Below are 56277 nucleotides of genomic sequence, written 5' to 3'. Positions count from 1 at the left end.
GTCCCACGTCCACCGTGACACCGGTGCCTCCGCCGGGCGCCCGCCCCCCCAACCAATCGAGGTTCCCTCATGGCCAACACCCCGAAGATCGGGGACGTCGTCGGTGACTTCCGCCTGCCCGGCGGGCACTTGGACGGCGACACCTTCCACCGCACCGATTACGCCCTGGCCGAGCAACGCGGTCAGCCCCTCGTCCTCGCCTTCTACCCCGGCGACGACACCCCGGTGTGCACCGCGCAGCTGTGCTCCTACTCCGACGGCCTGGCAGAGCTCCAGGCCGCCGGAGCCGTCGTGTGGGGCATCAGTCCGCAAGGCGTCGACAGCCACGAGGCCTTCGCCCGCGACCGGCGCCTGCGGATGCCGCTGCTGTCCGACGAAGGGCGAGCGGTGGCGAAGTCCTTCGGGATCACCGCACCCCTGATCGGACTGCGACGCTCGGTGTTCATCATCGACCCCCACGGGCGCCTGCACTGGAAGCACGTCACCGCCGTGGGCGCCACCTACCCGCCCGCGGCCACCCTGAGCGCGCAGCTCGCCGCCCTGACCGACTGAGACCGCTCGCCGGTCCCGTGCTCCCGCAGCGAATCGCCTCCAATCCGTCCGCCCGGCCGCTGCGAAGTACGAGTGAAGCGCAGCAGCCGGGCGGCGCGTCGAGGGCAGGAGCGGTTGTAGTGAAACAACGGAGAGCGGCCGTCGTGGGCGCCGGAGTGGCGGGCCTGACCGCCGCCTACGTCCTGGCGTCCTCCTACGAGGTCACCCTGTACGAGGCGGACGACCGGCTCGGCGGTCACGCCCACACCCATGAGACGCCGGGCCCGGGCGGCCGTACGGTCAACGTGGACTCGGGGTTCATCGTGCACAACGAGCACACCTACCCCACCCTGCTGCGGCTCTTCCGTGAGCTGGGGATCGGCACCCAGGACGCCGAGATGAGCATGTCGGTGCGGTGCGACGGCTGCGCCCTGGAGTACGCGGGCGCCCGCGGCCCCGCCGGACTGTTCGCCTCGCGGGCCGCACTGCGCGGCCGCCACCTGCGGCTGCTGGCCGAGGTGCCGCTCTTCCACCGCGGCGCCCGGCGGCTTCTCGCCCGCGGAGCCGACCCGGCCCTGACGTTCGGGGACTTCCTGCGCGAGGGCGGGTTCTCCTCCTACTTCATCAGTCATTTCGCGCTGCCGCTGGTCGCCGCGGTGTGGTCCTGCCCGGCCAGCACCGCGCTCGCCTACCCGGCCGCCTACCTGTTCACCTTCCTCCACCACCACGGCTTGCTGTCGGTCACCGGCTCCCCGCAGTGGAAGACCGTCACCGGCGGCTCCGCCGCCTACGTGAACGCCGCGGCCAAGCACATCCAGCGCGTGCGCACCTCCAGTCCGGTGGCAGCCCTCTGGCGCACCCGTAGCGACGTACGGATCATGACCGAAGACGGCGTCACCGAGACCTACGACGCCGTCGTCATCGCCACCCACCCCGACCAGGCGCTGCGCCTGCTCGCCGACCCCACCCAGGACGAGAAGCGGTACCTGGGCGCCTTCACGTACAGCCGCAACCCCGCCGTGCTGCACACCGACACCAGCCTGCTGCCCCGCTCCGCCAGGGCGCGCGCCAGCTGGAACTACCGGATGACCGGCTGCGAGCCCTCCACCGATCCCGTCCGCGTCAGCTACGACATGCAGCGCCTGCAGCGCCTTCCGGACGGCGCCGACTACGTCGTCACCCTCGGCGCGGACGACCTCATCGCCCCCCACCTGGTGGTGGACAGGATGATTTACGAGCACCCCGTCTACACCCCCGAGTCGGTCGCCGCGCAAAAGCAGCTGCCCCTGCTGAACACCGGGGTGACGGCGTACGCGGGGGCCTGGCACGGGTGGGGGTTCCACGAGGACGGCTGCCGCTCCGGCGTCGCGGCCGCCCGCGCCCTGGGCGTGCGCTGGTGACCGGCACCCGGGCCGGAGGGCCGGCCCTGTACGAGTGCGTCGTGGGCCACGCGCGCACCACGCCCCTGCGCCACTCCTTCCGGCACCGCACGTACCTGTGGTACGTCGATCTCGACCACCTGCCGGTCCTGCCGATCGGGCTGCGTCCGCTCGCCCGCTTCGACGCGCGCGACCACTTCTCCGGCCGGGACGCCTCCATACGCGCCGGGCTGGAGGCCTTCCTCGCCACGCACGGCATCGACCTCGGCGGCGGCCGCGTCCTGATGCTGGCGCACGCCCGTGTGTTCGGGTACGTCTTCAACCCGCTGAGCGTGTACTGGTGCCACGACGCCTCCGGGGCCCCCGTGTGCGTGGTGGCGGAAGTCCACAACACCTACGGCCAGCGCCACTGCTACCTGCTGCGTCCCGACGGCGCCGGGAGGGCCGAAGCGGACAAGGCCTTCTACGTATCGCCCTTCTTCCCCGTCGAAGGCCGCTACCGGATGCGGTTGCCGCTGCCGGGGGAGGACCTGCGCCTCGCCGTGCAGCTGGAGACCGAGGGCGGCCGTCCCTTCACCGCCACGGTCCGCGGCCGCCGCCGTCCCGCAACCGCCCTGAACCTCCTGGCCACAGCCGTACGCAGGCCCTGGTCGACCGTCGCCGTGTCGGCCGGCATCCGCCGCCACGGCATCCACCTGCTGCTGCGCGGCCTGCCCGTCCAGCCCCGCCCACGGACCAACTGCCAGAAAGGCCTGTCGTCTTGACCCAGCCCACCACGTCCCCCGGCCGCGTCCGCCCGTCCCACGACGCCGGCCGCAGGGCGGCCCGGACCGTGCCGGAACAGCCCGCGCCGGCACAGCCCGCCCCGATAGCCTCCGCCGTCCGCCGGGACACGGCCGACGCCGCACGGTGGCCGGATGTGGCGCGTCTACCGGCGGCCCAGCCGGTGCGGACCGCGATTGCACGTCATCTGGTGGGCCGGGCCCTGCACCGGCTTTCGCTGCTGGAGCCCGAGGGCGCCCCCGCCGGGACCACCGCGGGACCGGTGCTCACGCTCCACGACCCGCAGGCCTTCTACCGGCGGATCGCCCGCCACGGCCTGACCGGCTTCGGTGAGTCCTACATGGCCGGAGAATGGGACAGCGACGACCTCCCCGGCGCGCTCACCGTCCTCGCCGCGCACGCAGACACCCTGGTACCGGCACCGCTGCGCCGACTGCGGCCCCTGTGGGCGGCCGCCCGGCCCGGACAGGACCGCAACACCCCCCAGGGAGCGCGCCGCAACATCCACCGGCACTACGACCTGTCCAACGACCTGTTCGCCGCGTTCCTCGACCCCACCCTCACCTACTCCTCCGCCCTCTTCACCGCTTTCCCCGCCCGTTTCGACTCCCTCGCCCAGGCCCAGCACCGCAAGATCGACCGCCTGCTCGACCTCGCCCGCGTCGAGGAAGGCACCCGTCTGCTGGAGATCGGCACCGGCTGGGGGGAACTCGCCCTGCGCGCGGCCGCACGCGGCGCCACGGTGACCACGGTGACGCTCTCCGCCGAACAAGCCGACCTGGCCCGCGACCGGATCCGCGCGGCCGGCCTGGCCGACCGCGTGGAGGTACAGCTGCGTGACTACCGCGAGGTCCGGGGACGCTACGACGCCGTCGTCAGCGTGGAGATGATCGAAGCGGTGGGCCGCGAATACTGGCCCGACTACTTCACCGCGCTGCGCCGCGCCCTGGCCCCCGGGGGCAGGATCGCCCTGCAGGCGATCACCATGGGCCACCAGCAGATGCTGAACACCGCCTCCACCCACACCTTCATCAGCAAGTACATCTTCCCCGGCGGCCTGATCCCCTCCCGCCGGGCCCTCACCGAACACGCCGACGCGGCCGGCCTGCGCACCACCGCCGACGACGGCTACGCCGAGCACTACGCCGAAACCCTGCGGCTGTGGCGCCAGCGCTTCACCACGAACAAGGACGCCGTCACCGCCCTCGGCTTCGACCCCGTCTTCCAGCGCATGTGGGAGTTCTACCTGGCCTACTGCGAAGCCGGGTTCCGCTCCCGTTACCTCGACGTGCGCCAGCTGCTCCTGACCGAAGGAACCCGCCGATGAAGACCGCCGCCGAACGCCTCGCCGACCTCGCCGGCCGCGTCCTGCCCGGCCCCCTCCCGGTACGGGTGCGGGCCTGGGACGGCAGCCAGGCCGGCCCCGCCGACGCCCCCTTGATCCTGCTGCGCTCACCCCAGGCGGTGCGCCGACTGCTGTGGCAGCCCGGAGAGCTGGGCCTCGCCGAGGCCTACATCACCGGTGATCTCGACGTCGAAGGCGACCTCGCCCACGCCCTGTCCCATGCAGGGCAGGCCGTCCGCGACCAGCCCCCCACCCGGCCCCAGCCGGGCGCCCTGGCCACCGCCGCGGTGCTGGCCGCACGGCTGGGCGTCCTCGGCCCGCCCCCGGCCCGTCCCGACGGACGGGCCCGTCTGGGCGGCCGCCTGCACAGCACAGCCCGCGACCGGGCCGCCATCAGCCACCACTACGACGTCTCCACCGACTTCTACGCCCTCCTCCTCGATCCCTCGATGGCGTACTCGTGCGCCTACTGGCAGCGCTCCGACGACCCCGCCTACAGCCTGGCCGACGCCCAGAGGGACAAGCTGGAGCTGATCTGCCGCAAACTCGGCCTCCGGGCCGGTGACCGGCTGCTGGACGTCGGCTGCGGCTGGGGCTCCCTCGCCGTCCACGCAGCCCGCGAACACAAGGCGCACGTCACCGCCGTCACGCTGTCACGGGCCCAGCGGGACTTCGTCACCGAACGGTGCGCCAGGGAAGGCATCACCGACCTGGTCGACGTCCAGCTGCGGCACTGGCGGCACATCGACGGCGCCGGATACGACGCCATCAGCGCCGTCGAGATGGGCGAACACGTCGGCGACGCCGAATACCCCCACTTCACCGCGAAGCTGTACGGCGCGCTACGACCGGAGGGCCGGGTGCTCGTCCAGCAGATGTCCCGCGGAGCGAACGCCCCCGGAGGCGGCGCGTTCATCGAGACCTACATCGCCCCCGACATGCACATGCGCCCCGTCGGGCAGACCACCGACCTCCTCGAGGGCTCCGGTCTTGAAGTACGGTCGGTGGAGTCCCTGCGCGAGCACTACACCGCCACGATCGATGCCTGGCGCACCAACCTCGAAGACCACTGGAGCGACGTCGTGGACCTCGTAGGCGAAACGACCGGCCGGGTCTGGCGCCTGTACCTGGCCGGAGCCTCACTCGCCTTCACCGAACGCCGCATGGGCGTGGACCAGATCCTCGCCGTCCGCCCCACCCGCGAGGGCCGCTCCGCCATGCCGCCCACCCCGGCCGCCTGGTACCACCCGGCAGGGCAGCCGTGAACAGCGTCCACTGGGGTGCCCTGGCCCCCAACCTCGCCGCGGCCGCCGGCGCAGCCCTCGCGGTGCTCCTGATCACGTTCGCCGTCGCCGTACGCCGCGGCCTGCACCGGATCGTGGACATCGCCTGGGGCATCGCCTTCACCGCCGTGGCCACCGTCACCTTTCTGCTGTCCGCCGGTCACGGCGACGACGGCCGCCGGTTCGTGGTTCTCGCGGCGACCGCCCTCTGGGGGCTGCGGCTCGCGGCGCACATCGCCCACCGCTCCCGCGGCCACGGCGAGGATCCCCGCTACACCGCACTTCTGGCCAAAGCTCCGGGAAACCAGAAGTGGTACGCGCTGCGCACCGTCTACCTCCTGCAGGCGGCACTGGTCTGGCTCATCTCCCTTCCCGTCCAGATCGCCTCCTACAGCACCGCACCCCTGGGCCCCCTCGCCGTCTGCGGGATCACCCTCTGGGCAGCCGGCCTCCTCTTCGAGACCGTCGGCGACCACCAGCTGGCCCGCTTCAAAGCCGATCCGCACAACCGCGGCCGCATCATGGACCGCGGCCTGTGGGCCTGGACCCGGCACCCCAACTACTTCGGCGACAGCCTCCTTTGGTGGGGCCTGTACCTCCTGGCCTGCACCAGCTGGCCGACCGCGGCCGCAGCCCTGATCTCCCCGGTGACCATGACGTTGCTGCTCACCGTCGGCAGCGGCAAACGCCTCCTGGAGAACCACATGGCACACCGCCCCGGCTTCGCCGAGTACGTCGCCCGCACCAGCGGCTTCCTCCCGCTGCCACCCCGCCGCCCCCGCTCCCGGACAGGAGGATGAGCGATGCCGCCACCCCCCATCGACAACGCGGCGGACCGCCGGGCCCTGGCTCCGCTCCGCACCGGCCTGTCACCCGGCGCGGTCAAGGGAGCCGTACTGCTCCTCCACGGCGGCCGGGCCGACGCCTTGCAGCCGCCACCCCGGCTGAACCTGCCCGCGCTGCGCACGCGCCCGTTCGCCCGGGCGATCCTGCGCGCCACCGTGGACGAGGACATCCTCGTCGCACACGTCCGCTACCAGTACCGGGGATGGAACGGCCACCACGCCCACCCCGTCACCGACGCCCGCCGTGCCCTGGACGAACTGCACGCGCTGACGGGACCGGTGCCCGTCGTCCTGGTGGGCCACTCCCTCGGCGCCCGGGCGGCGCTGCGCGCCGCCGCGGACCCACAGGTCACAGGCGTCGTGGCGCTCGCCCCGTGGTGCCCGCCCGCCGAGCCGGTGAGCCACCTGCAAGGCCGCACCGTCATCGCGCTCCATGACGAAGCCGACCGCGTCACCAGGGCGCAGGACACCTGGTCGTACCTGACCCGCGCGCACGGGGCGGGCGCCCGCGTCGCCGGGATCTCCATGCGCCGAGGCGGCCACGCCATGATCCAGGACGCGCGGCTGTGGCACCGCACAGCGGCCGAAGCCACCACGGCCCTGCTCGGTATCACCCCGTTCCCCGCTGCCGTCGAGGAAGGCTTCTCCTGGAACGGGGTCCCCTCCCGCCTCTGAATCCCGCACCCACCCCCCCCGCGCACCCACCCGGCGCCCATGGCGGCTCGCGACGAAAGGCCCGTGGGCCGCCGGCCCGGACGGACGGCCCACAGACGGGCGGCGACGCCCAAGGCGTGCCTGGCGGGGTCACGGGCCGCGGGCGGGGGTGTCAAGGGGCAAGGGCACCCGTCCAGACGAACCTAGGAGTCCGAGCGCAGCCCCAAGGCGCTGTGCTGAATCAGACCGGCCGGGGCATCGGCAGAGCCGGACTGCCGACGTGTCAACTCCACCAACTGCGAGCGGAGGTCAGCCGCCGGTTCGCCCAGCACGATGGCGCTGATCACCAGCTCGAGCATCACGCAGTCATAGGCATCGTCCGTCCCTCGGTAGCGCTCGGCGTCCCGCTCGACCACGGCGCTGACGATCTGCCATCCACCGCCGTCAACCGGGCCGAATGTCGCGGCGAAGACGCCGTGCCCGGTCCAGCTGCGGTGCAGGAAGACAACCTCGCCCTCCGTGAAGACGTTCCACTTCTCATCCATGTCCCGCGCCGCGTAGCCGAGCTGGATCTGCTTCCAGTCCTCGTCCGACCAGATCCGCTGGGGCAGCCGCGACATCGCCTGAGGAGCTGATATCGGCTGAAGGCGACGGGAGAACGTGGACCGGGTTACGCGTTCGTCATGAGGCATGCAGCGATCCTACGAACGAACGTGAACGTCGGTGAGCAGCGCCTTCATTGTCGACCTCACAGTGAAGTCGCCGCCGACGCTCCCTGCATCGTCACCAACACCGTCGCACGAACAACAACCTGCTCAGCCCCGGAGCGACGAACGCCACCAACCAGAACCTCGGGATCAACGCTCCCTGACAGAACAGAAGACCGCTCCGCGGGCCCCCACCGCCCTCTGCACGACCCGCCCCGGCACGCCCGGCCCAGCGGACGCGGCCCTCGACGAGGGGTGGGGGGCACGGTCGGATCGACCACGCGCAGAAGAGGCAGAAGAGCCAGAAGACGGTGGATCTCCCATGCCGCCACGGCCGACGCCAGGCTACGCTGCGCCTGACGGAGTGGACGGCTGGCCTCTTCTGTCAGGACGTTGACCACCGCACCTGGGTTGAAATGAGGAAGCCGTCATGAGTACGGGGAAGTGGCTGTGGATATCCCTGTGGCGCTACATTCTGACCGCCCTGCTCGCCTGTGTGGCCGCCGCCTCGGTGCTGCCGGCCCTCGGGGACGGACCCTTCGCTGAGGAGTTCGCGCTCGGTATAGGGGTCGCGCTCGTGAGTGTGCCCCTCCTGACGATCGCGACCATGTTCGTGATCGTCCTGCTGGCCGGTCGACGGTTCGAACCTCCGACCGGCGGCCCCCAGCGGATCCGGGGCGGCTGGATGGTCGTCCTGCCACTGGTGCCGCTGCTGCCAGTGGGACTGCTCATGCCACTGCAATACCTGATCATGGTCGGTGCGCAACTCGCCTACGTGATCTGGGTACTGCCCTGCGATGACGCCCGTGACACGGCGAACGTCCTGCGCTCGCTCGCCGACCCGGCCGTCCCCGCGCAGCAGCGGGCCCGGACGGCACGGGCGGTCGCGGAACTCCGTACCAGGCCAGTCGTGGAAGCCCTGGTGCTCGCCGCGGCGGACGAGGAGCCCGAGGTCGCGGACGCGGCCCTGGAGAGCCTGAGCGCCATCTGGCAGCACGACGGCGTCGTGGGGGAGGACCTGCTGCTGAGACTTCCGCCGCAGGACCAGGATCGGGTCCGCGCCCTGGGCATCAAAATCCGCACCCCTTGGTGACAGCCGCTGCGTTCGGGATTGACCGACCACTCAGAAGACCCTCGTGCCCTTGCCCAGTCCGCCGGGCGAGTCTTCGCCCCCCGACGACGAAGCCTTGCCGATAACCAGGCTGCAGGTGCTCCCCGGTGACGGACCGGGCCCAGGGGTGGGGCGTGGGTTCAGTGAGGGGAACGTGGCCCGGTGCGGGCTGGGGGAGGGGGGGCAGAACAGAGCGAGTGCAGTAGTTGCCATCGGCAGGCGGTGCCCATGCGGTTCCCAGGTGAGCGGCGGTGATGCCACTGGTCAGCAAAGTGATCCACGTGACGCAATGCTCGAGGTCGCGGCCAAGGCCAGCAGCCGGCGACCGAGACTACCGCGCGCTGGCACTTGGCGGCCGGTCGGCCGGTCGCGGCATCACCGCCCGGATTCCGCGACGGCGCAGGTGACCGCGGCGAGCGCGCCGTGAGTACGCCTCGTCGGCCAGGACCGTTCCCGGCGTTGATCGCTGTCTGCCAACCGGTCCGGGAACCCGGATCCGTGCCATGGGCGACTCGAAGACGGGTGCGTCACCCGCCTGCCCCTCAGCGGGACGAAGGAGTGGTCGGGAACGCCGGCTGGCGGCGACATCAACAAACGATCAGAAGACCCAGCGGCAATCAATCAGGGGAACCGCAATCGAGTCAGGGTGTGCCGCCACGGCGTCTCACCGGGGAGGCAAGTTGTGCCAGGGGTGGCCGCAAGCACCTTTGCAGTAGGTCTGCTTTCGGCGAGTGTCGGCGACGGAGAACACTGAGACCAGGACACGGAACGCTTGGACGTGTTCGACGGCCGGGAGAACAGCGAACCCGTAGCGAGGCGGGTCCATACAAATCATCACCGAAGGGTTGGCCGTGGGCTTCACCCCGGACCGGGCAACCCCCTCGCGCCCGTCTGTCGCCGTGATGTGGGCCTGCATCGCGTAGCTGGCGACCTGCTGCAGTACAGCCTGCTGTCCTGCCGGGGCAAGGTCGGAGAACCAGGATGTTTCCTCGTCCAACGTGCAGAGCCCTTGGGCGACTTCGTTGACGACTCGCTCGGCTCTGTGCCAAAGCGCCCACCCATCCTCACTGCTGGTCCCCACCATCTGGCCGATCATTTCACAGCAATCGAAGCCAAGCCTGAGGCGAGCGGCACGCCTCCTCCCGGGCGGACCAGGCGGCTCGACGAGGCACCCGGGAACGGTCGGGGGGTCACGGGCGTCGGCGCTACGACGGCGGAAGCGAAAGCGGCCCAGTTCGCAGCTCATGCACCGCCGCGGGAACCGTTCCCCTGGATCCTGCGTGAACCCTTGATGGTGTAGTCGGCTGGTGGAGGGGATCCGATGAGAACACGGACGATGGTGAGCGTGGCAGTATCCGCCGGCCTGGTGCTGGCGGCGTGCGCGTGCGGTCCGGAGAAGGCCAAGGAGGATGCGGGCGCGAAGCCTTCGCAGCCGTCCGTGTCGACGTCGACGAATGAGCCGTCGGCCGCGCCGTCGGCGTCCACTGGCCCAGAGAAGCCGTCGCCCGCCCCTACCGGCGACCAGCCCGCACCCAGGACGAAGGAGCGCGCGATCCAGCGGTACGAGCAGTACCTCCACGGCCTCGGGCGCGAGGACATCGCCACGGTCTGCGAAGTGGCCGGGCCGGGCGCGAAAAAGGCACAGGACCAGGGGTTCGGTCCGTGCACCTCGACGTACGTCATCGTCTTCCAGATGATTTCACCCGAGCAGAAGAAGGCGCTGCAAACCGCGACCGTCGATCCGCAGCGCGTCCTCGTCCACAGCCCCGACAAGATCGAGATGCCGCTCGAAGCGGTCCGGACTTCTGCCACTTTCACCGAGAGCGACCTCGGCAGCTACACCCTGGAGTACATCAAGAACGATTACTACATCACCGACGGAAAGTGATCGCCGTACGCGAAAGCCACCTGGCGGCAGAAGCAGTCTCATTGATGGGGCCAAGCCCGACCGCCTGGCCGACCACCATGGACTCCCGCTGGACGGCCTGGGCTGCTTCGTGGGTGACGCCCGCGGCGGCGAGGTACTCCACAACTGCTTCCCGGGGGTGCCCTTAAGCCGCAGCAGGCGCAGCCTCACCCACTGCGTCGCCCTCGCCGTCCAACCCGCCATCCTCGTCGGGACCCGACTGGGCCCAGGGCTTGCTGGTGCTGGAGCTCGGGCGCGTGCTTTCGTACTTGGCGGTCAGGAAGGCTGGACTTGGTCGAAGAGGGCGAGAGCCTCGGCGGGGTCCGGGCTCACGAGGCGTTCCAGACCCGCCGTCGTGATCTTCGCCCACCTGCCGGCCCGTGCCCACATCCGTTCCTCGAAGGTGCGGACAGCCTCGTCCAGATTCCCAGGGCCGGCGGCGATGGACTCGGCGAGTTCGGCGCCCTCCAGCATCGCGAGGTTCGCGCCCGCCCCCAACGGAGGCATCAGATGGGCGGCGTCGCCCAATAGCGTCACCCCGGGGACATGGGTCCAGGTATGCGACACGGGCAGGACGTAGAGGGGGCGATGGACGAAAGCGGTGGCGTGGCGGAGGAGGCCGAGGACTGGAGCGGCCCAGCCGTCGAACAGCGCCAGCAGGCGCGATCGCACGGCCTCAGCGTCCCCCAGGTCAAGGTTTGCGTGCCAGGCCAGCGGGGCGCGGAACTGGGCGTACACCTTGACGTGGCCGCCGCTGTTGCGCTGGGCGACGAGAGCTCGGTTCACCCCGTACACGGCCACCGAACCCTCGCCGATCAGCCGGGCGAGGTCGGGATGGCGGGTGTCGATGTCGTCGAGGGCGCTTTCGACATAGGTGACGCCGGTGTAGTGCGGTGTCACTGAGGAGACTGCCGGCCGTGTTCGCGACCAGGCGCCGTCCGCGCCGACCACGAGGTCGAACGTCTCCCGTCGCCCGTCCGCGAAATGGACTGCTACACCTTCCCGAATCCCCGGCACCACCTGCGTCACGCTCCGCCCCCACTGCACGTCGAGAGCGCCGAGCAGCAGGTCACGGAGTTGCCCGCGGTCGATCTCGGGATTGGCCCGGTCATCTGGACGGGGTCGCCAGTCGCGCAGGACGGTGCCGTCCGCGTCCAGGATGCGCATGGCCTGCCCCTCGGGGCGGGACACCGCCTGGAACTCCGCCAGCAGCCCCGCCTTGTCCAGCGCGAGCTGTCCCAGCCCTTCATGCAGGTCCAGCGCCCCGCCGGGCGGGCGGACGTCGGGGGCCGGATCGCGTTCGAGGATGGCGACGGGGTAGCCCTGGCGGTGCAGGACACGGGCGAAGGTAAGGCCTCCAGGGCCGCTCCCGACTACGGCGATACGATGTCTCATGGCGATACACTGTATTTCCATCATCGGCGTACCGCAGCAGAACGGTGTGACTCATGAGTGTGTGGGACCGGCCGGAGCCGTCGGCTCGCCCCGTGCCGCTCGACCGGGAGCGGATCGTTGCCGCCGCCGTCGCGCTGGCCGACGAGGGCGGGCTGGACGCGGTGTCGTTGCGCAAGGTCGCCGCCCGGCTGGATGCGGGCCCGATGCGGCTGTACGGATACATCTCCACCAAGCAGGAGCTGTTCGACCTCATGGTGGACGAGGTCTACGCCGAGATCCTCCACCAGGAGCAGCCCGGCGACTGGCGGGAAGCGCTGCGCACCCTCGCCCAGCGCACGAGACACGCGGCTCTCCGGCACGAATGGCTGGCCGACCTACTGGGCGGCCGCCCGGCCCTGGGCCCGAACGCCCTCGCTGTGGGCGAGGCCACGCTGGCCGCCCTGGACCCCCTCACCGACATCGACACCGCCATGCGGGCGGTGGAGACGGTCAGCGCCTACTTCACCGGCGCGATCAGGCGCGAGATCGCGAACCTTCGCGCCGAGCGCGCCACGGGCCAGTCGAAGCACGACTGGCAACGCGCCTCGGGCCCGTATCTGACAAGGATGTTGGCCACCGGCCGCTTCCCGGCGCTGACCAAGGCCGTGTACGACGGCACGGACGTGGACGCCGAGGCGTCCTTCGAGACCGGCCTGGACTGGGTCCTCGACGCCGTGGCCGCCAGACTCACCCGGCCATCGGCATGACGCTCGGCTCTCACCGCAGGTGAGCGAGCTCGATGCCCCCTGCCCACGGGCCGGGCAGGGGGCACTCGGTGACGGTCTGGGTTACGCACTGAAGGCGTAGCCACTGCACCGAACACCGAACGAATGAGGTACTCGGTGTCGGCAAACGATCTTGCCACCATCGCTGCCACACCGCACTGGGCGGACAGCCGCCTGCCAGCCACCTGAATACCGCTGGGGGTCAACCACCTAAGCGGCGGCGAGGAAGTCGGCGACGAGTACGGCGAATTCCTCGGGGTCGAGGATACGGATGCCCAGTTCTCCGGCCTTGGTGCGCTTGGAGCCGGCCTTCTCGCCCGCGACCAGGAGGGTGGTGCGCTTGGACACCGAGGAGGAGGCCTTTCCGCCGGCCCGCTCGATCAGCTCGTTCATCTCGTTTCGGGACAGCGCTGCGAGGGCGCCCGTCATGGAGCCGGTCACCACGACGGCCTGTCCGGCCAGCGGGCCGCCCGCCGATTCCTCGCCCTCGCCCTCGGCCGCCGCCGTCGCAGTCGCAGGCCTTTGCGGGGTGGTGACCTGCGTGCCGACCCGCTGCGCCTGGAGTTTGTCGAGGAGCGGGGCGAGTTCGACGAGTTCGGCCGCGATGACGCGGGCCTTCTCAGTGCCGATGCCGTCGACTTCGGCCAGGGTGTCCGCGTCGGCGGCCCGGATCGCCGCCATCGAGCCGAAGTACGCGGCGATCCGGCGGGACATGGTGCGACCGGTGCCGCGCACTCCGAGCGCGCAGAACACGCGGCTCAAAGCGGCTCCGCGGGCGGTCTCGATGGCGGCCAGGAGGTTCGCGGCGCTGGTCTCGCCCATCCGCTCCAGCCCGAGCAACTGCTCGCGGGTCAGCGTGAAGAGGTCGGCGATGTCCTGGACCAGTCCGGCCTCGACCAGCTGGATCGCCCGCGTGCCTCCGAGGCCTTCGATGTCGAGCTGATCTCGGCCGGCGGCGTAGATGACCGAGGCCACGACCTGGCAGCTGCGGCCGCGCACACAGCGCCAGCGCTGTTCGGTGGTGTCGATCGCGTCGCCGCAGCGGGGGCACGCCTCGGGGAAGAGGATCGGGCTCTCGGTGCCGGTGCGCTGGTCGACGAGCGGTGCCTCGATCCGGGGGATCACGTCGCCGGCGCGGTACACGAACACCTGGTCGCCGACCATGAGCCCGCGCCGGGTGATGTCGGACGGATTGTGGAGCGTGGCGTAGGTGACCGTCACGCCGTCGATGACGACGGGCTCCAGGACGGCGCGCGGGGCGATGATCCCCGTGCGGCCGACGTTCCACTCCACGGCCAGCAGGCGCGTCACCTTGTGCTCGGCCGCCAGCTTCCGGGCCACCGCCCACCTCGGAGCGCGCGAGCCGTTCCCGGCCTGCCGCTGGTCCTCCGCCGTGTCGGCCTTGACGACGACACCGTCGATTCCGAACGGCAGTTGGGCTCGCAAGCCGGCGATCGCGTCGATGCGTTCCTGTACCTGCTCCACGGTCTCGCATCGCATCGGGGCGGCGGCCGTGGTGGCGGCCGTGTTCGCGCCGAGCGCGGCCAGCCTCTCCAGCAGAGCGACATGGCCGAGGTCGTCCAGGCCGACCGCGCTGTAGGCGAAGAAGGTCAGCTCGATCCGGTAGGGGCGGTCCTTGGCCCGCAGCGTGCCGGCCGCTCCGCTCCGCGGGTGCGCGAAGGGCGTGGCCTCATGGACGAGCCGGATCCGGTTGGCCTCCTCGAACTGCGAGGTCGTCAGCAGCACCTCGCCGCGCAGCTCGACATCGATCGGCTCGGTCAGGACCGGCGGCAGACCGACGACGGCGTCGGCGGCGTGGGTGATGTCCTCGCCTGCCAGGCCGTCCCCGCGGGTGAGGACCTGTACGAGCCGCCCACCCCGGTACCGGGCGGCCACCGCGAGACCGTCGAGCTTCGGCTCCACACACCACCCGGCCACAGGGCGCCCGAGACGCCGCTCCAGCCCTGCGGCCCACTCGGCGAGCTCGTCAGCGTTGAAGACGTTGTCGAGGGAGAGCATGGGCACCGAGTGCGGCACGTCGCCCTGCACCGCCCCGCCCGCCACCTTCCCCGTAGGCGACTCGGCAAGCGCCTCGTCCGCGTGGGCGTCCTCGTAGGCCGCGATGGCGCGCAGCAGTCCGTCGTACTCGTCGTCACCGAGCGGGGTGGTCCCGTCGCCGTAATAGGCGGCCGACGCCGCCAGGGCGGTGGTCACGGCCTCCGCGTAGGCGTCACGGGAGAGGAGGGCACTGTTTTCCGTCATGCAGGTCATCATCATGCCCGGCACTGACAACCGGCTCAGCCTGGCGCACCCCGAGCCGACCGGCTCACGCGGACGATGGTCCGGTTGTGCTGAACGCTCTCGTGCGCTGCCCGGTCCCGGTCGTCGCGCTGGACACACACTCGCTCTGCGCATTGCGGCTACGCAGAGATGGGCCACTGCCGATGCGGGATGAGGGAGGGCGAGGACCTGAACTGGCCCTACCCAGACTTGCCGACGGCGGTGGTCCCGAGTTCGCCGACCACGGCGTCGCGGACCTGCCGCTCTTCGTCCCGCACGCGGTGACACGCACCCACCGGCGTGACCGCGGGCGAACCGCGACCACCAGCGTCCTCGCCGCAGTGCGCAGCATGTCCCCTGAGCGGCGGGAGGCGAGGACGACGTCCCCAATGGCCCAATGGCCAAAGGGCCAAACCAACCGCGATGTTGAAAATCGCTGTCCGATCACCGGAACGCGGTGATAGACATCCGGCGTGGAAAAGAATCTCGAGTTCCCTGACCTCCTGCGCCTGATCGATGAACGGTCGACCGCGTTCCGCACCGCGGTCGCCGCCGCGCCCAGCCTCGACGCACAGGTGCCCACCTGCCCCGGATGGACGCTGTTCGATCTGGTGAAGCACCTGGGTGGGGGAGACCGTTACTGGGCCGCCATAGTCGCCGCAGGGCCCGCCGACGCTCCTCCGGCCGAGGCCGCCGCTGCGCGCGCCGCTCTGGAAGTGCCGCGGGAGCGTGAGGCCCTGCTGGCCTGGTTGGCCGCGTCGACGCAGCTTCTGCTGAGCGCCCTGCGCGAGGCGGGACCGGACGCCGGCTGCTGGGCCTGGTGGAGTGCCCTGCAGACGCCGCGGACCTCTGGCGGAGTCGCCCGGCACCGGGTCCAGGAGAGCGCGGTGCACACCTACGACGCCGAGCTCGCCGCAGGCGCCCCGCAGCCGCTGCCGGCCCACGTCGCACTCGACGGTGTCGAGGAGTTCCTGTTCACCTGTGTCGCGACGCCCAGCGCCTGGCCGCACAAGCCCACGACCTTCGACTTCCACGCGACCGAGGGCCACTCCTGGCGCCTCACGGTCGACGGCGACGGCGCACGCTCCACCCCCATCCCCGCGCCAGCTGCCCCGACCGGTGAGGACTCGGACGAGGCCGGCGCCTCCGTCCACGGCACGGCCAGTGAGTTGGTCCTCTACTTGTACGACCGCATCCCCGCCAGCTCCTTGCGCGTTGACGGAGACGCAGGGCTGCTCGACCTGCTCCGCGCCTGGGAGCCGGAGGAGTAGGACGTAGCCGGGGTAGTGGCCAGAAGAACGCCCGCCCGCGCAGCGCGAGGGCAGGGCGTCCGGCCACGGGCGGCCCGGACGGCCGCGGCGCCGGCGCGTTGCCGCACTGACCGCGGGAGGCAGGCGGGGGGCCCCTTCGAGCCCGGCGTCGGTATCGACATCAGAGCCCGGCCATGAAAGGCGGACCCTGACCAGACGTGCTGGACTTACTGGAGACATGTCGCAGTCCGCACCAAGTCGGCGACGGCTCTGGACCGGCTGTGCGGTGGCCAGGCGATCACGGTCGTGACTTTCGGCGCATCCAGCACCGGTACGGCGGCGAGGTCATCGGGCAGTTGGGTTCGGCACGACTCCGGTGAGACCGCGCAGGCCCGGCCGAGCGCGACGAGCTGCAACAGCTGTGCGTGGTCGCGGACTTGTGGGCCGGGACCGGGCGGGTAGGCGCCGTCGGAGTCGGGCCAGCGTGGCAGGGGCAGGCCCGGCAGATCGGTGATGTCGGCCATGTGGACATGGGCCCGGCCAGTGAGCGGATGCCCGGCCGGCAGGACCACAACCTGGCCCTCCGTGCTGAGTTCCTCGGTGTGGAACCCGGCCGTCGAGTCGAACGGGCGGTGCAGCAGCGCCACGTCGGCCCGGCCCTCGCGCAGGAGTCGTTCCTGCTCGGCCGGGCCGCACAGGATGACGTCGATGAGGACCGCGCCGGGTTCGGCGGCGTACGCGTCGAGCAGTCTCGCCAGCAGTTCCCTGGACGCGCTGGCCTTCGTCACCAGTCCCAGGCCGGGTCGGCCGGTCGCGGACAGCGCGGCACGTCGGGTCCGGCGCTCGGCGGCGTCGACCGCTTCGAGGGCGGCCCGGCCCTCGGTCAGTAGCACCGCACCGGCCTCGGTCAGGGCGACGCTGCGGCTGGTCCGATCCAGGAGGACTACCCCCAGCCGGCGTTCGAGCTGCTGGATCGCCCGTGACAGAGGCGGTTGTGCGATCCCGAGCCGGTGCGCGGCGCGCCCGAAGTGCAGCTCTTCAGCGACAGCGACGAAGTAGCGCAGTTCCCGGGTCTCCATCCGGCCACGCTACTCCAGATCCATACCCTGACGGTATCGCTGCCCACCCGATCGGTCTTGGACCCCCGCCCGCGTCCGAGGGCAGCATGATCCCCATGAGCGAACGAACGATTGCGCTGGTCACCGGCGCGAACAAGGGAATCGGCTACGAAATCGCCGCGGGTCTGGGCGCCCTCGGCTGGAGCGTGGGCGTCGGCGCCCGCGACGAGCAGCGCCGTAAGGCCGCGGTGGAGAGACTGCGCGCGGCCGGCGTCGACGCGTTCGGCGTACCTCTGGACGTGACCGACGATGCGAGCGTGACCGCCGCCGCACGACTCATCGAGGAACAGGCCGGACGCCTCGACGTGCTCGTCAACAACGCCGCCATCACCGGCGGTGCGCCCCAGGAGCCCACCCGCGTCGATCCCGTCACCATCCGGACGGTCGTGGAGACCAACGTGATCGGCGTCATCCGCGTCACCAACGCGATGATGCCTCTGCTGCGCCGCTCTGCCTCACCGCGGATCGTCAACATGTCCAGCAGCGTCGGCTCCCTCACCCGGCAGTCAGGAACCGCTGCCGAGCAGACGACGGGTCCGATCGCCGTGGCGTACGCGCCGTCGAAGACGTTCCTGAACGCCGTCACCCTCCAATACGCCCGGGAGCTGGCCAGCACGAACATCCTCATCAATGCCGCCTGCCCCGGCTACGTCGCGACCGACCTCAACGGCTTCCGCGGCGTACGCACCCCCGCCCAGGGAGCGGCAATCGCCATCAAACTCGCCACCCTGCCCGACGACGGCCCGACCGGTCAGTTCTTCGCAGACACCGGCGAAGTGCCCTGGTGATGTGCACGGGGTCGTCACCCGCCAGGTGACGCGGCTTCGCCCGCGCCGGGTCACGATGGTTCAGCGCTGAGGCCGCCAGCCATCAGGGCGATGGCAGACTTCGGAGGTGAACTCTGATCTTTATCCCGACCTGGTCGCTGCGGGTAGCCTTGCCGGCGCACTGGAACAGCTGGCGGCAGACCTTGATGTCGATCTCGTGGTGGTGCCCGGCGACTGGGGGACACTCGTTTCGGCGGGCATCGCTGCGTCGGTGCCTGAGCGCAAGCCGCTGTCCGTTCACATCGGGGCCGCGAGTCGCAGGTTCGGGGTCTCTGGTTGGAGCCAGGGGGTCGAATTCATCACCGGATCCACGTCCGATCTGGCGGATGTCGTCAGGGCTGGCGTGGCGTGGGGACAGGGCGGGAGTCTTCGGGAGCTGCGGGCGGAGCTGCCGTTTCTGCACTTCAGCGAGCGCGCCGAAGCGCACGACCGTGGGCCGGCCGCGGTCCTGGAGTTGCAGTGGTGTTTGATGCGGAAACAGGCAGCCGAGGCACCGGATTTTCCCGAGTTCGGCGCACTCGTGGAAGCGGCTCACGCCGAACGGCGTCTGCGAGAGCTCTATGTGTTCTCCAGCCACTGGACGCTCGGCTTCAGCTCCTGCACCGGATTTCCGTTCCACGTTGAGGTCGCCATTGCCCCGTCATTTGGCGGCAGTCGGTACCGCGTGCTGAAGCACCCTCACGCCGACGTCATCGGCGAGGCCGTCACGGCCGAAGAGGCTGTGGCCCTGGCGGCGGCCTATCTCCCTGCCGACCTTGGGCTGACGGTCACAGGCACCGCCAAGAGAGGATAGTGACGCTGGGCGGGAGGGCGAAGTCGGTACCCGCCATTTAGGGTTACCTGTCTCGCGGCCAAGGGACTTCGCGTGAGGAGGCGGCAGGAGGCGGGGAGCGTCCCCAGGGGATGTCACCACCTGGATGGGGAAGTACCTCATGCCGAACGACCCGCGGCGGGGAGGGATGGGGCGACCGCCGTCATCCGAGGTCGGTTGGTCGGGTCAGGGAGCCCAGGGCAGGCGTACGGCCTCGATCTCCGAGTCGTTGAGGAGGGCCTCGACGAGCGGCGCCGGGCCGGCGACCTTGGTGGCCCACAAGTCGTAATCCGTGCACAGGACCCAGGACCGGTCGTGGGCCCAGAGGTTGGACGGGGTCCAGAACTCCTCCTCGGGGTGGTCATACAAGGCCTTGGCGTCCGAGAGCCGGCCGGCCCGGACGTGGAGGTTGTCGAAGTCCTCGGCTCCTTGTCCCAACGGGGTGTAGTAGGCGAGGCAGCGGGTGTCCGGGCCGTGAGGGCTGTGCTCGGTGAGGATCTCGACCAGCCGGTTCCAGTCGGTACGGTCCAGGCTGCCCTCGGAGGGCGACGTGATGCCGACCGGCCAACCCCCCGTCTCGTGGAGCGAAGGGAAGGACCTGTGGCAGGGCAGGAATCCCTCAGGGGCCACGGGGTCTCCCGTCCGCATGGAGAGTTCCGCCCAGCGCAGACGGCGATAGCGTGGCCCGGGGTGCTCGCCCGTCCGCTTGGCGAAGGTGTTCGAGACGTCGGTGAACACGTCCGCGGGTTCGAGGCCCGGGACGATGTCCGGGCTGGTCGCGTGCCAGTTCAAGAAGGCACGCCGGTACTCGACGTACGACATGTCGAAGGGCCCGCGTTCGTGTTCGTACATGGCGTGGAGCACCCACGCCGCGTCAGGCAGCGGCGGCGGCATGAAGCCGGTGAGCCCGTCGTCGGCGGCCAGTGAATGAAGCCAGTCAGTCTCCGCGGCTGCGGCAAGCGGCCAGCGGGCGGTCGCCAGAGCGGCGGAGGTCTCATACATCAACTCAGGATATGAGCGCAGCACCGGTGCTGCCCAGGCGCCGGCCCGGCCTGGACATGGTTGCCTGTTCAGGGCGACCCGTTCAACGTGCCCGTTCAGGAGGGGCAGTGTTGGCCCCGGCCAGGAGGGGCGGCGCCGTTGCGTGGCGGGCGGGCCGGTGATTGCCTCTCCTGGCGGCGGTTGCGCGGTACGACATGAGGAGCGCTGATGACGATCCACCAGGCCCCAGTCTTCGTCAACGAGGGCGCTTTCGGGATCTTCGACCACGGCGAAGTACCCATCGAGAGCGCTGACTGGTCGGGTGACTTGATCGCCCCGATGTCCGCGGGGGCGGTGGTGCGGACCGGCATCAACACAGGCAACGTGCGAGTGGAAGTCCGGACAGGGACCTCGCCAGTCTCGTCGGAGCAATGGGAGGAGGAGGCTACGGCGCTGGTCTGGTCGCCCACGGGCAGCATGCGTGTCGAGTCGGTCGTCGATGGGCCGCGCTCAGAACTTCCGGTCCTGTCGGCCTCCGGCCCGGGCTGGTACGAGCTGGAGGTCAAGGCCCGCGGGCGCCGCCAGGCCCCGGACTCTTCCCTCCTCGAGTCCGCCGAGGCATACCTGATCACCCTTCGCCCGGTTCCCGAGAAGCCGGCTCCCGTGCCCGACAGGGCGTCGACTGCGCCTGACCGGGGCGCAGAGGCCCGGCGAAGGCGACTGCTTCAAGGGTGACAGGACCGCAGACGGTCGTGTCCCGCCCCTGCGGGGAGGGGCGGGACGCCGTCATTCGCTGTCACGAGCCGCATGGCCATGCGACCGGACTCCAGGCCGGCGCCTTGCTCCTGCGCCCAGTCGACGCCGGGGTGATCGCGTCAGGCTGGCCTGGTCGCTGGGCTGCATGGCGACATCTTCGACACCCAGCAGCCGAGCCAGCTCTGTCGCGTGTGTGTGCAGGATGAACGCGCTTCTATGGTGCGGTGTGAAAGAGGAGGGTCAGGCGGTGAGCCACACCTTTGTTCCGGTGCGGGGGTTGATGAACCACCAGTTGTTGCTCGCGGCGTTCGGCACGCCCCACTTGAACTGGTGCGCGGTGCCGTAGAACGTGCAGCTCTTGTTTCCTTCCTGGTCGAAGGAGCACACGTTCTTGTTGTACGTGTACTGGGCCGACCACCACGTACGGGGGCCCGTCCTGCCGTCCACGAGCAGTGGCTTGCCGTCCCAGTCGAGGTGGATGGACTGCCAGTCCTTGGTGCGGGCGTTGGTGTTGGGGCCGAACTGGCCGTCGATGAAGGTGGTGGAGGTGATGCGGCCGTAGACGTTGTCGGCCCACAGCACCGACTGCCAGAAGCGGATGTAGTTGGCGTCCATGCTGCATCCGGACTGGCACAGGGTCGGGTTGGTTGACCAGCTCGTGCCGTCGGCGTGCGCAGTCCCGGCGGTGACCGAGAGCGTCGCGCACACGGCGACCGCGGCGATGAGGAATTTGCGGATGATGTTCAAGACGAGGGTCCACTTCTACTCGGATTCACGGACAGTTCCGCGCGGTGCACTCCGCAGTTACGACCCGCAGCCTGCCGGGGCGTCAGGAGGTGAGTGACGGCAGCGGTTGGTTGGCTGGGCGGCTGGGCCGCGGATCCCCCGGGCGGATACCGGGCCGGTGTTCCCGGCCACCGTCATCATCCGGGCGTGGCCGGCCCGGCGGCTTGAACATCCATGCCCGGTTCGGCCCGCCTGGTTCGGCCTCTGTCGCGGGCCGGGGCTGTGGCGGCACAATCGGGCGTCAGCGTCAGCAACGGCGTCAGTGACGGCGGTCGGGTGGGGGAGGCGGCATGGCGATTCGCAATGAACTGGTCGCGCAGATCGACGGCGTCACCATGAGGGACGTGCACCAGCCGTGGGTGGGGCGGGCCGGCCGATGGACGCCGCTGGTCCTGGAGGAGGACGACGCGCTGTGTCTGTACCGCAGCGGCTGGCGGCGGCGCACTGCCGACGGGGTGGAGGAGTATTTGGACGCCACGACCGCGTACACCAGCCGCCGGGGCACCGAGGAGCAGTTCGCCGGTACCGCGGACGTCGAGATCTCGTGGATCACTCTCACACCCGGTGCGTACGAGGAGCACCTGGGCCGGGTCATGCCGGCGCACGGCTGGGTCCTGCGTCCTGACGCCGCGTTCGACTACCGCCACCGCAGGCTCGTCGCGGGCGCGGCCCGCGGCATCGACGCGTCCGAGGCGGCGGAAGGCCTCCTCCTGCTGCTCGATGCCCTCCCGAGGTACTCCCGGCGGCCGCATCTGCCGCCGCCGCGGAGCTGGGTGCGCCACCGGGTCCTGGCGGCCGGGGTGCAGGAGCTCCTCGCTGCGGAGCCCGCCACCGGTATCGAGGAACTGGCGCGGGCGCTGGCGACATCACCGGGTCACCTCAGCCGGGTCTTCCGCCAGGTCACGGGCAGGACCGTCAGCGCCTACCGTAACGAGCTGCGTGTCCGCCGGGCGCTGGACCTGCTCGCCCGCGGGGCCGGTGACCTCGCCCGCCTCGCGGCCGATCTGGGCTTTTCCGACCACGCCCACCTGACCCGCACCGTCAAGCGCCACACCGGTCACGTGCCGTCGGTCGTGCGCGCCGAACTCGCTACGGTCCGGCAGGGCCCCGGGGGCCTGCCCGGGGATTGATGTTCAGGTGGTGCGACCGCCGGGCGGGGTGAGTGAGCAAGATCCATCCCGTGCCGTGGTGCCGTGGTGCCCGTGCTCTGGCCAGGGACCTTGCCTGTCCCTGCCGGCGACACCGGCTCGCACCGCATCGTCGCCGACGGCGTCGCCGAGAGGTTGACCGGCCCGGACGGCTGCGCCTGGGAGGCTGCCGGATCGCTCGCCGTCACCTCGTGTCTCCGGGCCCACCCCGGCACGGCCTCGCCCGTTAAACCCTCACACGATGCCGGCATGGCTGGGCCCCGGCCTGGGGGTAGGCCGGGGCCCGGGGTTCGGCGACCGTACGCCGTGCGGTCACCGGCGCAGGACGTCCTCGACGTCTTCCTTGGCGTAACCGGTTGAGCCCTGAGCCTGGTCCGTGCGGCCTTCCGCTGGCATGCGTTCGTCGCCGGTCGTGCGGCCGGCGGTCTCGGCCTCGACTTGGTCGACGTGTGCCTTGCTCATCTCGTGCTCAGTACCGACGACTTCTTGGTGACCACCCGTAGACGCTCACCGCTGGGAACTGTGTCGCGGCGGCACTGTGCGCAGGTCCCGGCAGGCCCCATGGCTCAGGGAACTGTCCGCCTTTTCAACCTGCCGCTGCAGAGCGCCGGCGCCCGCGGCGATGACTTCGGCGAGCCGGTTGGCGAAAGCCGCGTTGCATCCTCCGAGCCGGACGAAACCGTGGCCGGCCACCGGTCCGTCGTTGTACAGGGAGGGCAGGGTCATCCCGGCGAGTGCGAGCGCCGACCGGAGGTTGGTTACGGCGTCTTCGCCGTCCTGGTAGGCGGCGTCCTGGCGCCGCTTGTACTGGACCCGCTCGGCGTAGGTCATTTCGTACACGATGTTTCTTGCCTTTCGTGGTAGGCGTGGTAGGCGTGGGAGGTTGGGGTAAGGGCCGGAGCGCGTCGTGGATTCGCCTGGCTCGGTCCATGGAGGTGCGGCCCAGCGCCAGCGCACCGGCCCCTGGGCACAGGTCCCCCCGGCACAGGTCCCCCCGGGCGGCGCCGGTTACTCGGCGGGCAGGGGGATGGCACCCTCGCCGCAGCTGTTGAACGGCATCCGCGGCAGCCCGATGCCCGCCGTGCGAGGCAGAGCGGGGCCACGTCCTTGTGACGGGGCCCTGCCTGGACGAACACTGTCAGGCAGAGTCCGCGTCCGGCCCGTGACCATCGGTTTCGATCTTCGTTTCAAAGGTGCAAGCGTGCGTCTCCTTTGATCGCGTGGAAGGACCCGGGTTGGCCAGGAAGTCGGCGGCTGTTACCGCCTCCGCTCTTAGCGGTCGCCGCGTACGGGATGCCGGGTCTTGCGACATCGCGGTCCGGCGGCGCCGTGGCCGCCGTCGCGTGGGCGGAGGAACCCCGTGACCTGCCACCTGTATGCAGCGTCAGCATCAGCACCTCGTCTCATCGAAACCGAAATCGGGACCGGGACCGCGACCGGGACTGCCGGCCGGTCAGAGTCCACCGGCGGTACGGACTTGAGGGGCCGCCCCTCCGGCGTGAGCTCACCGACTCGTGCCGAGCAGACAACGGAAGAACGCCGCAGCTGCCCCCGGGCCGCCGGCACGACACGGGTCGCTGCCCCTGTCCCTGCCAATGTGGATATCCCGGTCCCCGGGCCTTTAGCCGCGGCTTCGGCCTGCGTGAAGGACACCGCCGTCCGCGTACGACTGTCATGCGCGGTACCCGAATCTGTGCCCGCCGGACGCGGAGCGGTCCGCCGCTCTGTCTGCCACGGAGGACCCGGGCCGGACACTTTCCGGGCTGCGCCGGGCCGTGGCCGTCTGCCCCGCCCCGAGCAGGACGGAGGGGGACCGGGTCCGGTGTCGTGGAGCGGCCTGGCGGGGCGGCCGGGTGAGTGTGATCTGACGGACCAACTGCTGGAAGCATGCCAGCGCCGCGACGGCGGGAAGCGCGGACGAGGTCCCGGCGGCGAGCGTTCTGGGTGCCTGGGCTACACACAGGAGCGTCGCCAGCGTGGAGAACAGCAGGACGATCGACCAGGAGTGAAGCGCGCGGCGCTGGTGCAGTGCGGATCTGAGGATGGACAGCGAGGCGACCATCCAGGGTCCGTAGACCAGTAGGGGCCACCAGTTCACCACTTCGCTGGCCGTGTGGAGTCCTGCGCTGTGGCGCAGGGTGTCGCAGATGACCAGCCCGCTGAGGATGCTCACCACGGCCGCGATGACGGCGACCAGCACGGCGGTGAAGAGACTGCCGGTCTGTAGCAGGGTGGTCACCGCTGTCCGCGACGCGTTCCGGCGGTGCCCGCTGCCGGTTCGTCGGGGAGGCGGCTCGGCAGGGCTCTGCTTCAGTCCCGCGACGAGCCCGATGGCGCTGACCGGTTGACCGGTGCCGTCGTACCCGTCGTAGCCGGTCCGGGTGAAGGTCTCTGCCGGGCCGGGCGCGGCGGTCTCCTGTAGGAGGTTCGCGAGCTCCTCCACCGGATCCCACGGCGGGTTGTCCTGCCCGGGCCCGCCTAGCGGTTCCCCGGTGTCCGGCCGGCGCCAGAACAGGGAGGTGTCCGGCGGGGGGTGGGAGCCGTGCAGGTCCGGGTATCCGTACGGCTCATACACGGGAGCTGCCGCCTGAGTGCTTGCTGACGCCCGTCGCCGAGGGCGGGGTGGCCCCCGACCTCCGGTCGAACTCGGCCTGGATCGTTCTCATCGTATGGAGGAAGTCCTCGAGGACCGAGGACGAGTAGCGCAGCTCGACCTCCCGGCCCTCGTCCCCCAGCGTTGCGTTCCTGACCTGGCCAACGCCGGTTGATCCCGGAGTGAATGTCCACTTTCCGATCCGGGTAGGCCCGGTTCGAAAACCACCTCCCCGTCCGTCTTCTTCTGGAGGCCTACGGAAGAAGAAGGGGGGCTTTGCTGTTGTCATATTCCATAAACGCTGCCGATGTTGGTCTGGGTATGCGCCATCCGGGTGATGGGGGCGGATGAACAACCGTCACCGCGCCCCTTGTCGTTTCTGCAACGCGACAGGAACTCACCAGTTACACCATCCCGTACTGCCAATCCGCAGCTCTGCGAGGCGATGAGCGCAGGCAGGCGCGAGTCCGCGACGCCCTGCTGCCGCCCGCGCCTGTCCGACGGCGACTGCGCCCTGGATGCGACCGCCTGGCAGGAGCGTCGCACACGTCGCCGGCTCTCCATATTTTCATCGCCCAAGCCGCCTCCCGCCATCGACCGGCCCACCACCCCACAGCAGCACGACGGCCCTCGGCGCGGCCCCTGACGGGAGCTGATCATCGGCAAAGAGGCTGATCGTCCAAGGCGGGCGGATTGCTGCGCATGGCTGGAATCCGCCAGGAGGGCGCAACTCTGCATATGCCGCTGCGTTATGCCGGGCACTCGATGGGACCTGATCATGTGGGTCCCGTTTGGCATCTGCCTTCGAAAGGACCAGCTGTGGGACATCTTCTCCTGTGGATCGTGCTGATCTCCGCCGCCCTGGGCGCGGGTTGCACCGCTTTGACCTCGTCAGGGACCGGCTGTCTGTGGCACGTGGACGCGCTCGAACTCAGGCGCCAGCAGCGCTTTCGGCACGTCCTGTCCTGTCATGTCGACGCCGTCCGCCTGGCCCGCCGGCACGGCGCTGCCCCGCTGGAGAGGCCCTCTCGCGCATCCGTCTGTATGTGCACGGAGCCGCTCCAAGCCGATCACGCGCCATGGGCGCCGCCCTGCCACCTTTGACGTGAACGCTGCTACTGCGCCACCGTCACGCGCCGACGGTCTCGGCCGGATTGCCACGAAATCGTCACTCCGGCAGATAGCGCACCCAGTCGAAATGTCGAGGCGATACCTGCGCATCCCTTAAAAACCCCGGCAATCCATGCAGCTTCGGCTACGCAAAAACCCCGGCAATCCGTACATTGCCGGATCTCGCAACATTGCCGGTTTCGAATGACGGACCCGTGTAATTCACGTTCGATGTACCTCCGCGCTAATCGTTGGCGAAATGGTGAGAAGTGCCCAAACTAAAAAAAGTATCATCCGCCTGTTGTTTTTTCCGCAAGGAGCAACTCGTTTCGTGAAGGGAAGCCAGCACGACCCCTGCGGTGACCTGCCCGATAGCGGTCCACGCCCGGACGCCCCCCGCCGCATCTGGTTGGCGGCAGCACGGATGGCGAGCACGGTACGAGCGGCAATGGTGCGGGTGACACGCCGCCTCGCTGCCGCGGGCGCCGCGCAAGCAGCCAGCCCACCCATGCAGGAAACGGGACCGACAGGTCCCCTCCACGATGAGTACCGGGCGGGCTTCCCCCTGCTCCTGCCCCGGCAGGCGCGCGTCACGAGCGACACTCACGGCTGCCCGTGGTGCCGCTCCCTGGCAGACCCCGGCCCTCCCGACCGACCCGGCCCCCAGCCCTGACCCCGCGCCGGTGCGCCGCCGATGACCCCGCCGGCGCAGCGCGCCGGGAAGCCATGAGACGTGAACCCCGGCCGACGGTCGGCCGGGGTTCGCCGAGGGCGGTGACTGCCGGCCGGCAGGCGGATGGTCCATGCCCCAGACCGCTCGTCCCGTTGCCGGCAGGCCGCAGCGCAGCACGATGACCGTGATCGGGCAGGTCGGCGAAGCAGGATGAGGACGCCCGGCTGGCCACCCGGAGTGGGGGCTTGGCCTGGTAGAGGAACTGCAGGTTGCAGGGGTCGATGGTCGTGTTCTGGTCGGGGTTGCTGCGGATCAGCCGCCTCGATGTGAACGCGCGGCGCGGGCCACGGTCCCGACCACACCTTCATACTGTCCACCCTGCGGCTGATCGTGTCCCGCCCACCGCCGCCCCGGAGCCCCTCGTACCGCGGCCAACGAATGGACGATGGACGTCGGCCTCGCCGTCCGGCGTTGACATCGTCCAAGAGGGCTACGTCGAGGGCTGCGTCGCCGTACGCGACATGCCTGTCCCCGAGCCCTACCTGACCAGCGGGCACTTCCTGTGCCCTGTTCCCGCCGACCCTCTGCGATGAGGAGTTCCGATGACATCGTCCTGGTTGCCAAACCGCGGCCGCCAAGGCGAGCGTAGAGTCAGTCTTCCAGGCGGACCGGCATCAGGATCGAGAAGGCGTCCTCGTCATCGGGCCGGCGGATCGCGATCGGGGCCGTGGGGGCCCCGAGCTCCACAAACAGCCGATCCCGGGCTCCGGCGGCCAGCGCGTGCACGAGGAACTCACGGTTGACCGCGACGCGGTTCGGGCCGTCGTCACCGTCCGCGCAGAGCCTCACCACGCCGCCGTCCTCCACCCTCAGCACACTGAGGTCCGGTGCTCCGGCCTCGCCGGCACGGACAGGACCGCTCTCCAGGGCCTTGCGGAAGGCCGCCACCTCGACAAGGGCGCGGCGTCCGCCGGCCGCGGGCAGGAGACGACGGTAGTCGGGGAAGCCGTGCTCAAGGCACTGACCGGCCGCCTGCCTGTCCCCGGCCTCCAGGGTCACGCGGCCACCGTCGACACACAGCCCCACCGGTCCCTCGCCCTGAGACAGCGCCCGCATCGCGTCGACGAGTGGGGCAGGCACGATGACCTGGATTCGGCTCCCGTCGTGTCCGGCGACGCCGGCTCGCGCGACAGCCATGCGGTACCGGTCGGTGGCCACGACAAAGAGATTCTCCCCCTCGATGTCGAACAAGACCCCGCCCAGCACGGGCAGTTCGGGGTCGGTGCTCGCCGCGAAACGGACCGCGTCCAGCGCGGCCGCGAGCTCGGGCGCGGCGACGGACAGCCGCACGGTGGCGCTGCGGAGCGAAGTCATGACGTTCTCCCTGTGATCGAGTAGTGCTCGGAGCGCGGAGAACTCGCTGCGGGCATCGGACAGCCCTTGTCCGAGGCGGCGCAGGTGTGCCGTGAGCAGCTTGCGGACCAGGCCGGTGTCCGCGCCGGACCAGCTGGCCAGCACCAGCCGGATGTCCGCCAGCGGCATCCCGGCCCGGCGCAGGCGAGCCAGCACCCGGGCCTCTTCGAGCTGCTCGGGTTCGTACCAGCGGTATCCGCTCACCGGATCCACCCACGCCGGGACCAGCACCCCGGCACGGTCGTAGAACCGCAGGGCACTCACGCCCAGGCCACTGTCGCGGGCCATCTCACCGATACTGCGCATGTCGTTCTCCACACCCGGCACTCTGGGCCCTGCACAAGGTCGAGGGTCAATCCGCTCCGGAGCGCAGTCTCGCAGTGCTGGGCCCGGCCGTTGCTCCCTAGCCGTAGCCACCCTGCTGGCGCCCTGCGCCCGGCCTACGGCCGGCCACCTGGGCCGTGCAAACTCCGCCCGCGGTGGCGAGGCCGCCCCTTGGGGCACACGCCCGACCAGGGACACGGCACCGGCACGCTTCACCCCAGCGCCGGCTCTAAGGCCTGCCCGTACGGATCACGAAACGGGGCTGCGGCGAGCGCGGAGCCAGCGGACACCCTTCACGGTGACGGCGGCGGCCATGAGCGTGAAACCGACGGCAGCGACCCAGAACCAGTATTCGGCCACCGTGAGACTCAGCAGCAAACCGCCCATGAGTAGCAGGCTCCCGACGGTCTCCAGGAGTTCCAGAGATGCCCTCGACCGCAGCGCGAGGTCGGGTCCGCGCAGCCGGCGGACGACGGGCACGAGGCCAAGGGCTTGCAGGGCGGCCAGACCGACAGCGATCCAGATGTACCAGGCGGGTATGTCCACGACGCGCACTGTACGCCCGGCCACGATCAAGATCCCAATGGAGGATGCTGGCCACCCGCACTACCCGGCGGGGTGCTGTGCCGCACACCGGTAAGGGCCCGCTGCCAGGGTGGTACGTCACCGCACAAGCTGTAGGAGAAACGCGGGCTCGCAATGAGACCGCACTGACCCCGACATAACCCATGCAGACACGTACCAGCACCCGGCCGGGCGTGGGCGCGCGGCGGAGCCTGCGAGTGGCCAGCCCGCACGAGCCGCTGACAGACCGGGCGGCCCGGGAGGCCTGCGGGCGGTCTGCGCCGTCCCGCCGTCTTCGCCGCTCTGTCGCCGCGCTCATCGCCAGCACCAGGGCCACCGCCTGGTGACCGGCCCGCGCAGCGTCTCTGGGCTGCCTCAGGGATCCCTCGGTTCCACTCCACCCGTGCTCTCGACCGGCAGGGTGGACCCCGCATGGAGCCGCTGCGCCTGGACAAACGCGCTGCCCGTCGACGCGACCGTCCCCGCTACCGGTGACCGGGGCTATTCGAAGGTGCGGGATGGCCGGCTTCCTCAGCCTGCGCGAGCTGCTCGTATGTACGAGTTGGGGGGCGAACGTAGGCCGGTTCCGGTCAGTTGGCCTCCCCCAGGTAGCCAAGGGCTTGGCGGAAGTCATCGAGGGCGGGCCTGAACTCGCGGGCGGCGGTGTGGAAGGTCGATCGGTCGATCAGGACCCTGGCCAGTGTTCGAGTTCCGTCTACCGGGTCGTGCTGAGACAGCCGACGGGCCAGGCTCACACCGTCGTCGAACAAGGAGCGCACTCGCTCCGCGAACAGATGGGTGCGGTGCTCCCAGTAGACGGCGGAGCGGACGGTGAGGACCCGATGCAGCCGGACCAGTTCGGCCAGGTACTGGTCCGGATCCTCGGTGGCTCGCGCAGCCAGGTTGTCCACCTCGTCACGGAGGACATGACGGCTGTCGAAGTAGCGCCGCTTGGCATCGGGCGACCACTGCATGGGGGTCGCCCCCGAAGGCGGCCGCGGTATACCGCGCTCGGGCCGATCGGTTTCGGCGTTGGAGAAGGTCAGCAGCACCGCCCAGAACGACGTCTGGTAGCCGCTCCAGGACTGCCGCTCACCGGTATCGGCCAGCTCCGTCAGCAAAGCGAGCGCCTCTTGCCGTACGAGGGCGGCCTGCTCCTGACGGCCGTAGGTGTCGAGCATGTGCGCGTACCCGATGAGTGAGTAGAGGTGGCAGGCCATCGAGCCGTGATCGTTCACGGCTTCGGCCGCTTCCATGCTGACGAGTGTCTCGAACGCGGCGAGTGCTTCGCCGGACCGGCCGGCGTCATGGAGAGCGGCGATCCACTCCAGGAGCGACCACGCGAGACTCCCGCTGGCGGGCCCATGGGGCAGGATCGCTGCGACCAACTCGGTCAGGGCATCGGCGGCCTCGGCATACCGGCCTTCCTCGGAGAGGCCGGCGGCCCACTTGCTCAGTCCGGCCACGGGTGCTCCGGACAGTTCGGCCTGTGCGCGGCCAATGGCGAGCATCTCGGCGCGCATGGCGAGTCCTTCGGCGCGTCGGCCCACGGCGTACAGCTCTCTCTGGCACTGGTCGAGGGCCTCGTACAGAACATCCGCGCGGGCAGTTTCGCCCGTATCCATGGACCGTGCCGCGGCCACCGCTTCCTGGCACAGCGCGAGACTGTCCGGGTGGGGCCTGCCGCGGCTGGTGTCGTAACTCAGACGCTGCAGCGCCCTGGCCAGGAGTGGCAGGTAGGAGGCGGGGCTGACCTGGACGAGAATCCGGTAGGCGTCTACTTCCTCGCGCGCAGTGCGGCGTCCCGAGGCGAGCAGGACATTCCGCGCCCGCATGATGTCGTCCTGATCAACTTTCCCCGCGTGATTCATGACGACGATTCTGGGTCCCCCGCCGAGGGCCGAACAAGGCTGGCCACCTGTGCCGTTCATCCTACGAAAACGCCCTTTGACCTGTCATGATGGATGTGACACCCCCTGCCCCAGGAGTTCCCGTCGCTCGTGGTCCTGATCGGATCCGCCGGGTCGGGGGAGTCGATCTGGTTTGAAGAGCTGGCCCGACGCCCAGGTCCGGGAACTCGACCGGTTCCGGGCCTGGTCAGCAGTGACCCCGCCTGCCAGGCGGCAACGGGCGACGCCGTCTCCGTGCTCCGGGCCGTCCTTGAGGCCCGCCTCGCCCGCCGGAAGATGACGGTCGTCGACACCCCTTCCCGGATGTGGAACTGCGGGACGGCCGTCGCGATCGGGGGCTGGATGATCGCCTCGCTCGGACTGTCCTGCCCCGGCTGCTACGACGTGATGTCGGGACCGGGCAGGCGCCTACGCGGAAGGGGCACGAACCGGGGCCCCGCAGGCGATGCAGATCGCAGATGCCTGGTGTTGCGGAACATCACCGAGGCGGTGGAGAGAACCGTCGGATCCAAGCCGTCCTCGCGAATACGGCCCGGCCGGTTTGCCACGGCACCACACACCCCCGGTTCCGCGCCCGGCTCCCGACGGCGCGGGCCTGCGCGTTTGTCTTCAACCGCCATTGCACGGCGACGGCCAGGCCCCCGCCAGTGCCGTCACCGCTGGTCGTCGTCCTCGTCCTCCAGGGCGGGGGGCGCCTGCCACGTCAGGGTCTCCAGGGGCGAGTGCAGGCGCCGGGCAGGGGGGAGGGGCGCCATCACGGCGGATGCCTCGTCGCTGAAGTAGACGACGGGCTTGCACGGGGTTCCGGCAGACGCGGGTGCTGCCGTGCGTGAAGTCTTCGTGGTGGTCATCTGCTCCCCCTGGATGGTCACGGGCCCTGCCCGTTTGAAGGCCGGCACACAGGCCGGCGGCGACAGCGTATCCAGTTTCCGAACTGCGGCCGAGGGAGATTTCCTTGGGCCGCTTCCGCAGGTCAGCCCCCCTCACCTCGGATCGGCGCTCGCCGCCCCTGGGACAGTCGCGGGTTCGGATTGCGCTGCCGCTCGCGCGGCGCTGCGGCCTCCCGCCCCAGACGTCATCGGTCGTCCGCCGCCGCGCGGGCACCGCTCGGGTGCCACCGGACCGATCGCAGCGGCCGTCGCGGCTCGTACAGCCGACCCTCCGTACCCTGGACCGGTTCGGCCGCCTTGCCGACGACGTGGGACATCTCGTCCAGGAGCAGGACGGTGGGCATCGGCGACACCAGAGCGACGTCCACGGCCGGTCCTCGCTCACGCACCGCGCGCGCCAGTTGGTGCAGCTCTTCGTGGCCGGGATGGCGGGCTCGGAGATCGTCCTCGTCCAGGAACACGGTCACGCCCCCCTCCACGGTGTCCGCGAACGGTCCGAACTGCTGCTGGGCGGCTTCCGGCCCGAGCTCGCGGCATTCGACGGTGTGCAGGGCGCGCCTCAGCATGGCCGCCACCTAGCCGGCGTCGGCGTCGGCCGGCAGCCGCGCCTTGCCGCGTGCGATGCAGCCGGTGAACAGTGCCGGGTCTGACGATTGATCGCTCATCGTGCGGTTCTCCTTCTTCCAGGGTCGGCGGGCGTCAGGACTGGTCGAGTTACATCTCGTACCAGGCGGTCAGTTGGGCGGGGTTCTGCGGGATGGCCCTGACCAGACGGAGAAGTCCCACCCGGACGGGGCGAACCTCCTGGCAGGCCAGGGCGGACAGGTCCGTGGTGCGCAGGGCTGCGAAGCCGGCGACGTGACGCTCTTCGAAGGTACGCGCGCCGGCGAGGCTGTCGGCTGCGGCGAGGTAGCGGGTGACGAACGGGTCGAGCGCCGCGCGGTGGGCAGTGAGGTGGCGGAGGTAGGCGGGGCTGTCGACCGAGGCAGTGTTCGCGGCTTCGCCGTCGTGGGGGGAGGGAACCTCGAACCAGTCACTGATGAGAGCGGTGAGGGTGGCCGGGTGGTCTCGCGGGATGTCGGCATGAGGATCGGTTCGCCAGTGGCCGTCGGCGGCCCCGTGGGTGGATGCCTCGCGGTCGTGGAGGCGGCGAGGCCGCTGGCGAGGGTGGAGAACCCCAGGACGTGATCGGCTCCGGCGAGGACGGACCGGATCGTGGGCGCGTCCGCCACCGCGGTGGGCACCACCAGGCGCTGCTTGCGGTGCTCGCGCTGGCAGGGCGGGCAGACTGCCGCCTCGTTCGCGGCGTGCTCGGCCAGCAGGACAGCCGCGCTCTGCGAGGGCGCGGCCTCACGTTCCCACTCCACCGTGTCGTCCTCGTCGGCAAGGCCGACAAGCCCGAGTCCGTCCAGGCTGACGCGGTAGACGCCGGTGGTGCTGGCGGTCAGGGCCAAGGTGCCCTCGCGGTCCGGCAGCGGCTGCGTGTGCTGCAGCGTGCCGTCGGCCTGGTTGAGGTTCCAGGCACGATGCCTGGAGGGGCGGGTTGCCGCGGCGAGCGCCCAGTCGAGCAGGTGGACGAGTTCTTCCTGGCCGACGGTGACCAGGTCGGTGCGCGAGGCGTCTGTCGACTGGCTGGAGAAGTGCTCGCCGAGGCGCTGGAGAGCTTCCTCGGGGAGGTCGATGGCGGTTTCGGCGCCGGGCGGGAGGCAGGGGTCGGTGCCGTGGACGGTGCCTTCGGGGTACGTGCGGCAGCTGCCTGCCCAGCCGCCGGCCGCGTACACGCTGGCGTGGGCGGGATCGGCGAGGACGTGGGTGGCGACGTTGAGAGCGTGCTCGGCGGCCTGGACAAGGTCGGGCGCGGTGCTCAGTCCGACGAGGTGGCACAGGGCGCGCGCGGCGCGGTGGCCGGTGGAGCGGGAGGGGGTGTGGGCGGGTTCGATCTCGGCGAGGAGGTCGAGCACGGCAGCGCGCGGGTCTGCCGGGCCCGGCGCGGGGAGCGGGCCGACGGGCCACAGGGCCAGGGGCAGGGGCAGGGACCGGGAGGTCCACAGCGGCAGGACGGTGGGGGTGGCCTCGCACGCCTCGATCAGGTGGAGGTCGCCGTTGGGGCGGGAAGTGAACAGGTGGACGTGGCCGCTGCTGCGGGTGAGCGGGTCGACGAGCCGGATCCGGCGCAAGGTGGCGCTGAGATGTTCGCAGACACCTGCGAGTTCGGCGTCCTGGGCGGCAGTGTGCTCCGCCACGCCGGGGAGCTGGGGGATCCAGTGCGGCATCAGGCTGCTCTGGTCGGCGGAGCGGCGTCCGCAGGCAGCACGCCAGGTCGTCTCGCCGATGTCGGCGAGGAGCATCCTCGCTCCCGGCCAGCGTCAGGACGCTCCCGTCGCGGTGGCCAGCCCAGCGCACCGCTGGTCACAGCTTCTGGTGAACTTCTGCTCGAAGGAGTGGTCCGAGCACCAGGGGTTCGGCCTGAGGGGCTGGAAGGGCAACGGCAGGTCAGTCAGGACGAACAGGCACATCCAGAAGATCTGCACCCGACTAGGTTCACGTCGAGAGCGTCAGCACTTCTCCTTCCGCGCCTGCTGGATCAGCGGCTCGGCCTCGTCCGGCGTGAAGGTGACCTGCCAGATCTCGGCCGCCCGGTGCAGGGTGTCGGCGAACTCCTGGTAGCCGTGGTCCTGTTTTGCCGCGTCGGCGGCGCGGTTGGTCGCCGTGTTCAGGTACTGCTGGGCGGTCTCGTAGTAGGGATCAGTCAGATTTGACGGCCGGGGGCGGGCGAGTTGGTCGGTCAGCTGCTGCAGGGAGGCGCAGGCGGACTTGGCAGACTCGCGCGCCGCCACCGTGGCCTTGGAGGGCGTCGAGCTGCAGGCCGCCAGGGAGAGCGTGGCTGCCAACAGCAGGGGCAGGGGCAGTGACAGGCGAAGTATCAGCTGACGTCGACTAGTCATGGGCCGATCCTAGTTAGCTGACGGCCCGACCGCCCGGAAATCCGGTGGGCCCGCAGCCACCGTCCCGCCCGGCCCACATCTGGGCCTTGTCCGCTCTGGCCTGCAACGCGGCCATCAACGACGGCACCGCTTCCGCCCACTCTCGCCTCAACGCCCGCGCACCTCGGCGGGCTCGTCACCCGCGACGGTAGAAGCCAGCCACACGATCACATACCAAAACCCCGCGAAGCACCCCAGCGAGGCACCCGCACCGAGCATGCACCCACCCCAATCGGTCCAACTTTCTCGTCGATGAACAGCGTTGGTCCAACTTCGGTGGCAATCCGTCCAACTTCGCTGTCACAGGTCACTACGGTTCCCGGCGGGCGCCCCTGGTGCTCAGGCAGTGATCGGCAAGACCAGGAGAACGGACAGGGTGCCCGCTGTGAGCGCCGCTCCGACGACGGTGAATACCAGGTAGATCGACGGATTGTCCCAGCCTCGGACCTCGAAGCGGCGGGGGTTCTTCTCGTCGTAGAGGACCGTGACGGAGTTGCCCATGCCGTAGCCGTGGAGAACGGTGCCGCGGCCGAAGCTCGAGGGGTACGTGCAGTCGCGGCCGTCCCAGGTCGTCCAGGCGACGACAGGGTGGTGGTACTTGGCTCCGTCGTCGTCTCGCCGGGTGTCGTGACGCACAACTCGGCCTACCGCAGTGATTCCGGTGCGTCGGAGCGCGCGGGCGCGGCGGAGTCCATACCCACCAGCGCAGAGGAAGCTCACGCCGATCAGCAGCGGTATGAGCGAGAAGAGCCATTCGCGTTGCATGTGGTGTCCGACGCGCAAGTGGGGACATTGGTTGCCGGGTACAGACGTGCCCTCGGCATGTCATCGACCTGGACGCTGAACATGCCGAAGGCAGCCGACTCACCCAAGCCCTCGGCGCGCGCTCAGGGTCGAGAATGGTCAGGAGCTGCCAGACCGACCGAGGAGCACCTTGTCTGACACCAGCCGCTGGCACCTGCAGGGTTCTGCTGACCATTCCTACTCCGGCGAGGAGGCTCGTCAGCTCCTTCGACACCGGTGGGACTGGGCCACGCAGGAGACGCGATTCGAGAATGAGGCGGGGCACATCCTGACTGTGGTCACCAACGGCCAGCGCGCCAGGGTCGTCTTGCTGAACGAGAACGGCGACCTCGGAGAACACCTCGTCGATCCGCGCGGCACAGGCTCTTCCGGCGGCTACCCGTTGTCCAATGGGCAGAGCGGCACCCACGCCGACCGCGAGACCGTCACCTTCGAGGCGGCCGGCCATGCCGTGGCGCACCTCATCGCTCATGGCGTTTGGCCGCCCGAGGTCACCGTCGAACGCGGCCGCCCACGGGGGCACTCTTAGATCGCTCGGCGCCGTCGCGGGACCGGGCCGCCCGTCCGTACGTACGGTGAACGCCCGGGCCGGTGCCGCTGCTGGGACCCTGCCCGGCCCCGTCCACTGGGACATGGGCTGGGTACACGGTCATGACCTGCCGTTGTCCTCCCGGAAGCGATGCTCCAGCGCATCTGCTGAAACCCTGCTCAGCGCCGGTCCGACGAGGCCTCACGCTCCGCCAGGCGGCGCCAGCGGCTCACAAGTGCTCTCTGACTGGGGCAGCCGCCCGCCAGCAGCGACCCTATGCAGCGGACCCGTCAGACCGTCCGCATAGGGTCGATGTCATGATCACGCGATTCGGCGACCCGTTCCTGTCCGAGACCGAGCGCCACACCGCCTGGGGCGTGGCCCAGCTTGAGGCCCTGGGCTCGTTCCTACCCGAAGGCCCGTGGACGGCGGACCTGCCGTCCTGCCTGTACCGCCAAGGCACCCTCGAATTGCGCGTCTCGGTGCTCGGCACCTACGACACCGAGGAGCGGTCGTGGATGTGGGGCTGGGCAAACCCCGGCCTGCAAGGCACCGAAGTAGTCGCCCTCTCGGCCGCCGTCGAGCGCTACGGACGAGCCCACGGCATAGCGGAACTCACGGCCCCGACGCTGGACCTGTCGGGCTTCCCCGACCCGCGGCGCGCCGCCGAGACCCTCGCGTTCGCCGGGATGGGCGTGGCCCAGGCCCCCGGTTACATCGGAGTCCCGGCCGGCTCCGGAACGCAGGTGTACTTCCTGCCCGACGACCCGCAGGTTCCTCAGGCACCGCTGGACCCCGTCGCGCTGCCGCGGATCCTCGTGGCTGGCGCGGGCCTCATCGGGCACTCCCCGCGGCTGGCCGTCATGGGGTTCTTCGACCACCATGGCCTCCCGGTGAGCCAGACGGGCAGAAGTCTCACGGCCGAGCTCCCCGGAGGCAGCCCGGTGAACATCCAATTCGACGCCCTCGGCCGCATCGCCGAAGTAACACTAAATAGCCTCTCCTAAGGGCTGTCCCGCAACAGACTTGGAGGGATAGGGCTGCTTGAGCTGGCCGGGCCGGTGCAGGCGGATACTGTGCAGCGGCGCATCGGAGTGGCGGTCTTGGGGGGACGAGTGGGACGCAGCAGGCTGCCTGTGGGGAACGCAGGCAATGGCGATCTCTGTCTCTTCATCGAGCCGTACGGTGAGGACTTCTACCTGAAGCCCGGGGAGGTCTTCACGGTCGCGCCTGAAGCCGAGGGGATCGACGTCTGGTTCTCGACCGTCGTCTGGGAGGGAGGCATCATGGTGTGGCCTTATGAGGACGGCGATCCGACCAAGATTGTCCTGGAGTACACGGTGACTGACGCCAACGGAACCCGGCTGGAGTGCGGTCACCAGAAGCCCCCGCAGCCTGCTGGCTCTGACGTGGCTGAGCTGGGTTGACCCTCTCGGTCACTGGGTCAGGGCAATTCTGCAGTGGGCGATGCCCAGCATGGCGTGGTGGACGCCGGCGCCTCTGAGGCGGCAGTCACGAAGGATCTTCCACGGCTTCATACGGGCGAAGACGTGCTCGACGCGCGCTCGCACCTGTCTGTGAGGCCTGTTGTGCTCTTCCTTCCAGGGCATGAGTTCGGCCTGCCCGCGCTCGCGGCGGTGAGGGATCACGAGGCCGGTCCCTGGATAGCCGCCATCAGCAATCGTGACTGCGCCACCGACGGCGGCCTTGGCTCCGGACTCCTCCCAGGCCTTGCAGTCGTTGCGGTTTCCGGGCAGCGGTCGGCCGACAACTACGACCCGGTGGGTGTCCGCGTCGATGACCACCTGGTGGTTGGTGGAGTAGCGGTAGTTCTTGGATCGCTGGGCGAGGGTGTGAACGCGCGTGGGCACGAGTGTGCCATCCACGATGAGAACAGTGCCCTTGCGGAAGCGTTGCCGCTGGATCAATGCCAGACGCGGCCCCAGGTCATCGACTACGCGGTCGACCCTGGACTTCGAAACGCCGAACAAGAGCGCGAGCTGCCGCATCGTCAGGTTGGTCCGCCAGTACGCAGTGCCAGCAGAACGCGGTCCTCGAAGCACAGCGTCCAAGGACGTCCCGGGCGCGCTACATGTGCACCCCGACGACGCAGAGCAGTGACCAACTTGCTGAACTGTCGAGGGGTGAGACCACTGAACGGACGTATCCAGGACAGCTCAGACGCAGTGATCACAACCGCCACGGGGCGATCGTCCCACCCATGAACACCGTTACGTGACAGCCCTTAGGGGTGTGGTGGTGTAGCGCGTGTGCAAGTGCGACTCATTCGCGCTCTGACCTGCGTCCTTGCTCGGACTGGCCGACGATGTCGAGGGGGAGGACCAGTTGTCCATCAAAGGGAACAAGCTCACGCAAATGTCGCTTCAGGGGTTTAGGTCGCGCGTATGCGGTAATGAGGTTGCGCGGGGTCAGGGGCAGAGCTCCGAGATCGCGTTCTCCGTGGACTGGAGCGACAGCTGGTCCACCGCGAGTTTCGCCTCCAGGGACGCCTTCATCTGCAAGAGGGCCTCGATCGCCCTCAATTCCGGGTCGGGCTGCCTTTTGAGCTCAGCGATCTGCTCGCGCAGCGTCTCGAGATTCTTTTCGTGGCGAATGATCTCCTCTCGAAGGCCCTGCGCCCCCTCCTCCAACATCTCACAGAATTTCTGACGCACGCTTCGGGTCACCATCCTGGTGCTCTCCTCTCTTATGGTTCTCGATGAACCCGGTCTGCGGTCCCGGCCGCCGCCCCGCGCGCGCACACTCGCGACCGCCGGTCCGCCGAGACACCCGGAGGAGGAAGGAACCCCTGGCCACAGCGGTCGAGGCTCATTGGGGCTCAGGAGAACTCGCGTGATGCCGCACGCTGTGTCGCCGTGTCACACGCTCAATACGAGAGGGAGGTTCGGGGCCGCATTCGCCTAGTTCTCACCCTTTTTGTCAATACCTGTCACGCCAGCGAGGGCTTGTGCGTTGGTGCTGGTCGGAGTCTGTTTTCGGGGCAGCTCTCACTGCCATGGATGTGAGAGTTCTCGGCGATTCCACGTCATGGGGTGGTAGACGTGCAGGTGGCGCACTGACACAGAACGGTGAGATCGCACCTCTCGGCCGCAGAACGGCGTTTCCAGTACGCGACGGTCAGCACGCCCAGCAGCGGCCCCCACAAGGTCAGCGGCGCGTAGCAGAAATAGAACCAGGCAGCTTCCCAGCCGCCGGCTTGGCCGGGGGAGTCGGCCGGCAGGTCGCCACCTCGGATCGTGGTCCCTCTGATCTCGGAGGCAATGATCAGAAGGGTGAACAGGAGGGTGAGGCTCGCGGCTCCGATGGTGGCCGGGAGGACTGCTGCCCTTCTCGGAACCCGGCGGCCGCGAAGGAACGGGACCCAGCGCGGGAACACCTCACCCCAGCGGGCGATCAGACCGATCGCAGCGAACGCGAAGACTTCGGACAGAACCGACAGGGAGACGACGTACGTCCGTTCGCCGAGTCCGCGACCGTCGTCGAACGCCACCGGGAGCCGCCAGATACTGGAAGGAAGGACGGCCAAGGGCACGGCGTAGGCCACGAGTCGCATCCGTCGTGACACTCCGGCAACGGGCTCGTGGGCCGCCCGCCATGCGACGCGTAATCGTCCGGGGTGGACGGTAGTGGGTTCTTTGGCGTGCAGGAACTGCTGCATTGGCGGTCCTCGGCTTGGATGAACTGCTGTTCGGCCCGTTCAGTAATGAAGATCCCAGTCACGGGGGCTCCGAGCGTCGCTCTGAGGACTGATACGGCTCCGTCTGACGGCTGACGAAGTGGTGCGACCGGCGGATGACTGCAGTGCTCGTTTGCCGCAAGACCAGTACGTTTCACCAAGAGCATCCAGATCTCGAACAAGGCTTCCTCTTGTGGCGGAATCGGAGCCCTCCAGGGCAAGCTCAGGCTGGCTGTGAGCTGGAGGCCGTCGGTCGCTTCGTCAGCTGGGCCTGCCAGGACAACAGGGGCACGGTGCGCACCAGCGGGGTGTACGACACGGTGACCCGCCAGAGCCTTTCGGTGCCGGTGCAGAGCGCTGACTGGTCGTATACCACCTGGGGGGGGGAGTCCCTGCTCGGCGACGGCTACCTGGTGCGTCAGGACCTGGCGCCCGGCCGCCTGCTGCTGCTCGACTTCCACGACGGCATCAAGACCTCCGGCGGCGAGAACACCGTGCAGGTCCGCACGCTCGCCCAGGGCGAGGAGTGGAAGTCCTTCCGCCAGCCGAACCGGTCCTGGACGCTCGACCGCACCGGCGCGAACATCGTCTGGACGGACCGGGACGGCCAGCGCATCCACGTCGCCAACAATGGCATCGTGGCCGCGCAGGCCGGTGACCGCTTCACCGCGCTCTCCTCGGCACGGCTGCTAGATACCCGGGAGGCCCTCGGCCGTTCCGGGGACCGGCCCGGTGGCGGCCGGCGGCCAGGTGTCGCTGCAGGTCGCGGGCCGGGCGGGAGTGCCGCAGTCAGGCGTGAAGGCCGTCGTGCTGAACGTGACGGTGACCGAACCGAAGTCCGACGGGCACCTGACCGCCTGGCCGTCGGCCGCCACCCGGCCGGAGTCCTCCAACCTCAACTGGACGACCGGGCGGACCGTGGCGAACCAGGTCGTGGTACCGGTGGGCGAGGACGGCAGGGTGAACCTGCGCAACGCGGGCTGGGGCACCACCCACCTGATCGCCGACGTTTTCGGTTACTACTCCCAGGACGCCGGTGGCAGCACGTACGCGGCCGCGGGCCCGTCGCGCCTGCTGGACTCGCGGTCGGCGCTGGGCCGGCCGGGCACCACCCCGGTGCCGGCCCGCGGCGAGGTGTCGCTGAAGGTCGCCGGGCGCGGTGGTGTTCCGCAGAGCGGCGTCAGGGCCGTGGTGCTGAACGTGACGGCCTTATGGGTGGCGCCATTCTTGGTCTGTCTATGTCCCCTGGGCGTTTGGAACTCTTCAGGGCAACCGCCGCTACGGCACAGACGCATGGCGAATCCGTCGATCGTCGACTGGTAGCTGGCTAGGAGGTCCACGTCCAGGGCCCTAGCCTGCCGGCATGGATCCTCGTGGGCCCTTCCACCCGGGTGATGGCCGCCAGCGTTATGCGGGCCCTGCCGTCGTTGTCATGCCTGACGGTCGCGAAGTCGCGGTCACTGCGTCCCTCGTTCTGCGCTACGACCCGCGCCGGAGCGATGACCGGGAGTCAGACCGGGACAGCACCTGGGCCGGCAGCATCACACTGACAGATCCGGGAAGCCGTGTTGACCTCTTTGACGCGGAGCCGGGAGTGCTCCGCCTGCCCGATGGGCGTGAGAGCGAGTTCATGGCGACAAGCGGCCACACCGAAGTCGGCGTTGCAGGGCTTGGTCCAGCGCCCTTCGCCGCCCAGTGAAATCTGTTCCCCACAAAACCATCGCCGCAGCACCGGACCCGGGCCGCAAGAGGCCCAGGCTTCGGTCACGACTCCCGGAAGCGGTCAGGAGCTGCCCACGGCGGACTGGGGACCCGTCACCGGTCATGCCCAGTCCACGCCCAGCTGCGCGAGGGCGGTGAGTTGGTCGGCGGTGAGCTTCCGTCAGCCTGCGTACGTCGGCCCACGCCGCGACCGGCCAGTTCGTCTGCACGTATGAAAGCGGCGGCAAGACCGTCGACGGAAGCCTCAAGGACCCGGAGGCCCAGGTGTGCTACAACGTGCCCACGGACCCCGAGGCTTCGGACGGGCACTCGCCGCGCAACCGGACCAGCTCCATCGCGACGGTGTTCACCGACCCTGATTGCGACGGCGAGTCCTTCGCCCTGAAGGCGCACGGCGGCAAGGGCGGCGAGGCTGAAGTTCCGTTCCATCATCTTCAACTCGTAGGTGCGGCCCGCTCGGGCAAGTGCCGGGAGCCGCCCCTGTTCCTCGTGCCGCGAGGAACAGGGGCGGCTGCGGGTCCCGTAGGGGAGCGGGGGAGGGCGCGGTCGAGTATCGGCCCCGGCGCCGTTGAGCCTGCGGATCTGGCGGCAGGTCGTGTCAGTGCCGGGGGTCGGTGTGCTCGTCGCCGGTGATCTGCTTGGAGAAGTTGCTTAGGTCGCTGTTGAGCATGGCGCCGAGCACGTTGGCGTTGTTCGCCGCGCTGGCGTTGTTGCCGAGGCCGCCGAGGATCGAGGCGTGTGCGGGAGCGGCCGCCAGCAGGGGCAGGCCGGCGGCGAGCACGGCCGCCGCGAGGAGGGTCCTGTTCGTCTTCACGCGATGACCAACGCGGTGTGCGGGCGCAGGATACGCACCCCTGGCGGCGCCGCTGCCCCGTCGGCCGTTCCCGGGAGCCGCCGCCCGCCGGTTGGCGACGGACCGCATGGGCCCGTTCCGCCCACGGCCCGAGCAGCGGCAGTCCGCCCGGCGCCCGGGTGGCTACTGCATGCTGGTCACGAGGTAGGTGCCGGTCCAGCCCTGGCCCGCGCTGGTGGTCCGAGCATGGGAGAGGCTCGCGGACTTGGCGGTGGTGATCGCGACGCTTTCGAGGTAGCCGTGCAGCCCGGCCTTCGCGGTCACCGACCAGATCCCGCCGTCGGCACTCAGCGACACACGGGCCTCGCTCAGCTGGTTCCGCATGGCGCCGTCGTCCTCACGGAACCACAGCAGCACGACGTCGGCGATCTCGTCGGTCTCATCGTCCACGAGCACCGTCGCGATGCTCTTGCGGAGGTCGTCGTCGGCATCCTCGCCCCAGCCCAAGATCCTGGACGGCCTGACCGGCCGTGAAGCCCAGCTTCGTAGCCAGAACGTCCGGCGAGCTGCCGGGCCGCATGACCGGCCAGGCTCGGCGGGCTGTGTCCGCCCCGCCCGGCGCCCCAGTCCCGATGCAAGGCATCGGCGTGCGCCGCGGCGACTTCCGCCACCGAGAGCTCACGGTCCAGTACCCGTTGAATCGTGGCCAGGTCCATGCCCAACTCGCGCAGTGTGCACAGGAGCTTCAGACGAAGCATGGCGTCGAGGTCGTAGAGCCGATAACGGCGGGGCTACGAGTGGTCGGCACTACCACCCCCGAATCGGAGTAGAACCGGATGGTCCTCACAGACAAGCCGGTCCGCCGGGAAAGCTCCCCGATCGAGTAGGGGGTCGTAACGTCCATGTCCCCCACTTTGCTGTCTCCAGTCGCTGGAGACTCAACGCTATTGCTCAGCAGGGGCCCCGACCCCGACGTCCACCGAGTCGCTGAGGCATGCATCGCGGGCCCTCCGCTGACCTCCACAATGAAATGGGCACGCCTTGCACGTGGTGGGCGGGCGATGGCAGCGACATGCGATACCACTCGCCGGCGGCTTACGGCTACGAGCCCTTTGACTCAATCGTCTAGTGCTGCACCGCACAAGTCCGGCGATGGCTGTCGGGTGGTGAGGTGTTCGTTGATGGCGTGGATGTCGAGGGGGTCATGCGGGGTGCGGGGTGCGGGGTGCCCCACGGTTGCCAGAACGATGAGTGACGCGGGGTTGCCGAGGCCGGAGTGATCCTGGTTTGTGTATCAGCAGGGTCGTTGCCCACATGACCCAGCCGCCCGCCGGCCTCACTGCTGACCCGGCGGCCCGGCCGGTGGAGGGTCAGTGACCGGCGCCAGCCTTGACCGCTTTGGTGGCGAAGTAGCCGGAGAGCCAGTCGGCGGTGGCCTCCGAGTGGTGCGGTGCCTCGGCGAAGCCGGTGATTGCGAAGCCCGCCGCGATCTGCCCGCCGAGCTGCTCGGTGAGCGTGTGGCTGTACTCCACCGGCGCGTCGAGGCCCCACAGCCGTTCCCGTTCGGCGGGCTCCAGGTGGGTGAGGTCGCTGTAGGGCAGGCGGTGGCGCACCACCAGCTCGCCGCGCGCCTCCATGGACTCGGCGTCGAAGAGGTAGACGTCCGGGTTGAGGAAGCCGGACAGCAGCGTCCCGCCGGGGCGCAGCACGCGATGGCACTCGCGCCAGACCGGCGCCAGCTCCGGGATGAACAGGTTGGAGACCGGGTGGACGACAAGGTCGAACGAGGCGTCCGGGAACGGGCTCAGGTCCCGTGCGTCGCCGAGCACGGTGCGTAGGTCGAGCCCCTCCCGCGCCGCGACCATCTCGTCCTGCGCCAGCTGGCGGGGCGAGTTGTCGAAGACGGTCACCCGCGCGCCCGCCGCGGCCAGCACCGGACCTTGCTGCCCGCCGCCGGAGGCGAGGCAGAGCACGTCGCGACCGGCGATCTCCGGCGGGAACCAGGTCGGGTCGACCGGCTCGTATCCGATCAGGACGATGGACCACTGGCCGGCCCGCGCGTTCGCGATCACCTCGGGACCGACCGGGCGTGACCACTCGTTACCCTCCTCCACCTCGCGGTCCCAGGCGAGGCGGTTGTGCGCGACGGGGTCGACGGGAGTCTGGCTCATACGCCGTACCCTAGTTGCCTGTCGCCGGCGGTGGTAGCGACTGTATCCAGCCGGGCCTTCCGCTCGTCGCGGTGACCGGGTTCGCTGTCGCGTAGCCCGTAGTCGCCAGCCGGGGTGGTGAAGAAGGTGCATGTGGTAGTTCTCCCAGCCCATCGCGGGCTGGATCGCCAGGTGCAGACGGGCGAGTTTGAGGTCGGCCGGGACCTGCAGCTGTCGCCAGATCGGCAGGTGGATTGGCTTCCCCCGGGACAAGTCCCTCCGGACCTTCGACTTTGAGGCGAACCCCGACATCGACGCGGCCGCCATCCAAACCCTCGCCAGCTGTGGGCGTGGCCCCCCGTCGTAACCACCTCCAGATGGCTGCCGGATGTAGCGAGCTTGGCCTCGTTCCACCGAGGCCGCCTTCAGGGAGCTCCGCCCCACCGCGAATCCTCGGCGGGAGCCTCCAAGGGGCTGAGGCGGTCGGCTCCCGCGGCATGGACAGCCACGCCCGCATCATGGGGAAAAGCAGGAGGCAGAGAAGGGGTAACAGTTCAGGGGAAGGACGGGGGTACAAGCATGCCGTGGACGGCATGCATCTCGGCCCGACACACGACCCTGCTGACACTCACCCTTCTGCAACAACCCTTAGTCGACCTCGACGTCGACCTCGACCTCGACGTCGTCGAAGAGTACGAGGACCGCTCCCAGGACGCGCAGGCAGGCGTCGACGTCCGCCTCGGTCAGCGCCGGGTCGATACGCCGCAGCAGCTCGTGCTCTCGGGCCCGTACCGCGTCGATGGTCGACCGGCCCGCCTCCGTCGGCCGGATGAGGGGGGAGCGCCGGTGCGCCGGGTTGGGAACGGCCTGCACCAGCCCGCGTCTGGCCCCCTCGTTCACCATGCGCTGCACGAACTGCCGGCTGAGCGCTTGGGCCCGCCCCATGGCCGGGACCGTCATCGGCCCCCGGGTGCGGAGCAGGTCGAGCACAGCACGCACCCCGACCGGCACGCCCTCGATGGGGACCGCCTCCTCCACTTTGCGGTGGACCCGGCGGTAGAGGGGGCCGACGAGGTCGAAGACCTCGGTGAGGCGCTCGGCGAGCGCGTCCTGGGGGGACGGTGCGGGACGCGGCGTCGGATTGTCTGTCATCCATCAAGGATGACACCTAGGTTGTCATTCTGGGGGAGTGGATGGCATCTTGGCCTTCATGAATGACGCAGCCGCATTACTCCGAACGTGGCAGAGCACCGACGGCGCCCTCGCCTACCGGGAGGAGGGCGCGGGCCCGGCCCTGGTCCTCCTGCACGGAGGGTTCCTCGACCACCGGATGTGGGAGGAACAGATCAACGCCTTCAGCCCGCACTACCGGGTGATCGCCCCTGATGCCCGAGGACACGGAGCCTCCGCGAACGCGACCCGCCCATTCCGCCCCGCCGACGACCTCGCCGGTCTCCTCCGGGCGATCGAGGCCGGACCGGCGGTCCTGGTGGGCGTCTCCATGGGCGGTGCCACCGCGGTCGACACCGTGCTGGAACACCCGCGACTGGTCCGCGCGCTCGTCGTGAGCGGCGCAGGCACGAGCGAGCCGGTCTTCCAGAGCCCCTGGATGCTGGACGCGTCGGCCGCCCAGCAGGACGCCCTGGCCGCCGGGGACCTGCCCGGCTGGGTGGATGCCTTCATGCGCCTGACCTCCGGCCCGTACCGCACGCTCGACGAGGTCGACCCCGAGGTGGTCCGCCGCCTGCGGGAGATGATCTTCGGCACGCTCGCCAAGCACACCGGTGACGAGCCCGACCTCCGGGTCCCCGTCGTGGACACCTGGCGGCGCGCCGCCGACATCGCGGTCCCGGCGCTGGCCGTCAACGGCGCCCTGGACGCCGCCGATCACCTCGACATGGCCGCCCGCCTGATGCGGCCCCTGCCGGGCGGCCGGACCGTCTCGGTCCCCGGCGCGGCGCACTACCCGAACATGGAGGACCCGGCCCGCTTCAACGCCGAACTGGGCGTTTTCCTGAACGGACTCGGGCTGCCGGGGCCGCGGGCCGCGTAGGCCGTCGCGGTCAGAAGATCCTGCGCTCCGTCCAGAACGGGCCGAGGTCCTCGGCCGTGGCCCGACGCGCGCCGGTCGCGTCGGCGAAAAAGCTCGCGACGGACAGGACCCACTGGGGGGACCACGAGGGTGCCCGTGCAGGCGCGCTCGGCGTTGCCGATGGTAAAGCCAGCCGGCCCGGCCAACCGGGGAACCGAAGGCGACCGCGCGCTCTACCCGAGTGCGAGGCGTCCGCGGAAATGCCCCGCTCTCGCCTCACGGCACCCGCGCCCCTGCGGCGGCCGATCGCAGGCCCCCAGCCGGCCCCCTGCCCGCCCGGCCCGTGCCGGGGGCTGTCGAGGGTGACGCATCCAGAGGTCGCGAGGAGCAGAGGGAGGGACCAGCGGCGCATGCCGCCACCGTGCCGCACACCGGCCACCCGACGCCCTGAACGGCCCCGCCGTACCCCTCGGACGGATGACACCCCGGGCACTGCCGGGCCGGGCCTGCCGGGCGGGAGTCGTCCAGCGCGGTGGACCCAGGAGGGGAGGGCCGAGGAGGGAAGCCAGGTGATGCTGCACCCGCCGGTTGAGCCGATGTTGGGGCAGGCCGCCGAGGTGATGCCGCCGGTGCGTCCGCTCGGTTCGGGGGTGGCGTATGAGCAGAAGTTCGACGGGTGCCGGCGCTGGTGTTCACCCCGGCCGGGTGGGCGGGTGCTGCTCCAGACCCGCCGCGGCGCTCTGGTCCAGGGCGTGCCCCCCGATCTCGTCGCGGCTTCGGGGGCGCAGTTGCCGCACGGCCTGGTCCTGGATGGCGAACTGCTCGTGTGGGACAGGGAGGCCGGCGCCCTGTCGTTCGAGGGGTTGCAGCGCCGCGCGGCCGCTCGCGCCCGCAGCGCTCCCGCGCCGCGCGGCCGCTCGCGCCCGCAGCGCTCCCGCGCCGGCCGTGAAGCAGCCGGCCCTTTTCGTGGCGGTCGACGTCTTGCCGACCGACAGCGCTCAGAACCCGTCGCCCCATCCGAAAGTGACGTTGTACGCGCGCTGGAGCGCGTGTCGTCCGTGGTCCCCGTCGGCGTAAGCCCATGCGAGGGCTGTGGAGAACCAGAGCAGAAAGACTCCGCCGACGATGCCTAGGGCGACCAGCTTCCCGTTCCAGCTGAGGAGGACCAGGGCGATGGTCACGATTGCCGCGCCGAGGTGGGCTCCCCGCGAGTCGAGCGACGCAGCCTTGCGTGCCTCTCTGCGTTCGGCCCGTTCTGCGGCGAAGCGTTCCTCTCGAACAGACTGCGGTTCGTTCTCGTCGGAGTTCAACTCATCCCCCTGGCCCTGACGCTACATGGCCCCGGACCGCGTCGGCGGAGGAGCACCGATAGGGATACGAATCAGGTACTGACGGCTGGGTCGGCACCATCGATGTACTGGCAGCGAGGACTGGCCATGGCGCGGAAACCCCACGGGGCAGTCGTGACGGTTGCCGGGGAGGTCAGTCCCAGCGCGCGGTTGTCCTTGCCGTCCCGCATGTGGTTGAGCCACCGTTCGTACCACCTGAGGAAGTCCTGTGCGGAGGAGACGTTCGGGGGCCAGAAGCCGTCCGCGTTGCCCGTGACCACACGGCCGGTGAGGGGGCCAGTCACTGCGATCAGGCACAGATCGCTGCAGCCCATCTCGATGATGTGGAGAAACAGGTCACCCTGCAGCGCGTCCGGGCGGTCGACATGAGTAAATCCCCGCGGGCTGCCGTCCGCCGGTTTCCGGCTCATCGTGAACAGCCTGCATTCCTCCAGCGGAAGGAGACCGTAGAAAGGGCCGGCACCGCTGCCCCCGAGTCCGATGAGAAACGCTCGGTAGGCCACAGGCAGGACGATGCGGTGCTCCGCCTCGAAGGCGTCGGCTTCCGAAGTGCTGATGCGCGGGCCGAGGCGGAACTGGTGGCGCTCCGCACCAACCGAGTGGCTTCGTTGCGCCTGGTAGGGGATTTTCGCCAGCTTGGAGCGTATGCGGGTGATGCGGGAGTCCATCGGAGGATCTCTTCTCTCGTCTCCGAGACTCTACCGATCGGTCTGGCAGAGACACATCCAAGCATCTGGAGAGCTCGTGCATACGGGTACGGGCGCAGCCGCCGACCTGGTCGCGGCTGGCGGCTCTGGTTGCACGGTGCGCAGAGCGTGACGCCCGGGGGTTCGGAGTACATGTCCCCACCAGGTCAGCGGCACGCCTCCCGCACTCGTGAACATCGACTTGCCCGCCTTCGGGGTGCCTCCCGCGCTCATCGGCAAACGACTCGCGTTCTCTTGGAAGTACTCACTGACCTGAACACCGAATCAGTCCGAACCGAGCCGTACACAGCCGAGGATCCCGGACGGCAGGGCCAAGTTCGTGGTGCCGGCACCTCAGAAATCTCGAACTCGGGCGCTTTCGTCGGCGGCTACATCGGCGACTCCACCCGCGCCGAGATCACGTAATCCCACCTGCTCGGCCGACTCGTCCGCTACACCGAGCCTGTCGGCCACGCCGTCATCCTCGACCGGCCCGGCCCGGCCTGGGTGCGGATCGGCCCTACGAACACGAGAGCGTCGCCGAGGAGATCGCCGCCGGCCTGCGCAGGCAGCTGCCCTCCACCGCGCACGTGGAGGGCACGGTCATCACCACCGGCGACTTCCGCCCCGACCTCGACCACCTCGAACCGCAGATCCCGAAAAACCCGGACGCGCTGGCCGAGGCCATGGACAACGACCCCGGAGGCGACGGCACCGGGCGCCACTTCCCCGACCTCTACGCCCGCCTGTCCGCCCAGGAGCCGCCCGAATATGCGAGCAACCTGTGGGGGAGGGCCTGCTCCGCATACGACTACCTGCACGCCGACCCCGCTGACGAGTAGTCGACGGTTCTCCCAGATGGCAATAATGAGTTGGCCAAGTCTGTATTGACATGCCAACTCAGACTTGAGGCGGTGGCCGACCACCTCGACTTCAGCCGCGAGCACGTTCGCAACCAGGTCAACCGCTACACCGCCGACCAGTAGGCCGGCGCAGCAGATCCCAGGGGCGGCCGCAGCATCGGCCAAGAGGTACGGCCGCCCCCAGGGCTCCCCGTCCAGAGCAGAACCGAGGAGAACACTCATCATGAACCACCGCGCCGCCACCTTCGCCGCCTACGCTTCACGGCGCGCAGCGGCCGATCATGCGGCCACTGGGGCCAATCCGACTTCGACTCCCAGGCCAAGAAGGCCACCGACGCCGCCCGGGTGAGGTACGAGCACGAGGACGGCACGGTCACCACCGTCGGCACCGACGGCGGCCGCCGCGCCTGCCTCCACCACTGCCTTTCTGTCTGGTTGGTTGCGGGTCGAGATATTGGTCGGCCGGTGTTGTCCTTGATCCGAAGCGCTGCGGCCAGACGGGTCGCTGCGTGACAGCTGTCGTAGACGGTGCTGGACGACGACGTAGAGTGGCCCGAGGCGCGACTATTGGGGTCTCCAAGGAGACGGGGGCTCTCGATGGGCATGAACAAGGCGGCTAGGACCGACTGGTGGGAGAGTCTGCCTGCCGGGATCCGCGACGAGATCGACGGATACATCCTTCAGGACTCCCTTCTCGGGGCAGTGCGTGTCATCGTCGCCATCGGCCTCGTTCCCCATGGCATCGGTGTTGGAACCGCTCAACTGATCGCCAATGACCGCTATCTCCACTACGGGAACCGGATTGCACGCGATCCGGAGAGCCCCCTCGATCTGGCGTCGCTGGCCAATCGGGCGGCCGGGTGCGAGGGCCGCATCGTGGCGATCGAGGCCATCTGGGATGGTGACACCGTTCACGACTGGTTCGTACGGCTGCTAGCCATCACCGCCGATCCCGCGGTAGAGGCCCACATGGCCACCGTCTACTGGTCAACGGCCAAGCGCTACCTCGCCGAGAACGCGGATGGCGACCCGCGCCACCTTGTAGCGGTAGCTGCCGAGCGGGCGGGGCGTGCTCTTGCTGAGTACCTCTCTGTACCGTTCCACTTCGCCAGCCCGGACACACCCGATGATGAGGCCCCGCGCTGGCAGCCCTGAGCGGCGATCGGCTCGGGCGGTCCTGGCTGCTCAGGTAATCGCCCCGCGGGTGAACGCGTGAGGTGTGCCGTTCAGCGAAGGGGATCGGCTCCGTCACACCGTCTCGGTACTGATGACGATGTCAACAGCACGAGCCCATCCCTGCGTGTGGTTGACAGACACTCGGACTCGCCGCCGGCCCGGCATGCCGACCCAGCATCCCTTCCCGCCTCAGCAGAACTCGTGGACCACCTGGATCTCGCCGACGATGTGGGCGTTGAAGTCGTCCAGCTCTGCGGCCGGAACCCAGAGCTCAAGGATCGTCTGCCCGCCGGCCTGCTGGACGGGATACCGGCTCAAGAACTCCGACTCGACCTCAAAACGAGTGACGAAGCCTGCGCCGTCGTGCTTCACGTTCCAGTCCCGGGCGATCCTGATCGCATAGTCCTCGTTCAGGACCGGGTAGAAAATCGGCTGCTCAGGCAGCCGGGGCGGCCACGTACGGTAGTTCAGCTCCCGAACCAGATCCAGCTCCTTGGGGCCGGTGGGGCGCCACAGGGTCGTCGTTGCTTGCTGGCTGGTCATGTGCATCGCTCTCTGAACATAGGCCGCTGGTATGGCGGGTCGAGAGACCGGAGGATACCGGCACCGCGAACTCAGTAGCTACGCAGTTTCCGCAGCGTGGGCAGCTCCGTGACCAGCAGATACGGGACAGCCCTTAGTCGTGCGGGTAATCGCACTGGGGGTTCTGGGTGGCCGTACCGGCTGGGGTGGATCTTGCAGGTCTGTACGTCGAGTTGTCGTACGCCACCGTCGGCCTGCTGGTCAGATGTCTGCACGGGTGGGTATAGCGTCCGCACGTCCGTAGTCGAGCACCTGGGCAAGGACAGCGCGGAATAGGACGATGTCTTCGGCTGGCGCTTCGATGACGGCCTCGATCTCGCTGTCGGTCAGCCGCAGGTCTTCCAGCGCTTCGGGGTCGAGTGAGACGCGGAGGACGTTGCCCGTCAGAACAGCTTCGCGCACACAGCCATACGCGGTGCCTTGCCCGGCTGTGACCAGGCAGTGCGTGTCCATCCCCAAGGCGACCTCCTGATCATCAGGCACCTCCTCTCCCGCCAAGAACATCAAAATGAAGCCGCTGCCGTCCTCACCCTCCGCAAGCGCGGCTTCGGTGAAGTAGCCGTCAGGGTCGATCTCGGTTCGAGCGGTGCGGGCGATGAATCGGTACGTCATGACGGGGTTCTATCAGTGCGTCCAGCTGAGCAATGAGGCAGGGGCAGACCCGAGCCTGACCGTCACGCTGAAGCAGAGACCGCGATGCTCCCGGTCCGGCTCGGCTCGCGTACGGGGAGCCCCTTGCCCTGGGCGGCGGTGCCCGCAGGCAGAGGCGGCCACGCGGTGGTATAGCGTCCGCACGGCAACACGCACCGCGCGCACGCACCCATGTCAGGAGACCACTTCATGACTCAGCCGCCGCCGTCCATCCCGCCGGCCCAGCCGTCCCGTAGTCGGAAGGCGGGCATCGCGAAGGTCGTCGTGATCGCCGCTGTCGTGGTCGCCCTCGGCGCCGGCGCGGTGTACTGGTTCGTCAGCCGCGACGACATCGACCGGGCCGAGGTCGGCGACTGCCTCACGAACCACGGGAACATGATCTTTCCGGACCTGCGGGTAGTCGGATGCGACGGCGAGGACGCGGCGTTCAAGGTGGTCCAGGTGCTGCCCGACACCATGGACACCTCCCGGTGCCAGGGTCTGACGGACATCGGCTTCAACGAGGAACTCGACAGGAACCGGCACCGCTCCGGCAAGCAGTACGTGCTCTGCCTCGACGGGATCAAGAGGTAGGCGGCCGCATGCGGAAGTCCTAGGGGGTGTCCGCAATATCAGTTGGGGAGCCATAGCCGTAGGCAGGCGAGGGTGACGAGGGCTTTGTAGTGGCGGGCGCGTTTGTCGTAGCGGGTGGCGAGCGCTTTGTTCTGCTTGAGTCGGTTGAAGCAGCGTTCGACGACGTTGCGCCGCCGGTAGACCTCACGGTCGAGTCGGCACAGACTCTCGCCGCGTCGCAGGCGTCCGCTGATCTGGTCGACACGTTCTGGAATCGTGCTGGCGATGCCGCGTTTGCGCAGGTAGTTGCGGATTTTTCGGGATGAGTAGCCCTTGTCGCCGACCACCCGCGCGGGTCGGGTCCGGGGCAGGCCGGGCCCGCACCGTTTGATGCGGATGCGGGCCATGACCGGCTCGAACTCCGTGCAGTCGTTCACGTTGCCGCCGGTGAGCGTGAACGCGAGGGGCCGTCCCCGGCCGTCGCAGGCGAGGTGGATTATGGTGCTCAGTCCGCCGCGGGAGCGTCCGAGTGCCTCGCCGGGCCAAGGCCCCCTTTTCGAGCCCCGCGCCGCATGCTGGTGGGCTCGCACGATCGTCGAGTCGACGCACACGATCGACCAGTCGACCTCGCCGAGCGCGTCCGAGTGCTGCTGGACGTGGGCCAGGAGCCGGTCCCAGGTTCCGTCCGCTGACCAGCGACGGAACCGTTCATAGACGGTCTTCCATGGCCCGTACCGCTCGGGCAGGTCCCGCCAGGCGGCCCCGGTGGACAGCTTCCACAGGATCCCGTTGAGTACTTGCCGCCGGTCCCGGACGGGACGGCCCATCCGGGGCGGGGCCACCAACGGTCCGATGACTTCCCAGGCCTGATCAGTCAGTTCATGACGTCGCACCACGAACGGGCTAACGACGAAACGACATTGCGGACACGCTCTAGGGCCTGTCCGGGCTGCGCCCGCGCTCGGCTGGCTCGTGGCGCCCAACGGGTCGACGGGGTCAATGGATCCGGCCTGCGGTCAGCGTTGCTGGATCCACCAGATGGCCGATCCCATGAGGAACGCTCCGAGGGTGGTCGCTGCTCCCCGGACGATGCCGTGTCCGGCTGCCCGGGTCAGGGAGCGCAGCATCCGGGGCCGGGGCCGGCCCCAGCCGGGACTTCTGCCGTGCCGTGCCCCTGGAACATGCTTCCGCACGGCGGGGACCGCAGAGCCGTCAGGTCAGCGGGTGGCTGCGTCGCGTAGTGCGAGGGTGGTGCGGGCGGCGGTGGCGAGGTCGGTCTCGTGCACGTGGCGGACGCCGACGAGGTTGGCGGCGTCGCTCCATGCGCACATGGTTTGGTCGCCGCCGGGCCCGGTGACGTGGCCGCAGGCGAGGCCGCCGCCGTGCTTGCCGGGGTCGAAGCGGGTCACGTCGCGGGCTTTTGCGCCGGCGAAGTAGTTGCGGAACTCCTGCGAGATGGACTTGCTGGCCTTGGACTCGGCGACCTTGGGGTCCCAGGCGGCGCTGGTGACCAGGACGAAGAGGTCGTAGGAGCTGTCGGCGTCCTGGTCGTAGTAACCGGTCCGGATGCTGTGCGGGAGGTCGCGGCCGGCCAGTGTCTCGGTCTCGGCACGCGTGGCGTCCTCGCCCGTCAGCAGGCGGAAGCGGTCGAAGAGTTCCGGCAGGACGATGACGGCGTACTCCTCGGTGCCGTCCGCGGCGAGCGCCTCGACGGCGCGGGGCTCGGGGTCGTTGGCGGTGGCGGCCTTCACGCTCGCGACAGCGGCGATGAATACGCTCACGCCCGCGATGAACCAGGTCCGCTTCCTCCTGCCGCGCGCAGCCTGTGCCGGATCGCTGCTGGCCGGGGTGGACTCGGCGCGCCAGGAACGGGTCAGCCACCACAGCGCGCCGATGCCTAGGGCGGCGGCGGTCATGTAGCCGATGACCTCGCCGACGGCGAAGGACTGCGAGGTGGGGTCGATGGAAGCGACGATCATGCCCCGGATCGTACGTGTGAACGAAATGGTCGGCGGTCCTGATTCCGCGACGGCTAGGCTCCCTCCCGGCCCGCGCCGGAACGGAGCGCGCGGGACAGGCCCCGGTCCCCGATCAAGGGACGGAGTACGGCCGGGCCCCCATACCCGATGGCTGCCGCCCCCGCCAGCAGCCGCACCCGGGTCGGGCGCGCGCTGTCCTCCGGTCCGCGCAATGATTCTCTCGGCGTGAGCCTCAGCCCACCAGGTCTCGACAATCCATCTGCACGCGACCAGTCGCTCGTGCCACGCTCGCGCGATGGGCCACTACCCCTGGCTGGGGATCGCGCACTGCGCGGTCATCGCCGGTACCGACGACCTCCTCGCGCTCTTCACCGAAGCCGAACGTCAGCACCTGCCGTGCCCGGAGCAGGAGGAAGAGGACACCGACTGGTGGTACGGCTACCGCTCCACGCCGCGGGCCCTGCGCGACCGCCTGCAGGCACAGGGCATGACTGCCGGCCAGGCGCTGTGCGACCTCGAGCAGGCACTTGCCCGCTGGAGCCGGCCCGACCCCGGCCCGCCGGACGGTTGGACGGGCCTGTACCCAGCGCCGAGGACGTCCTGGAGAAGATCACGAAGAGCATCGCGCTCCCGTACGATCCGCAGGACGCGCTGCTGGACGACGGCTTGCTGGACACCGTCTTCATCCGGATGGGCGAGCGCACGGTGCTGCGCCTGCTGGTCGATCGCGCTCCCGAGACCGTGGTGGTGGACCTCGACCTGAGCGAGCTGACGGGCGGCTGCTGCTTCCCGTACGACATGGACAAGGCCCGTGCCGCTCATGCCCGCGCCGGGCAACTGGCCCTCGGCCGCCAGGTCAGCCCGCTGCTGGTGCTGACCGAGGGGGCCACCGACGCCCGGCTCCTTACCAAGGCGATGCGCGTGACCCACCCTCACCTGTCCGGCTTCGTCAGCTTCCTCGACTTCGACCTGCCGGCCTCCGGGCGACCCGAGGGCGGTGTGAGCGCACTGGCCAAGACGGCCACGACGTTCATCGCCGCCGGGGTGCTCAACCGCTTCATCGCCCTGGCCGACAACGACCTCCCGGCACATCAGGCCCTGGCCAAGCTGAAGGCGAAGGGCGTGCCCGGCCACTGCCGCATCCTCCACTATCCGCCGCTGCCGCTGCCGCTGCCGCTGCCGGCCGCGTACCCCACCCTCCCGCCCGGCGCGAGCGCGCCAGTGCTCGCAGACGTCAACGGGAGTGCCGGGACGCTGGAGCTCTACCGGGGCCGCGACGTCCTCACCGGCCCCGACGGCCAGTTGCTGCCTCTGTTGCTCAACGCCACCGGTGGCGGCGGGTTCGGCCCGAAGGACAAGAAGGCCATGCAGGACAGGTTCGAAAGGAAGTGCGATGCCGCGCTGGCCGCCTCTCCCGGAACAGACCTCGAAGGCGACTGGAGTGCCGTGAGCACCATCATCGACACGATCCTGCACGCCTTCGACCCGCCCCCAGCCTGACCGGGCCCCGACCGCCCCCTCACTTGCCGGGTGCACGCGTCCCTGGGGCCCGGGGCTGCGGTCAGGCCGCGGGCCACCCGGTAGTTACCCG

General features: G+C 69.7%; 55 protein-coding genes and 4 pseudogenes. 25 read left to right on the top strand and 34 right to left on the bottom strand.

The window, feature by feature from the left end; translation table 11 throughout:
• The first annotated feature begins 69 nt into the window (after positions 1-69).
• The 7 genes from ACF059_RS29355 (at position 70) to ACF059_RS29325 (ending at position 6841) form a co-directional block, all read left to right on the top strand.
• Positions 70-552: a peroxiredoxin gene (locus ACF059_RS29355; protein ID WP_392062852.1), complete on the top strand. Its 483-nt coding sequence runs from the start codon at positions 70-72 to the stop codon at positions 550-552.
• Positions 553-671: 119 nt separating this feature from the next.
• Positions 672-1931, top strand: a complete 1260-nt coding sequence (locus tag ACF059_RS29350; protein WP_392062849.1) for an NAD(P)/FAD-dependent oxidoreductase — start codon at positions 672-674, stop codon at positions 1929-1931.
• On the top strand, positions 1928-2674 hold the full coding sequence (locus ACF059_RS29345) for a DUF1365 domain-containing protein (protein WP_392062846.1): 747 nt from the start codon (positions 1928-1930) through the stop codon (positions 2672-2674). Before ACF059_RS29350 ends, ACF059_RS29345 begins: the two co-directional genes overlap by 4 nt.
• Before the next feature lie 104 nt (positions 2675-2778).
• Positions 2779-4020, top strand: coding sequence for a class I SAM-dependent methyltransferase (locus ACF059_RS29340; protein WP_392063354.1), 1242 nt, complete (start codon positions 2779-2781; stop codon positions 4018-4020).
• Positions 4017-5303 (top strand): class I SAM-dependent methyltransferase, encoded by a 1287-nt coding sequence (locus tag ACF059_RS29335; RefSeq protein ID WP_392062843.1) that lies wholly within the window; start codon positions 4017-4019, stop codon positions 5301-5303. Before ACF059_RS29340 ends, ACF059_RS29335 begins: the two co-directional genes overlap by 4 nt.
• A complete protein-coding gene (locus ACF059_RS29330; RefSeq protein WP_392062840.1) occupies positions 5300-6121 on the top strand; it encodes a DUF1295 domain-containing protein in 822 nt (273 codons plus the stop codon). The genes ACF059_RS29335 and ACF059_RS29330 overlap by 4 nt, the downstream gene beginning before the upstream one ends.
• A 3-nt stretch (positions 6122-6124) precedes the next feature.
• Positions 6125-6841: an alpha/beta fold hydrolase gene (locus tag ACF059_RS29325; RefSeq protein WP_392062837.1), complete on the top strand. Its 717-nt coding sequence runs from the start codon at positions 6125-6127 to the stop codon at positions 6839-6841.
• A gap of 182 nt (positions 6842-7023) precedes the next feature.
• On the opposite strand, the gene ACF059_RS29320 is transcribed toward ACF059_RS29325, so the two are convergent.
• Positions 7024-7440 carry a hypothetical protein gene (locus ACF059_RS29320; protein WP_392063351.1) on the bottom strand — a complete coding sequence of 139 codons (417 nt, stop codon included), beginning with the start codon at positions 7438-7440 and terminating at the stop codon, positions 7024-7026.
• Between the two features lie 517 nt (positions 7441-7957).
• Here ACF059_RS29320 and ACF059_RS29315 point away from each other — a divergent pair.
• The gene (locus ACF059_RS29315; RefSeq protein ID WP_392062834.1) at positions 7958-8620 is read left to right on the top strand and encodes a hypothetical protein; all 663 of its coding nucleotides are present in this window, start codon (positions 7958-7960) and stop codon (positions 8618-8620) included.
• Positions 8621-9302: 682 nt separating this feature from the next.
• Here ACF059_RS29315 and ACF059_RS29310 read toward each other — a convergent pair.
• Entirely contained in the window at positions 9303-9722 is a 420-nt protein-coding gene (locus tag ACF059_RS29310) for a DUF5958 family protein (protein WP_392062831.1), read from the bottom strand.
• Between the two features lie 261 nt (positions 9723-9983).
• Between ACF059_RS29310 and ACF059_RS29305 the strand changes: the two genes are divergently transcribed.
• Positions 9984-10526 (top strand): hypothetical protein, encoded by a 543-nt coding sequence (locus tag ACF059_RS29305; RefSeq protein ID WP_392062829.1) that lies wholly within the window; start codon positions 9984-9986, stop codon positions 10524-10526.
• 294 nt (positions 10527-10820) lie between these two features.
• Here ACF059_RS29305 and ACF059_RS29300 read toward each other — a convergent pair whose 3' ends face one another.
• Complete coding sequence (locus tag ACF059_RS29300; RefSeq protein ID WP_392063348.1) at positions 10821-11939, bottom strand: FAD-dependent oxidoreductase; 1119 nt, start codon at positions 11937-11939, stop codon at positions 10821-10823.
• Between the two features lie 53 nt (positions 11940-11992).
• Between ACF059_RS29300 and ACF059_RS29295 the strand changes: the two genes are divergently transcribed.
• Positions 11993-12685, top strand: coding sequence for a TetR/AcrR family transcriptional regulator (locus ACF059_RS29295; protein WP_392062826.1), 693 nt, complete (start codon positions 11993-11995; stop codon positions 12683-12685).
• Positions 12686-12913: 228 nt separating this feature from the next.
• Here ACF059_RS29295 and ligA read toward each other — a convergent pair whose 3' ends face one another.
• Positions 12914-14974, bottom strand: a complete 2061-nt coding sequence (gene ligA / locus ACF059_RS29290) for an NAD-dependent DNA ligase LigA (protein ID WP_392063345.1) — start codon at positions 14972-14974, stop codon at positions 12914-12916.
• Between the two features lie 482 nt (positions 14975-15456).
• Here ligA and ACF059_RS29285 point away from each other — a divergent pair, with 482 nt between their 5' ends.
• Positions 15457-16254: a maleylpyruvate isomerase family mycothiol-dependent enzyme gene (locus tag ACF059_RS29285; RefSeq protein ID WP_392062823.1), complete on the top strand. Its 798-nt coding sequence runs from the start codon at positions 15457-15459 to the stop codon at positions 16252-16254.
• A 206-nt stretch (positions 16255-16460) separates the two neighbouring features.
• Here ACF059_RS29285 and ACF059_RS29280 read toward each other — a convergent pair whose 3' ends face one another.
• Complete coding sequence (locus tag ACF059_RS29280; RefSeq protein ID WP_392062820.1) at positions 16461-17312, bottom strand: LysR family transcriptional regulator; 852 nt, start codon at positions 17310-17312, stop codon at positions 16461-16463.
• Between the two features lie 95 nt (positions 17313-17407).
• Between ACF059_RS29280 and ACF059_RS29275 the strand changes: the two genes are divergently transcribed.
• Both ACF059_RS29275 and ACF059_RS29270 read left to right on the top strand, forming a co-directional pair.
• Positions 17408-18139 (top strand): SDR family oxidoreductase, encoded by a 732-nt coding sequence (locus tag ACF059_RS29275; RefSeq protein ID WP_392062817.1) that lies wholly within the window; start codon positions 17408-17410, stop codon positions 18137-18139.
• Positions 18140-18245: 106 nt separating this feature from the next.
• A complete protein-coding gene (locus tag ACF059_RS29270) occupies positions 18246-18971 on the top strand; it encodes a DUF6193 family natural product biosynthesis protein (RefSeq protein WP_392062815.1) in 726 nt (241 codons plus the stop codon).
• Between the two features lie 204 nt (positions 18972-19175).
• Here ACF059_RS29270 and ACF059_RS29265 read toward each other — a convergent pair whose 3' ends face one another.
• Positions 19176-19991, bottom strand: a complete 816-nt coding sequence (locus ACF059_RS29265) for a hypothetical protein (RefSeq protein ID WP_392062812.1) — start codon at positions 19989-19991, stop codon at positions 19176-19178.
• A 207-nt stretch (positions 19992-20198) separates the two neighbouring features.
• On the opposite strand from ACF059_RS29265, the gene ACF059_RS29260 reads away from it, so the two are divergent.
• Positions 20199-20705, top strand: coding sequence for a hypothetical protein (locus tag ACF059_RS29260; RefSeq protein ID WP_392062809.1), 507 nt, complete (start codon positions 20199-20201; stop codon positions 20703-20705).
• A gap of 261 nt (positions 20706-20966) precedes the next feature.
• Here the strand turns inward: ACF059_RS29260 and ACF059_RS29255 are convergent, their stop codons facing one another.
• Positions 20967-21473, bottom strand: a complete 507-nt coding sequence (locus ACF059_RS29255) for a peptidoglycan-binding protein (protein WP_392062806.1) — start codon at positions 21471-21473, stop codon at positions 20967-20969.
• 329 nt (positions 21474-21802) lie between these two features.
• Between ACF059_RS29255 and ACF059_RS29250 the strand changes: the two genes are divergently transcribed.
• On the top strand, positions 21803-22642 hold the full coding sequence (locus ACF059_RS29250) for a helix-turn-helix domain-containing protein (protein WP_392062803.1): 840 nt from the start codon (positions 21803-21805) through the stop codon (positions 22640-22642).
• Positions 22643-22972: 330 nt separating this feature from the next.
• On the opposite strand, the gene ACF059_RS29245 is transcribed toward ACF059_RS29250, so the two are convergent.
• The 11 genes from ACF059_RS29245 to ACF059_RS29195 form a co-directional block, all read right to left on the bottom strand.
• A complete protein-coding gene (locus ACF059_RS29245) occupies positions 22973-23122 on the bottom strand; it encodes a CsbD family protein (RefSeq protein ID WP_392062800.1) in 150 nt (49 codons plus the stop codon).
• 45 nt (positions 23123-23167) lie between these two features.
• On the bottom strand, positions 23168-23491 hold the full coding sequence (locus ACF059_RS29240; protein WP_392062797.1) for a hypothetical protein: 324 nt from the start codon (positions 23489-23491) through the stop codon (positions 23168-23170).
• 841 nt (positions 23492-24332) lie between these two features.
• A complete protein-coding gene (locus ACF059_RS29235) occupies positions 24333-25235 on the bottom strand; it encodes a hypothetical protein (RefSeq protein WP_392062795.1) in 903 nt (300 codons plus the stop codon).
• 2452 nt (positions 25236-27687) lie between these two features.
• Positions 27688-28755 carry a MerR family transcriptional regulator gene (locus ACF059_RS29230; RefSeq protein ID WP_392062793.1) on the bottom strand — a complete coding sequence of 356 codons (1068 nt, stop codon included), beginning with the start codon at positions 28753-28755 and terminating at the stop codon, positions 27688-27690.
• A gap of 267 nt (positions 28756-29022) precedes the next feature.
• Positions 29023-29319, bottom strand: coding sequence for a hypothetical protein (locus ACF059_RS29225; RefSeq protein ID WP_392062791.1), 297 nt, complete (start codon positions 29317-29319; stop codon positions 29023-29025).
• Positions 29320-29927: 608 nt separating this feature from the next.
• Positions 29928-31208, bottom strand: a complete 1281-nt coding sequence (locus tag ACF059_RS29220) for a hypothetical protein (RefSeq protein ID WP_392062788.1) — start codon at positions 31206-31208, stop codon at positions 29928-29930.
• A gap of 692 nt (positions 31209-31900) precedes the next feature.
• Entirely contained in the window at positions 31901-32098 is a 198-nt protein-coding gene (locus tag ACF059_RS29215; protein ID WP_392062785.1) for a hypothetical protein, read from the bottom strand.
• Positions 32099-32322: 224 nt separating this feature from the next.
• Positions 32323-32703, bottom strand: a complete 381-nt coding sequence (locus tag ACF059_RS29210; protein ID WP_392062782.1) for a hypothetical protein — start codon at positions 32701-32703, stop codon at positions 32323-32325.
• Between the two features lie 168 nt (positions 32704-32871).
• Positions 32872-34485 (bottom strand): hypothetical protein, encoded by a 1614-nt coding sequence (locus ACF059_RS29205; protein WP_392062779.1) that lies wholly within the window; start codon positions 34483-34485, stop codon positions 32872-32874.
• A gap of 207 nt (positions 34486-34692) precedes the next feature.
• Positions 34693-35082, bottom strand: a complete 390-nt coding sequence (locus ACF059_RS29200) for a hypothetical protein (protein ID WP_392062776.1) — start codon at positions 35080-35082, stop codon at positions 34693-34695.
• 378 nt (positions 35083-35460) lie between these two features.
• Complete coding sequence (locus ACF059_RS29195; protein ID WP_392062773.1) at positions 35461-35886, bottom strand: DUF3592 domain-containing protein; 426 nt, start codon at positions 35884-35886, stop codon at positions 35461-35463.
• 169 nt (positions 35887-36055) lie between these two features.
• On the opposite strand from ACF059_RS29195, the gene ACF059_RS29190 reads away from it, so the two are divergent.
• The 3 genes from ACF059_RS29190 (at position 36056) to ACF059_RS29180 (ending at position 37881) form a co-directional block, all read left to right on the top strand.
• Positions 36056-36454 (top strand): hypothetical protein, encoded by a 399-nt coding sequence (locus ACF059_RS29190; RefSeq protein WP_392062769.1) that lies wholly within the window; start codon positions 36056-36058, stop codon positions 36452-36454.
• Positions 36455-36771: 317 nt separating this feature from the next.
• A complete protein-coding gene (locus ACF059_RS29185) occupies positions 36772-37461 on the top strand; it encodes a DUF6882 domain-containing protein (RefSeq protein WP_392062766.1) in 690 nt (229 codons plus the stop codon).
• A gap of 129 nt (positions 37462-37590) precedes the next feature.
• A complete protein-coding gene (locus ACF059_RS29180) occupies positions 37591-37881 on the top strand; it encodes a hypothetical protein (RefSeq protein WP_392062763.1) in 291 nt (96 codons plus the stop codon).
• A gap of 9 nt (positions 37882-37890) precedes the next feature.
• Here ACF059_RS29180 and ACF059_RS29175 read toward each other — a convergent pair.
• The 4 genes and pseudogenes from ACF059_RS29175 to ACF059_RS29160 all read right to left on the bottom strand — a co-directional run bounded on the left by ACF059_RS29175 (position 37891) and on the right by ACF059_RS29160 (position 40779).
• Positions 37891-38657: pseudogene (locus ACF059_RS29175) on the bottom strand (transposase).
• Between the two features lie 226 nt (positions 38658-38883).
• Positions 38884-39144 carry a hypothetical protein gene (locus tag ACF059_RS29170; protein WP_392062760.1) on the bottom strand — a complete coding sequence of 87 codons (261 nt, stop codon included), beginning with the start codon at positions 39142-39144 and terminating at the stop codon, positions 38884-38886.
• Positions 39145-39500: 356 nt separating this feature from the next.
• Positions 39501-40133 (bottom strand): hypothetical protein, encoded by a 633-nt coding sequence (locus ACF059_RS29165; protein ID WP_392062758.1) that lies wholly within the window; start codon positions 40131-40133, stop codon positions 39501-39503.
• 436 nt (positions 40134-40569) lie between these two features.
• Positions 40570-40779, bottom strand: a complete 210-nt coding sequence (locus ACF059_RS29160) for a hypothetical protein (RefSeq protein ID WP_392062754.1) — start codon at positions 40777-40779, stop codon at positions 40570-40572.
• A gap of 104 nt (positions 40780-40883) precedes the next feature.
• Here ACF059_RS29160 and ACF059_RS29155 point away from each other — a divergent pair, with 104 nt between their 5' ends.
• Positions 40884-41474: a hypothetical protein gene (locus tag ACF059_RS29155; protein WP_392062751.1), complete on the top strand. Its 591-nt coding sequence runs from the start codon at positions 40884-40886 to the stop codon at positions 41472-41474.
• Between the two features lie 997 nt (positions 41475-42471).
• Here the strand turns inward: ACF059_RS29155 and ACF059_RS29150 are convergent.
• The 6 genes and pseudogenes from ACF059_RS29150 to ACF059_RS29125 form a co-directional block, all read right to left on the bottom strand.
• Positions 42472-42687, bottom strand: coding sequence for a hypothetical protein (locus tag ACF059_RS29150; protein ID WP_392062748.1), 216 nt, complete (start codon positions 42685-42687; stop codon positions 42472-42474).
• Positions 42688-42849: 162 nt separating this feature from the next.
• Positions 42850-43173: a DUF3052 family protein gene (locus ACF059_RS29145; RefSeq protein WP_392062746.1), complete on the bottom strand. Its 324-nt coding sequence runs from the start codon at positions 43171-43173 to the stop codon at positions 42850-42852.
• Between the two features lie 128 nt (positions 43174-43301).
• A pseudogene (locus tag ACF059_RS29140) lies at positions 43302-43570 on the bottom strand (MerR family transcriptional regulator); the annotation flags it as partial.
• A gap of 466 nt (positions 43571-44036) precedes the next feature.
• Entirely contained in the window at positions 44037-44837 is an 801-nt protein-coding gene (locus ACF059_RS29135) for a class I SAM-dependent methyltransferase (protein WP_392063342.1), read from the bottom strand.
• A gap of 126 nt (positions 44838-44963) precedes the next feature.
• Positions 44964-45128, bottom strand: a pseudogene (locus ACF059_RS29130) (hypothetical protein); the annotation flags it as partial.
• A 336-nt stretch (positions 45129-45464) separates the two neighbouring features.
• A complete protein-coding gene (locus tag ACF059_RS29125; RefSeq protein ID WP_392062743.1) occupies positions 45465-45968 on the bottom strand; it encodes a MarR family winged helix-turn-helix transcriptional regulator in 504 nt (167 codons plus the stop codon).
• Positions 45969-46026: 58 nt separating this feature from the next.
• Between ACF059_RS29125 and ACF059_RS29120 the strand changes: the two genes are divergently transcribed.
• The gene (locus ACF059_RS29120) at positions 46027-46869 is read left to right on the top strand and encodes an alpha/beta fold hydrolase (RefSeq protein ID WP_392062740.1); all 843 of its coding nucleotides are present in this window, start codon (positions 46027-46029) and stop codon (positions 46867-46869) included.
• 239 nt (positions 46870-47108) lie between these two features.
• Positions 47109-47672 (top strand): annotated as a pseudogene (locus tag ACF059_RS29115) (hypothetical protein); the annotation flags it as partial.
• Between the two features lie 174 nt (positions 47673-47846).
• Here the strand turns inward: ACF059_RS29115 and ACF059_RS29110 are convergent.
• Both ACF059_RS29110 and ACF059_RS29105 read right to left on the bottom strand, forming a co-directional pair.
• Positions 47847-48158, bottom strand: a complete 312-nt coding sequence (locus ACF059_RS29110) for a hypothetical protein (RefSeq protein WP_392063387.1) — start codon at positions 48156-48158, stop codon at positions 47847-47849.
• A 71-nt stretch (positions 48159-48229) separates the two neighbouring features.
• The gene (locus ACF059_RS29105) at positions 48230-48865 is read right to left on the bottom strand and encodes an SMI1/KNR4 family protein (RefSeq protein ID WP_392062737.1); all 636 of its coding nucleotides are present in this window, start codon (positions 48863-48865) and stop codon (positions 48230-48232) included.
• 608 nt (positions 48866-49473) lie between these two features.
• Here ACF059_RS29105 and ACF059_RS29100 point away from each other — a divergent pair.
• Both ACF059_RS29100 and ACF059_RS29095 read left to right on the top strand, forming a co-directional pair.
• Positions 49474-49725 carry a hypothetical protein gene (locus ACF059_RS29100; RefSeq protein WP_392062734.1) on the top strand — a complete coding sequence of 84 codons (252 nt, stop codon included), beginning with the start codon at positions 49474-49476 and terminating at the stop codon, positions 49723-49725.
• 618 nt (positions 49726-50343) lie between these two features.
• A complete protein-coding gene (locus ACF059_RS29095) occupies positions 50344-50901 on the top strand; it encodes a hypothetical protein (protein WP_392062731.1) in 558 nt (185 codons plus the stop codon).
• Between the two features lie 210 nt (positions 50902-51111).
• Here the strand turns inward: ACF059_RS29095 and ACF059_RS29090 are convergent, their stop codons facing one another.
• Positions 51112-51471, bottom strand: coding sequence for a hypothetical protein (locus ACF059_RS29090; RefSeq protein ID WP_392062728.1), 360 nt, complete (start codon positions 51469-51471; stop codon positions 51112-51114).
• Positions 51472-51705: 234 nt separating this feature from the next.
• Complete coding sequence (locus ACF059_RS29085) at positions 51706-52116, bottom strand: hypothetical protein (RefSeq protein WP_392062726.1); 411 nt, start codon at positions 52114-52116, stop codon at positions 51706-51708.
• 228 nt (positions 52117-52344) lie between these two features.
• Between ACF059_RS29085 and ACF059_RS29080 the strand changes: the two genes are divergently transcribed.
• Entirely contained in the window at positions 52345-52728 is a 384-nt protein-coding gene (locus ACF059_RS29080) for a hypothetical protein (RefSeq protein ID WP_392062723.1), read from the top strand.
• Between the two features lie 38 nt (positions 52729-52766).
• Here ACF059_RS29080 and ACF059_RS29075 read toward each other — a convergent pair whose 3' ends face one another.
• Positions 52767-53600: an IS5 family transposase gene (locus ACF059_RS29075; protein ID WP_392063339.1), complete on the bottom strand. Its 834-nt coding sequence runs from the start codon at positions 53598-53600 to the stop codon at positions 52767-52769.
• A 324-nt stretch (positions 53601-53924) separates the two neighbouring features.
• Positions 53925-54686: a hypothetical protein gene (locus ACF059_RS29070; RefSeq protein WP_392062721.1), complete on the bottom strand. Its 762-nt coding sequence runs from the start codon at positions 54684-54686 to the stop codon at positions 53925-53927.
• 567 nt (positions 54687-55253) lie between these two features.
• Between ACF059_RS29070 and ACF059_RS29065 the strand changes: the two genes are divergently transcribed.
• Positions 55254-56186: a hypothetical protein gene (locus ACF059_RS29065; RefSeq protein WP_392062718.1), complete on the top strand. Its 933-nt coding sequence runs from the start codon at positions 55254-55256 to the stop codon at positions 56184-56186.
• Positions 56187-56277: the final 91 nt, after the last annotated feature.

The sequence above is a fragment of the Streptomyces sp. NPDC016562 genome (assembly GCF_043076955.1).
Lineage (GTDB): Bacteria > Actinomycetota > Actinomycetes > Streptomycetales > Streptomycetaceae > Streptomyces.
This window is presented reverse-complemented; position numbering and strand designations above follow the sequence as displayed.

Coding starts and splice junctions, on each gene's coding strand:
- ACF059_RS29295 (WP_392062826.1), top strand. CDS start 11,993: ATGAGTGTGTGGGACCGGCCGGAGCCGTCGGCTCGCCCCGTGCCGCTC.
- ACF059_RS29230 (WP_392062793.1), bottom strand. CDS start 28,755: ATGCGCAGTATCGGTGAGATGGCCCGCGACAGTGGCCTGGGCGTGAGT.
- ACF059_RS29200 (WP_392062776.1), bottom strand. CDS start 35,082: ATGACTAGTCGACGTCAGCTGATACTTCGCCTGTCACTGCCCCTGCCC.
- ACF059_RS29185 (WP_392062766.1), top strand. CDS start 36,772: ATGATCACGCGATTCGGCGACCCGTTCCTGTCCGAGACCGAGCGCCAC.
- ACF059_RS29205 (WP_392062779.1), bottom strand. CDS start 34,485: ATGCTCCTCGCCGACATCGGCGAGACGACCTGGCGTGCTGCCTGCGGA.
- ACF059_RS29280 (WP_392062820.1), bottom strand. CDS start 17,312: ATGGAGACCCGGGAACTGCGCTACTTCGTCGCTGTCGCTGAAGAGCTG.
- ACF059_RS29245 (WP_392062800.1), bottom strand. CDS start 23,122: ATGAGCAAGGCACACGTCGACCAAGTCGAGGCCGAGACCGCCGGCCGC.
- ACF059_RS29105 (WP_392062737.1), bottom strand. CDS start 48,865: ATGGACTCCCGCATCACCCGCATACGCTCCAAGCTGGCGAAAATCCCC.
- ACF059_RS29135 (WP_392063342.1), bottom strand. CDS start 44,837: ATGAGCCAGACTCCCGTCGACCCCGTCGCGCACAACCGCCTCGCCTGG.
- ACF059_RS29315 (WP_392062834.1), top strand. CDS start 7,958: ATGAGTACGGGGAAGTGGCTGTGGATATCCCTGTGGCGCTACATTCTG.
- ACF059_RS29095 (WP_392062731.1), top strand. CDS start 50,344: ATGGGCATGAACAAGGCGGCTAGGACCGACTGGTGGGAGAGTCTGCCT.
- ACF059_RS29165 (WP_392062758.1), bottom strand. CDS start 40,133: ATGCAGCAGTTCCTGCACGCCAAAGAACCCACTACCGTCCACCCCGGA.
- ACF059_RS29260 (WP_392062809.1), top strand. CDS start 20,199: ATGACGATCCACCAGGCCCCAGTCTTCGTCAACGAGGGCGCTTTCGGG.
- ACF059_RS29215 (WP_392062785.1), bottom strand. CDS start 32,098: ATGACCACCACGAAGACTTCACGCACGGCAGCACCCGCGTCTGCCGGA.
- ACF059_RS29265 (WP_392062812.1), bottom strand. CDS start 19,991: ATGTATGAGACCTCCGCCGCTCTGGCGACCGCCCGCTGGCCGCTTGCC.
- ACF059_RS29195 (WP_392062773.1), bottom strand. CDS start 35,886: ATGCAACGCGAATGGCTCTTCTCGCTCATACCGCTGCTGATCGGCGTG.
- ACF059_RS29080 (WP_392062723.1), top strand. CDS start 52,345: ATGACTCAGCCGCCGCCGTCCATCCCGCCGGCCCAGCCGTCCCGTAGT.
- ACF059_RS29310 (WP_392062831.1), bottom strand. CDS start 9,722: ATGGTGGGGACCAGCAGTGAGGATGGGTGGGCGCTTTGGCACAGAGCC.
- ACF059_RS29355 (WP_392062852.1), top strand. CDS start 70: ATGGCCAACACCCCGAAGATCGGGGACGTCGTCGGTGACTTCCGCCTG.
- ACF059_RS29320 (WP_392063351.1), bottom strand. CDS start 7,440: ATGTCGCGGCTGCCCCAGCGGATCTGGTCGGACGAGGACTGGAAGCAG.
- ACF059_RS29335 (WP_392062843.1), top strand. CDS start 4,017: ATGAAGACCGCCGCCGAACGCCTCGCCGACCTCGCCGGCCGCGTCCTG.
- ACF059_RS29120 (WP_392062740.1), top strand. CDS start 46,027: ATGAATGACGCAGCCGCATTACTCCGAACGTGGCAGAGCACCGACGGC.
- ACF059_RS29220 (WP_392062788.1), bottom strand. CDS start 31,208: ATGAATCACGCGGGGAAAGTTGATCAGGACGACATCATGCGGGCGCGG.
- ACF059_RS29240 (WP_392062797.1), bottom strand. CDS start 23,491: ATGACCTACGCCGAGCGGGTCCAGTACAAGCGGCGCCAGGACGCCGCC.
- ACF059_RS29210 (WP_392062782.1), bottom strand. CDS start 32,703: ATGCTGAGGCGCGCCCTGCACACCGTCGAATGCCGCGAGCTCGGGCCG.
- ACF059_RS29090 (WP_392062728.1), bottom strand. CDS start 51,471: ATGCACATGACCAGCCAGCAAGCAACGACGACCCTGTGGCGCCCCACC.
- ACF059_RS29125 (WP_392062743.1), bottom strand. CDS start 45,968: ATGACAGACAATCCGACGCCGCGTCCCGCACCGTCCCCCCAGGACGCG.
- ACF059_RS29070 (WP_392062721.1), bottom strand. CDS start 54,686: ATGATCGTCGCTTCCATCGACCCCACCTCGCAGTCCTTCGCCGTCGGC.
- ACF059_RS29085 (WP_392062726.1), bottom strand. CDS start 52,116: ATGACGTACCGATTCATCGCCCGCACCGCTCGAACCGAGATCGACCCT.
- ACF059_RS29250 (WP_392062803.1), top strand. CDS start 21,803: ATGGCGATTCGCAATGAACTGGTCGCGCAGATCGACGGCGTCACCATG.
- ligA (WP_392063345.1), bottom strand. CDS start 14,974: ATGACCTGCATGACGGAAAACAGTGCCCTCCTCTCCCGTGACGCCTAC.
- ACF059_RS29300 (WP_392063348.1), bottom strand. CDS start 11,939: ATGAGACATCGTATCGCCGTAGTCGGGAGCGGCCCTGGAGGCCTTACC.
- ACF059_RS29325 (WP_392062837.1), top strand. CDS start 6,125: ATGCCGCCACCCCCCATCGACAACGCGGCGGACCGCCGGGCCCTGGCT.
- ACF059_RS29170 (WP_392062760.1), bottom strand. CDS start 39,144: ATGGTGACCCGAAGCGTGCGTCAGAAATTCTGTGAGATGTTGGAGGAG.
- ACF059_RS29275 (WP_392062817.1), top strand. CDS start 17,408: ATGAGCGAACGAACGATTGCGCTGGTCACCGGCGCGAACAAGGGAATC.